At 38.3% G+C, this 49,896-nt stretch carries 47 protein-coding genes, 1 tRNA gene, 1 pseudogene and 1 riboswitch; of the genes and pseudogenes, 38 read left to right on the top strand and 11 right to left on the bottom strand.

The window, feature by feature from the left end:
* Positions 1–202 precede the first annotated feature (202 nt).
* The 5 genes from RRY75_RS05820 to RRY75_RS05800 all read left to right on the top strand — a co-directional run bounded on the left by RRY75_RS05820 (position 203) and on the right by RRY75_RS05800 (position 4,713).
* Positions 203–859: a dihydroxyacetone kinase subunit L gene (locus RRY75_RS05820; RefSeq protein ID WP_332527477.1), complete on the top strand. Its 657-nt coding sequence runs from the start codon at positions 203–205 to the stop codon at positions 857–859.
* 2 nt (positions 860–861) lie between these two features.
* On the top strand, positions 862–1,866 hold the full coding sequence (locus RRY75_RS05815) for a dihydroxyacetone kinase subunit DhaK (RefSeq protein ID WP_332494369.1): 1,005 nt from the start codon (positions 862–864) through the stop codon (positions 1,864–1,866).
* Between the two features lie 44 nt (positions 1,867–1,910).
* On the top strand, positions 1,911–2,225 hold the full coding sequence (locus RRY75_RS05810; protein WP_332494367.1) for a hypothetical protein: 315 nt from the start codon (positions 1,911–1,913) through the stop codon (positions 2,223–2,225).
* 188 nt (positions 2,226–2,413) lie between these two features.
* Entirely contained in the window at positions 2,414–3,658 is a 1,245-nt protein-coding gene (locus RRY75_RS05805; protein WP_332494365.1) for an alpha-L-fucosidase, read from the top strand.
* Between the two features lie 35 nt (positions 3,659–3,693).
* Complete coding sequence (locus tag RRY75_RS05800) at positions 3,694–4,713, top strand: glycoside hydrolase family 18 protein (RefSeq protein WP_332494363.1); 1,020 nt, start codon at positions 3,694–3,696, stop codon at positions 4,711–4,713.
* 266 nt (positions 4,714–4,979) lie between these two features.
* Here the strand turns inward: RRY75_RS05800 and RRY75_RS05795 are convergent, their stop codons facing one another.
* Entirely contained in the window at positions 4,980–5,531 is a 552-nt protein-coding gene (locus tag RRY75_RS05795) for a TetR/AcrR family transcriptional regulator (RefSeq protein ID WP_332715929.1), read from the bottom strand.
* A 95-nt stretch (positions 5,532–5,626) separates the two neighbouring features.
* On the opposite strand from RRY75_RS05795, the gene RRY75_RS05790 reads away from it, so the two are divergent.
* The 3 genes from RRY75_RS05790 (at position 5,627) to RRY75_RS05780 (ending at position 10,635) form a co-directional block, all read left to right on the top strand.
* Complete coding sequence (locus RRY75_RS05790) at positions 5,627–7,741, top strand: efflux RND transporter permease subunit (RefSeq protein WP_332527476.1); 2,115 nt, start codon at positions 5,627–5,629, stop codon at positions 7,739–7,741.
* Positions 7,725–9,770 (top strand): hypothetical protein, encoded by a 2,046-nt coding sequence (locus tag RRY75_RS05785; RefSeq protein ID WP_332492781.1) that lies wholly within the window; start codon positions 7,725–7,727, stop codon positions 9,768–9,770. Before RRY75_RS05790 ends, RRY75_RS05785 begins: the two co-directional genes overlap by 17 nt.
* Before the next feature lie 148 nt (positions 9,771–9,918).
* Positions 9,919–10,635 (top strand): hypothetical protein, encoded by a 717-nt coding sequence (locus RRY75_RS05780; RefSeq protein ID WP_332492783.1) that lies wholly within the window; start codon positions 9,919–9,921, stop codon positions 10,633–10,635.
* 103 nt (positions 10,636–10,738) lie between these two features.
* Here RRY75_RS05780 and RRY75_RS05775 read toward each other — a convergent pair whose 3' ends face one another.
* Together RRY75_RS05775 and RRY75_RS05770 are read right to left on the bottom strand one after the other, a co-directional pair.
* Positions 10,739–10,966 (bottom strand): cupin domain-containing protein, encoded by a 228-nt coding sequence (locus RRY75_RS05775; protein WP_332492785.1) that lies wholly within the window; start codon positions 10,964–10,966, stop codon positions 10,739–10,741.
* Positions 10,967–11,286: 320 nt separating this feature from the next.
* Positions 11,287–12,201, bottom strand: a complete 915-nt coding sequence (locus tag RRY75_RS05770; protein ID WP_332492787.1) for a sugar-binding transcriptional regulator — start codon at positions 12,199–12,201, stop codon at positions 11,287–11,289.
* A gap of 252 nt (positions 12,202–12,453) precedes the next feature.
* Here RRY75_RS05770 and RRY75_RS05765 point away from each other — a divergent pair, with 252 nt between their 5' ends.
* From RRY75_RS05765 to RRY75_RS05735, 7 genes are all read left to right on the top strand, one after another.
* Complete coding sequence (locus RRY75_RS05765) at positions 12,454–13,281, top strand: ATP-binding cassette domain-containing protein (protein WP_332492789.1); 828 nt, start codon at positions 12,454–12,456, stop codon at positions 13,279–13,281.
* Complete coding sequence (locus tag RRY75_RS05760) at positions 13,257–13,535, top strand: ATP-binding cassette domain-containing protein (RefSeq protein WP_332528473.1); 279 nt, start codon at positions 13,257–13,259, stop codon at positions 13,533–13,535. Before RRY75_RS05765 ends, RRY75_RS05760 begins: the two co-directional genes overlap by 25 nt.
* A gap of 181 nt (positions 13,536–13,716) precedes the next feature.
* The gene (locus RRY75_RS05755) at positions 13,717–14,667 is read left to right on the top strand and encodes an ABC transporter permease subunit (RefSeq protein ID WP_332527474.1); all 951 of its coding nucleotides are present in this window, start codon (positions 13,717–13,719) and stop codon (positions 14,665–14,667) included.
* Positions 14,668–14,740: 73 nt separating this feature from the next.
* Positions 14,741–15,622, top strand: a complete 882-nt coding sequence (gene lsrF, locus RRY75_RS05750; RefSeq protein WP_332492794.1) for a 3-hydroxy-5-phosphonooxypentane-2,4-dione thiolase — start codon at positions 14,741–14,743, stop codon at positions 15,620–15,622.
* A 258-nt stretch (positions 15,623–15,880) separates the two neighbouring features.
* A tRNA-Val gene (locus RRY75_RS05745) sits at positions 15,881–15,953 on the top strand.
* A 91-nt stretch (positions 15,954–16,044) separates the two neighbouring features.
* Positions 16,045–16,200 (top strand): hypothetical protein, encoded by a 156-nt coding sequence (locus RRY75_RS05740; protein ID WP_332527473.1) that lies wholly within the window; start codon positions 16,045–16,047, stop codon positions 16,198–16,200.
* Positions 16,187–16,534, top strand: a complete 348-nt coding sequence (locus RRY75_RS05735; RefSeq protein WP_332492796.1) for a hypothetical protein — start codon at positions 16,187–16,189, stop codon at positions 16,532–16,534. The genes RRY75_RS05740 and RRY75_RS05735 overlap by 14 nt, the downstream gene beginning before the upstream one ends.
* Before the next feature lie 146 nt (positions 16,535–16,680).
* Here the strand turns inward: RRY75_RS05735 and RRY75_RS05730 are convergent.
* The 8 genes and pseudogenes from RRY75_RS05730 to ssnA form a co-directional block, all read right to left on the bottom strand.
* Positions 16,681–16,812: pseudogene (locus RRY75_RS05730) on the bottom strand (SDR family oxidoreductase); the annotation flags it as partial.
* Between the two features lie 318 nt (positions 16,813–17,130).
* Complete coding sequence (gene xdhC / locus RRY75_RS05725) at positions 17,131–17,625, bottom strand: xanthine dehydrogenase subunit XdhC (RefSeq protein ID WP_332492797.1); 495 nt, start codon at positions 17,623–17,625, stop codon at positions 17,131–17,133.
* Positions 17,618–18,508 (bottom strand): xanthine dehydrogenase subunit XdhB, encoded by an 891-nt coding sequence (gene xdhB / locus RRY75_RS05720; protein WP_332492799.1) that lies wholly within the window; start codon positions 18,506–18,508, stop codon positions 17,618–17,620. Before xdhB ends, xdhC begins: the two co-directional genes overlap by 8 nt.
* 12 nt (positions 18,509–18,520) lie before the next feature.
* Entirely contained in the window at positions 18,521–20,803 is a 2,283-nt protein-coding gene (xdhA, locus tag RRY75_RS05715) for a xanthine dehydrogenase subunit XdhA (protein WP_332492801.1), read from the bottom strand.
* A 1-nt stretch (position 20,804) separates the two neighbouring features.
* A complete protein-coding gene (locus RRY75_RS05710; RefSeq protein WP_332492803.1) occupies positions 20,805–22,166 on the bottom strand; it encodes an 8-oxoguanine deaminase in 1,362 nt (453 codons plus the stop codon).
* Between the two features lie 15 nt (positions 22,167–22,181).
* The gene (gene xdh, locus RRY75_RS05705) at positions 22,182–24,749 is read right to left on the bottom strand and encodes a selenium-dependent xanthine dehydrogenase (protein WP_332527472.1); all 2,568 of its coding nucleotides are present in this window, start codon (positions 24,747–24,749) and stop codon (positions 22,182–22,184) included.
* Between the two features lie 9 nt (positions 24,750–24,758).
* Positions 24,759–27,776, bottom strand: coding sequence for a putative selenate reductase subunit YgfK (ygfK, locus tag RRY75_RS05700; RefSeq protein ID WP_332527471.1), 3,018 nt, complete (start codon positions 27,774–27,776; stop codon positions 24,759–24,761).
* A gap of 29 nt (positions 27,777–27,805) precedes the next feature.
* Positions 27,806–29,125 (bottom strand): putative aminohydrolase SsnA, encoded by a 1,320-nt coding sequence (gene ssnA, locus RRY75_RS05695; protein WP_332492809.1) that lies wholly within the window; start codon positions 29,123–29,125, stop codon positions 27,806–27,808.
* A 171-nt stretch (positions 29,126–29,296) separates the two neighbouring features.
* Here ssnA and RRY75_RS05690 point away from each other — a divergent pair, with 171 nt between their 5' ends.
* From RRY75_RS05690 to RRY75_RS05580, 23 genes are all read left to right on the top strand, one after another.
* Positions 29,297–29,932 (top strand): helix-turn-helix transcriptional regulator, encoded by a 636-nt coding sequence (locus RRY75_RS05690; RefSeq protein ID WP_332492811.1) that lies wholly within the window; start codon positions 29,297–29,299, stop codon positions 29,930–29,932.
* A gap of 48 nt (positions 29,933–29,980) precedes the next feature.
* Positions 29,981–31,180 (top strand): diaminopropionate ammonia-lyase, encoded by a 1,200-nt coding sequence (gene dpaL, locus RRY75_RS05685; protein WP_332492813.1) that lies wholly within the window; start codon positions 29,981–29,983, stop codon positions 31,178–31,180.
* A gap of 3 nt (positions 31,181–31,183) precedes the next feature.
* On the top strand, positions 31,184–32,386 hold the full coding sequence (locus RRY75_RS05680; protein ID WP_332492814.1) for a YgeY family selenium metabolism-linked hydrolase: 1,203 nt from the start codon (positions 31,184–31,186) through the stop codon (positions 32,384–32,386).
* Positions 32,387–32,388: 2 nt separating this feature from the next.
* On the top strand, positions 32,389–33,582 hold the full coding sequence (ygeW, locus tag RRY75_RS05675; RefSeq protein ID WP_332492816.1) for a knotted carbamoyltransferase YgeW: 1,194 nt from the start codon (positions 32,389–32,391) through the stop codon (positions 33,580–33,582).
* A 22-nt stretch (positions 33,583–33,604) separates the two neighbouring features.
* The gene (arcC, locus tag RRY75_RS05670) at positions 33,605–34,606 is read left to right on the top strand and encodes a carbamate kinase (RefSeq protein WP_332492818.1); all 1,002 of its coding nucleotides are present in this window, start codon (positions 33,605–33,607) and stop codon (positions 34,604–34,606) included.
* Complete coding sequence (gene hydA, locus RRY75_RS05665) at positions 34,590–35,963, top strand: dihydropyrimidinase (protein ID WP_332492820.1); 1,374 nt, start codon at positions 34,590–34,592, stop codon at positions 35,961–35,963. Before arcC ends, hydA begins: the two co-directional genes overlap by 17 nt.
* Positions 35,964–36,083: 120 nt before the next feature.
* Positions 36,084–36,926, top strand: coding sequence for an ethanolamine utilization protein EutJ (gene eutJ, locus RRY75_RS05660; protein WP_332492822.1), 843 nt, complete (start codon positions 36,084–36,086; stop codon positions 36,924–36,926).
* Positions 36,927–37,118: 192 nt separating this feature from the next.
* On the top strand, positions 37,119–37,481 hold the full coding sequence (locus tag RRY75_RS05655; RefSeq protein WP_332492824.1) for a single-stranded DNA-binding protein: 363 nt from the start codon (positions 37,119–37,121) through the stop codon (positions 37,479–37,481).
* A gap of 165 nt (positions 37,482–37,646) precedes the next feature.
* Entirely contained in the window at positions 37,647–38,189 is a 543-nt protein-coding gene (locus RRY75_RS05650) for an NADH peroxidase (protein ID WP_332492826.1), read from the top strand.
* Positions 38,190–38,199: 10 nt separating this feature from the next.
* Positions 38,200–38,520 carry a DUF1540 domain-containing protein gene (locus RRY75_RS05645; protein WP_332492827.1) on the top strand — a complete coding sequence of 107 codons (321 nt, stop codon included), beginning with the start codon at positions 38,200–38,202 and terminating at the stop codon, positions 38,518–38,520.
* 142 nt (positions 38,521–38,662) lie between these two features.
* On the top strand, positions 38,663–39,223 hold the full coding sequence (locus RRY75_RS05640) for a CDP-alcohol phosphatidyltransferase family protein (protein WP_332492829.1): 561 nt from the start codon (positions 38,663–38,665) through the stop codon (positions 39,221–39,223).
* Between the two features lie 49 nt (positions 39,224–39,272).
* Positions 39,273–39,447, top strand: a riboswitch (cobalamin riboswitch).
* A 114-nt stretch (positions 39,448–39,561) separates the two neighbouring features.
* A complete protein-coding gene (locus RRY75_RS05635) occupies positions 39,562–41,106 on the top strand; it encodes a cobyric acid synthase (RefSeq protein WP_332492831.1) in 1,545 nt (514 codons plus the stop codon).
* Positions 41,107–41,143: 37 nt separating this feature from the next.
* On the top strand, positions 41,144–42,109 hold the full coding sequence (locus RRY75_RS05630; RefSeq protein ID WP_332527746.1) for an ABC transporter substrate-binding protein: 966 nt from the start codon (positions 41,144–41,146) through the stop codon (positions 42,107–42,109).
* 3 nt (positions 42,110–42,112) lie between these two features.
* Complete coding sequence (locus RRY75_RS05625) at positions 42,113–43,144, top strand: FecCD family ABC transporter permease (protein WP_332527745.1); 1,032 nt, start codon at positions 42,113–42,115, stop codon at positions 43,142–43,144.
* Positions 43,141–43,908, top strand: a complete 768-nt coding sequence (locus RRY75_RS05620; protein ID WP_332494567.1) for an ABC transporter ATP-binding protein — start codon at positions 43,141–43,143, stop codon at positions 43,906–43,908. The genes RRY75_RS05625 and RRY75_RS05620 overlap by 4 nt, the downstream gene beginning before the upstream one ends.
* A gap of 14 nt (positions 43,909–43,922) precedes the next feature.
* Positions 43,923–44,486: a bifunctional adenosylcobinamide kinase/adenosylcobinamide-phosphate guanylyltransferase gene (cobU, locus tag RRY75_RS05615; RefSeq protein WP_332494566.1), complete on the top strand. Its 564-nt coding sequence runs from the start codon at positions 43,923–43,925 to the stop codon at positions 44,484–44,486.
* 87 nt (positions 44,487–44,573) lie between these two features.
* Positions 44,574–44,765, top strand: coding sequence for a hypothetical protein (locus RRY75_RS05610; protein ID WP_332715910.1), 192 nt, complete (start codon positions 44,574–44,576; stop codon positions 44,763–44,765).
* Positions 44,766–44,851: 86 nt separating this feature from the next.
* Positions 44,852–45,565, top strand: a complete 714-nt coding sequence (locus RRY75_RS05605; RefSeq protein WP_332494564.1) for a LytR/AlgR family response regulator transcription factor — start codon at positions 44,852–44,854, stop codon at positions 45,563–45,565.
* The gene (locus RRY75_RS05600; protein WP_332494563.1) at positions 45,562–46,887 is read left to right on the top strand and encodes a sensor histidine kinase; all 1,326 of its coding nucleotides are present in this window, start codon (positions 45,562–45,564) and stop codon (positions 46,885–46,887) included. The genes RRY75_RS05605 and RRY75_RS05600 overlap by 4 nt, the downstream gene beginning before the upstream one ends.
* A 272-nt stretch (positions 46,888–47,159) precedes the next feature.
* A complete protein-coding gene (locus tag RRY75_RS05595; protein WP_332494562.1) occupies positions 47,160–47,408 on the top strand; it encodes a TIGR03905 family TSCPD domain-containing protein in 249 nt (82 codons plus the stop codon).
* Between the two features lie 70 nt (positions 47,409–47,478).
* Positions 47,479–48,675 (top strand): aspartate kinase, encoded by a 1,197-nt coding sequence (gene dapG / locus RRY75_RS05590; protein ID WP_332494560.1) that lies wholly within the window; start codon positions 47,479–47,481, stop codon positions 48,673–48,675.
* Positions 48,676–48,742: 67 nt separating this feature from the next.
* A complete protein-coding gene (locus tag RRY75_RS05585) occupies positions 48,743–49,522 on the top strand; it encodes a ClpP family protease (protein WP_332494558.1) in 780 nt (259 codons plus the stop codon).
* Positions 49,519–49,737, top strand: coding sequence for a YlzJ-like family protein (locus RRY75_RS05580; protein WP_332494556.1), 219 nt, complete (start codon positions 49,519–49,521; stop codon positions 49,735–49,737). The genes RRY75_RS05585 and RRY75_RS05580 overlap by 4 nt, the downstream gene beginning before the upstream one ends.
* The last annotated feature ends 159 nt before the right edge of the window (positions 49,738–49,896 follow it).

Here is a 49,896-nt window from a genome sequence, read left to right as displayed (position 1 = left end):
GCAGACTGTAAATCTGTTGGCACCGCCTTCGAAGGTTCGAATCCTTCTCCCTCCATTTTCAAGACCTAGAAACTTTTAAGTTTCCAGGTCTTTTTTTGTGCTTTAAACTTATAAAATGCTAGGACAAATCATACATATAAACAGATACCAGTTGGACCTAATACTTTTTACAGTCACAAGAAAATAAGAAAGGAGTGAGTACATGAAAAAGGATCAATGGAAAGCAGCACTTTTATATAGCACAGAATACATGTGTCAGGCAAAAGAGGAGCTTACTGAAATTGATGCCAAATTTGGGGATGCAGACCACGGTGTAACGATGGAGAAAGTATCCTATTGTATACAAGAAACGCTAGATAGCCATGATTTTCAAAGTATAAAGACTATGATGGAGGCAGTGGGGAATGCAATCATGAAACTAAATGGTGGTGCATCTGTACCTCTTTGGGCAACTTATTTAGGCGGTTTTGCAATTGCTTTCCAAGATGAAACCAACATAACTGAAAAAGAAGTTCAAGAAATGTTTCAAAATGCTTTAGAAGAAATTCAAGACTTAACAACAGCAAGGGTAGGGGATAAAACAATGATGGATACCCTAATTCCTGCGACTGCATATATAGTAGAAGCACAAGGAACTATTGAAGAAATTTTAAAACATGGTGCTGAAGGGGCTCGACTAGGTATGGAGACTACAAAACAGTGTATTGCTAAATTCGGTCGAGCTAAAAATTACAAAATGCAAACAATTGGAACACCTGATGTAGGTGCTGTTTCGGCTATGTACTTCTTTGAAGGTCTTTATAAAGGCTTACATATAAAGGAACAAAATAGAACATACAAACAAGTAGAGGAGGTTTAATAATGAAAATGAAGAAATTTATCAATGACCCTGCTAACCTAACGACAGAACTTTTAGAAGGTATGGCCATGGCTTATTCCGATATTCTCCATCTCCATTTAGAACATGGCAATATGGTGGTGAGTAATGCACTTGACACAGCGGATCGTGTAACACTTGTAACATTGGGGGGAACCGGTCATGAACCTGCCCTTAGTGGATTTGTTGGGGATGGTATGCTAGATATTGCAGTAGCAGGTGATGTGTTTGCTGCACCTAATCCTGTAACGTGTTTAGAAGCTTTAAAGTTAGCAGATAAAGGGCACGGTGTTTTATTCCTTGTACTTAATCATGCAGGTGATATGTTAGTGGCTGATATGACTATGAAATTAGCGAAAAAAGCTGGTATTCAGGTGCGTAAAGTGGTCACACAAGAGGATATTTCCAATGCTCCTCGTGAAAATGGAGAAGAGCGCAGGGGACTAGCAGGAGCAATACCACTCTACCATATTTGTGCGGCTGCAGCACAAGCAGGTAAAAGCTTAGATGAAGTGGCAGATCTTGCACAACGTTATGCAGATAGTATGGCAACAATTGCTGTAGCCTCACGCTGTGCAACACATCCGGCTACGGGAGCTTCTTTTGGTGACTTAGGAGACGAGGATATGGAAATTGGTATGGGACAACATGGTGAAGGGGGTGGTGGACGTCAGCCCATGAAAACTGCTAAAGAAACAATTGCCATTATGGCCAATGCATTGGTTAAAGACATTCCACTTTCTAAGGAGGATAAAGCTTTTGTCATGATTAATGGTTCAGGTGCGACCACTCTTATGGAGATGTTTATTCTTTATAGGGATTGTGTTCAGTACTTAAATGGATTGGGGATTGAGGTTGTAGCACATATGGTCGGGGAAATATTAACAGTTCAAGAACAGGCAGGCTTTCAACTAAATATTGCTAAATGGGACGATGAATTTGGAACTTTTTGGGCAACACCTGCCCGTACCATTGCTTTTAGTCAATAAAATACAAAAAATGAGAAATAATTATTTTATAAGGAGGTTACACAGTGTTTAAACTCGTTCATATAGGTATTCCAACAACACAAGAAAAAGAAGGGAATCTTTATGTTGAAGGTGCCAATATCTATGTTACATCATCAGAAGATTCTCCCTTTGCTATAGAATATGTGCGCTTTTTACCGGGGACAGTTTTCCCTGAATCTATGCATTACAGTGTGCATATTGCGGCAGAAGTAGATAGCATTGACTCCTATCTGCAATTTGCGGATGAAGTTCTTGTACCTAAGATGGATAATGGGGCATGCTATTTATGCTTTATTAAAAAAGATAACGTGATTATTGAAATGATTGAACAAAAATAAATGCACATTTACTTGCTATTAACTTAAATTTAAAAAATGATAAGTATTTTGGAGATAAAATACTTATCATTTTTATATAAAAACAAAAGATAAATATAAAACAAAATCATGCTTAGTTTAAAATTGACATAATTATAAAAAAACATTAAACTAAATGTGTATTTTATTTTATTTTAGGAGGATTACATATGGCGACACCACTGCCACTAAAAAGAATTGCAGATTTTGAAGATTTAGGTTTTGGAATGTTTGTACACTGGGGATTGTACTCACAAGTTGGAAAAGGCGAATGGTATCAATCATTTTATCAAGTTCCTAACGAGAAGTATGAAGAGTTAGTAAAAACTTTTCAAGTTGCTCCAGACTATGCAGATAAGATGGTACAAGTTGCTAAGGCAGCTGGTATGAAGTATATTGTATTAACTACAAGACATCATGACGGATTTTCTTTGTTTGATACAAAAGGGCTTAATACTTATGATGCCCCTCATGCTATTGAAAGAGACTTAGTCAGAGAATATGTGGAGGCTTGTCATAAATATGATATTATCCCATTTTTCTATCACACTACACTAGATTGGCATGAAACAAGTTTTAATACAGATTTCAAAAGTTACTTAGAATATTTGAGAAAATCTGTAGAAATTTTATGTACAGAATATGGGAAAATAGGTGGTTTATGGTTTGATGGAAATTGGAGTAAACCAGAAGAGGATTGGGAAGAAGAAGCACTGTATGGTGTAATCCGTAAACATCAACCAGATGCAATCATTGTAAACAATACAGGTTTGTCTCACCGAGGTGAAAAGGGCAATATAGAAATTGATAGTGTAACTTTCGAACAAGGCCGACCAGCAAGAATCAATCAAGATGGTGCGCCAAAGTATTTAGCAAGTGAGATGTGCCAAACCCTTAATGATCACTGGGGGATTGGGAGTCAGGACTTTAACTATAAATCTGTTCCAGAAGTTATTGAAACCCTTTGCTATAGCAGAAGAATGGGTACAAACTATCTACTCAATGTAGGGCTAGAAGCAGATGGCACAGTGCCTATCATGCAAGCTGCTATTTTAAACGTAGTAGGACAATGGATTGCATTAGAAGGAGAAGCTATCTATAAAGGAAGACCTTGTGACGATATTTCAGGTGAAGGACATAACTTTATGCTACGCGTAGATGAAAATACACTGTATGCCTTTATCCATAAACTTAAATTAACTGGAGATAGCAATGTAGTTGTAGATGGTTCTGGTGGTGGTCGCAAAAATTTCTTTGGAATTGACCGCTCAGTTGAGTCTGTTACTTGGTTAGATAACCAACAAGCTTTACATTTTATTCAAGATGCAGCACATAAATCAATGGGATTTGATGCTACAGGCTTTAGCTATGGCATGAATACGGTTGTAAGAGTAGCGAAGATTAAGTTAAAATAAAAGGTACTCTATTGTCCACATAAAGGAGAAGGGATATGGATTATTATTTTGTAGGATATGTTAATAAAGATAAGATGCACACTATAACGGATGAACAAGCACGCATATTAACTCATTTAAATGTGGCTTTTGCACCCATGGTGGGAGATATTACAGTCATGGTATTAGAAGACGCGCAAATATCTGAACTGAAACGTATCCAATTAGCAAATCCTAATTTAGCAGTTCTTGTTTCCACTGGGGGTGGGAACAATCATGGACATGGGGAAGCGACAAAGACAGAAATTGGTATGACTAAACTGGTTGCTTCTACAATGGATATTGTAAAGCGGTATAATTTAGCTGGTATAGACTGTGACTGGGAGTTCCCAGGGGATACAGGTATTTTGAAAGAAAAGTATCAACATACAGCTTTATTTGCAGCTTACCGCAAAGCCTTAGATACCTTAGGATCAACCAATGGAAAGAAATATTGGCTAACGACAGCTGCTGGAAGTGGGCAATGGTATTTGGACCGAACAGAAATTCATATGAGTCATCAATATTTAGACTTTATCAATTTGATGACCTATGACTCTAATACAGGTGGCAAACAGACAGGGCATCATACGAACCTCTACGAACCTGTAGGAAAGGACATCCCGGCACATAGTGCAGACCATCATATTCGTCTTATGGTCAATGCGGGTGTACCTATTGAAAAAATACTAATGGGTGCTGCTTTCTACTCACAACAGTGGAATCAAGTACCTGATATCGATCATGGTTACCGTCAAGTTTCTCCTGACTTGAATAACTGGGGACCAGGTTACACAGATATTGTAGAGCAGTATGAAAACAAAGAGGGTTATGTCAAATATTTTGATGAAGCTGCCAAAGCACCATATCTTTTTAATGGAAGTACATTTTTCTCATATGATGACCAGACATCAGTAAAATGCAAATGTGACTATGTTAAGACACATCATATGGCAGGTATATTTTATTGGGTGCATGATGCAGATCGTAAAGGAGAACTATTTGAGGTGATTGCAAAAAATATTAGAAGTATTTAAAAAATGTACTTACAGAATAATGGTAAAAAAAGTGCAAAAATAGGAAAAAATAGTTTATTAAATTTTAGGTATCTTACCTTTATAATAAAATCAAGTTCACTCCCCCAAGATGAACTTGAATGAATTCTCCTCCGCCCCTTTTTGGAAGAGTATAGAAGAGAATATAGTAAAAAAGGTCTATGGATATTAGAGCGTCCATAGACTTTTTTGTTGATTAATAAAATAAAATGAAAACCTGTATCCAACGCAAACGGATATAGGTTTTTTTAGGCTTGTAGCAAAGTATGTAAAATGGAGAAGAGCACTTTGCAATAATAATCTAAATCAATAGGGTCTTTAGTAGAAACAATTTTTTTACCTGTAAAAAAGCATCCTGCGGCTAAAAAGGTAACTAAGTCGTTATCCCGAATGATGGAGTGATACTTACGGGCTTGCATCAAAGGAATGAGCCAGACTTGGGATAAAAAAGACTCGAGCTTACGTAAGATGAATAAATCTAAATTAGATTGAAAGAGCGTACGTAAAAAAGGCTCATGCTCCTGGAGATGCATAACTAGAGAAGAAGATAAAGATTCTAAATCTGTGGTGTTCTGTATTTGAAGGGACAGTTCATAGAAAAATAAGTCTATGCATTCGCCAAGAACCTCTTCTTTTTGTCCATAGTGAGCATAAAAGGTTTGTCTTGAAACCCCTGCTTTTTGCGTGATTTGTTTAATCGTAATGTCTTCAAAAGGTTGTTCAGATAAAAGTTGTAAGAAAGCTTCTCGAATCCAAGCCTTAGAATGAAGAATACGTGAATCTTGTTTGTTGTTCAACATTTAACCTCCTAATGTCCAATAAAACTATTTCTATCTTTAGGTTTACCCAAAGACATTATATAATGCACATATAAATATGATATAAGGAGGTTCGGATGAAGCATTTAACAAGTGACAAAATAATGACAGGGATTGTAAACCACCGAGCCCGTATAGAAAAACTTTTTTATGTACTCGTCGTTTTGGCTATTGTGTGCTTTCCTTTTGTGAAAGTTAATTATGATATGACCAAGTACTTACCGGAATCAGCACCCTCTAAACAAGGAATCAATGTATTGAGTGAGTCTTTTGGCTATCCAGGAATGGCACGTATTATGATTCGAGATGTGTCCCTCTACGAGGCAAAAGCAATGAAAGACCGTATTCAGTCTGTACCGGGAGTAGATATGGTTTTGTGGCTAGATACCATGCAACAAATTTATCAACCCATCACTTTCTATAATGAAAAACTGATGCATAATTATTATAAGGATAAACATGCGGTAATGGATATTATCTTTTCTGAAGAAGATGCTAGCCCTACAACACGTCAAGCTTTGAAGCAGATTGAAAACATTACAGGAGATAAGGGATTTTTTTCAGGGACAGCTGTAGACAATAAAACCATTCATGAGGCACTGATGAGTGAAGTGAGTACTGCGATGGTATTAGTGGTTACTATGATTTTAGTTATTTTATGTTTAACAACTACGTCTTGGTTTGAGCCCTTTTTATTTATGTTGGTTATTGGAATTGCAATTTTGCTGAATATGGGAAGCAATATTGTATTGGGAGAGATTTCCTTTTTTACATTTAGTGTTGCAGCGATTTTACAGTTAGCCATTGCCATGGACTATTCTATTTTCTTATTACATAGCTTCGCAAAAGAAAAGGCATGTGGATATGGAGCAGAAGAAGCCATGGTACGTACTTTAAAAAGTTCTAGTCGTGCCATTCTATCTAGTGGTATGACCACAATTGTAGGCTTTTTAGCATTGGCGTTGATGCAGTTTACCATAGGGAAAGATATGGGTATTGTGTTGGCTAAAGGCATTGTTTTAAGCTTGGGAACGGTGATGCTTTTAATGCCTACTTTCATTTTGAAATGGGAAAAGCGTATTGAGCGTACACGCCATAAAGTGTTTATGCCAAGTTTTAAGGGATTTGGAAGCGTACTTTATAAAATGAGAATGCCTATTCTTTTAATGACTTTAGTTTTAGTGTTACCTGCTTATACTGCACAAAATATGAATCATTTTTTATATGGGAATGATGCGCTAAGTGCTAGTGAGGGGACGAAAGTCTATGAAGACACAAAAGCGATTAATGAAAAGTTTGGTAGAAGTAACCTAGTTCTCATCATGGTGCCACACACGTCTTCAGTTAAGGAAAAAATGTTGGTTACAGAAATTGAAAAACTTAAGGAAGTGAGCTACGTGCAGTCCCTCTCAGCGCTTTTACCACCAGGTCTATCTGAAAGTTTTTTACCTGATGTAATTACACGTCAATTTCGATCAAAAGACTATTCGAGAATAGTCGTATCAATTCAAACAGCAGGTGAAAGTGACTTAGCCTTTCAAACAGTGGACAAGCTAACTCAGTTAACCCAACAGTTTTATTCTGAAGGAAGTTATATAACAGGACTTACACCGGCCACAAAAGATATGAAAGACATTATTAAAGCAGATTATGAGCGCGTCAATGTGATTTCGCTGATAGGCGTTGCACTGGTACTGTGGTTTACCTTTAAATCTTTAGGGATTGCACTTCTTTTACTAGTGCCTATTCAAATTGCTATTTATATGAATATGGCTATTCCATATTTCTCTTCGGAGACCATTATCTTTATTGGCTATATTATTGTAGGCTGCTTGCAACTAGGTGCTACCATTGACTATGCCATTTTACTTACGAACAACTATTTAAAGGCACGTGAAGAACAAGGTGCAAAACAAGCTTTTCTTGAATGTATTGAAGAAAGTAGCTTATCTATTTTGACATCAGGTATTATTTTAACCTCTGTAGGTTACGGTCTCTATTTCACATCAAGTATAACAGGTGTTGCTGAGATAGGTAGATTGATTGGACGTGGGGCACTCCTAAGTATGGTATTCGTGTTAGGTGTACTTCCTACGTTGCTTACCTTATGTGACCGCTGGCTGCCACAAGCCAAAAATCGCAAAAGAAGAAATAAGGAAAGAGGAGAAATGACGTATGAAGAGACAATTTAGAGGAAAGATATGTGCTTTTATGATGGGAGCCTTATGTATGGTGCCTCATTTGTATGCAGTACCTCCTAAACCCCTGATAGATGAAACACTTTATGTGAATTTGGATGCCTATGGAGAGCTAGAACTTGCTAATGTGGTAAAAACTTATACTTTAAATGGGCATACTCAAATACAAGATTATGGTGACTATACACAAGTTACAAATATGACTGACTTTACAAAACCTGAGGTAGAGGCAAATCATGTCATCTGGCAATTACCTAATGATTTAAAGCGCTTCTATTTTGAAGGCACTATAGAGAAAGTGGAACTACCTTGGCACTTTGATATTACCTATCTTTTAAATGGTGTACCTAAAACGGTAGAGGAAATTGCAGGTGCTTCTGGTTATGTGGAAATACTCATTCAAGCTACACCTAATGAAAAAGCACATGTCTATTATAAAAATAATTTACTCTTACAAGTTGCAGCCACATTCAATATGGATGAGACAGAAAGCTTACGTGCAGAGGGGGCACAAATTCAAGCTATTGGGAATACAAAAATGGTTATGTTTGTAGCTATGCCAGGCGAGTCTGTAACCTTTAAAATAGGCGTTGGGACTCAAAATTTTACAACAGGTGGTATTACGATGATGATGGTGCCTGCTACGTTGAGTCAGTTTGATAAGGTTAAAGGAATTGGTGAAAAAACACAAGAGATAGAATTGGCAGCACAGGCCATGAATACAGGATTAGATGCTTTTTTGGGAAGCTTAGATCAAATACAAGCCTCTTTAGTGGAGACAAGTGAAGGGTTAAAACAATTTGAATTAGGCCTAGAAGCAAGTCAATCAAGTGGGGATGCCATTGGTGAGAATCATGTAGTCATTATGGATGAATTAGGAAACCTACTTGGCACAATGGAAGGAAGTCTCCCAGAACTTCAAACAATACAGCCTTTTGTTGAACAACTTTACACCCATGGCAATGCCATGATGGATGTAATAAAAAGAAGTGGGAAAGACTTAAAGCAACTTCGAGAAGCCCTTTTTACTTTAGAAGACACACTAAGAGCTGTAGCATTACTAGGTGAAGACTTATCAGGGTTAGAGGATAAGCAAGAGGCGCTTATTCAACAGCTTCAAAAAGACTTAAACACTGCTCAGACTGCTATCCAAAATGTACATAATCAATTTTATGCACTAGGAGATAGTCTAGCAACAAGCCAAGCAACCTTAGACCAATTAAACAGCCTTATAGGGAGTAGTGCTTTAAATGAAATTTCTCATGTGCTAGGAGATGCTTCAGCCACTTTAAATGGGCTAGCCAAGCTCATGGGGAGCATGGATGCCTTGGTACAAAACATGGACAGCGTAGGTGCTTTAATAGGTGAGTATAGTAACATATTAGCTCATTATAAAGAGGCGGGGCAAGAAGGATTAGATAGCCTGCAATCTTTGGTAGGTGAGATGAGTGACTTAGTCGGACGTATTGTTAAATTGCAAGAAGAAATGCTTCTTGTTCAAGAAACAATGGAAAGCTATAAGGTAAATCTTCTCAACTTAATCACCCAGATTGAAAAACTTGCAACCCATTTTACGACTCTCCTTCAACAAAGCATTCAACAGGTGGAAACAGTGGAGAACGAAATGACAATGCTTGCACCTTATATGACAGAAGGGATGCGCCAAACTTTAAGTGGAATGCAGCATACCTTAGCACGTTTAACCGATGGCTTAGAACAGTTAGGAACTATAAAAGCCTCTAAAGATACGATTGCACATATTGTGAGCGGTGAGTGGAATACTTTAACAAAAGAAATGAACCTTCTTAAGATTGACCCAGATGCCCCAATTGTTTCTATTACATCAACAGACAATCCACCACCAGATACACTTCAGATTATGGTGCGTACAGCTGAAGTAATGCCAACAGAATCGCTATCAAGTCCGGTTGATTTAGAACCAGAGACGGAAAAAGTCAGCTTATGGGAAAGAATTGTTAACATATTTCAGTCGATTTGGAATGGCATTAAGCGTTTGTTTTAAAAGTAAAGGCTTGACTCTACATGGGTCAAGCCTTTTTTATCTAAAAAAACTGTTTTTTTTACTTGTATAAATAATTGTTTACATATAAAATAATAATTATTTACTTAATAAATTTAAAATAGAGATGAAACTTTATAAGGAGTACAGAATGAAAAAGTGGAAGAAGATAGGCGCTCTAAGCATAATTAGTTTAGGTATATGCCTAAGTGGGGTGGCTTTATGGCAATGGGAAAATATAAAAGTTATTTATGAGGGAGTTACTTACTCTACGGATACTTTACAAGCACAAAGGGTAGCGAGTAATCGTGCAGTAGTTAAAGCATTAGAAAAGTATGCATTAGACAAGATTCCCGAACTGACGCAAGAAGAACAAAATCTTTTAGAAACGGGGGAACTGACTGTAGAAGAAGCTACGCAAGAAACATTAACCAATAGAAGGCCCTCTTTTCAGGAGGCAAATCAAGAGAGGGGTATACAACAGGATCCGATCAAACCGGATATGTCTGTTTCAAAAAGAGAAAGTGAAATAGTAGCGCATTATACGGCAAAGATGTATGCTTTGCGTTCTAAATACAAAGGGGAATTAGGTAAGATAGAGTCCCAAGGTTGGAGTCTTTTAAACAGTTATTCCAATGGGCAAGCTTCTTTTCAAGCATTAGTACCTCAAGGATTTAGCCTAGTGCAAAGAGCAACAAGACTTGAAACATCTTGCGACCAAGAAGTAAAACAGGTACTAAGTAGTTTAAAGCAGGCATTGGAGGTGCTAAAAGTAGATACGCATATTGTCCAGACAATGGAAGAAGCTTATGATACAGAAAAACGTGTTCAAAAGGCCTATTATTTTTCTCTTATTCCAAAGGGCTAAATGACTAGGCAACATATGCAAAAAGACTCCACCCTGTTGAAGTAACAGGGTGGAGTCTTTTTATCTAGCGATTTCACAAATGCATTAAGCTTTTACATCAATTTTATCGTTTTCTTAGTAAGGCGCAAGTGTGGATACCATCTACTACAATATCTACCTCACCCTCCAGGATATAGAAATTTTCTTCCATTACATTATGATAGTGGGCTGGAAAGTCTTGGCCAGCTTGAAATTGTACAAGAGCAAAGTTCATGCGAGGACCTTTCATTAAATACTTGGGGCCACTATCACCAAAACGATAGCTTATATCTTTTTTATTAACAATATACATAAATATTCCTCCTGGTATATTAAAGTATGCCTTATTAACGATTTAGACCTGGTGCACACCACATAGAGTGGGTTGCTCCTTTTTGACTTAGTAAGTCATAGGCATCTTGCCCTGTCTGAGTGGCTGTATTTTTTTCTTCTTGGCAGAATTTTTTAGGTATATCAGAGTCCCAAGTTTGCTTGGCGAGGTCAAAGATTCCGGTGGGGCAGCCATTACTCGGTTCACTTGTAAATCAACCAATCATTGAACATAGAGAGCTTAGCAGTTTGTGCATAGTGTCGTTTAACACATTGCTCACATCACTTTAAAACTGTAATAGTTTAAGTCTCCGGTACAAGTTGCTTAGCTGTGGCTTCATCTGTAATGAATACATTAAAGTAGCCCCCTTTTAGGGCTGCCCGAATAGCTTCCACTTTTTGAGCACCTGCGGCAATACCAATAACATTTGGTAATGTTTTAAGGACTTCTAGAGGTGTACTAATTAAGCGATCCTCAATAGGTGAATGAATCAAATGCCCCTCGACATCTATAAAATGACATAGAATATCCCCGACAGCACCATTCATACCTAAATACAAAATATCATTTTTACTTAAAATACCTAGGTTATAAATGGTAGATGTTTCTTTGACCTCACCAATACTTAAAAGAGTAAAGTCCGAGTGCTTCACCATTCTAGAAATTTCTTTAATGGCATGCTCTTCACGCATAGCGTAGGCCATTTCTTTTGTACTGCACATTAAAGGTGCTGGTGTTAAGTAAAGTTGAGCCGAAAATAGGCTTTGCCTTGCATTTTGAAAGTAATGATTCACGCCACCTGTTAAAGATACACAAGAAAATTGGCATGTGGATAATGTAGCTAAGTGATTAAGGACTTTTCCTAAAGTATCACCGTACCCAATATTGATAAAACTATTGGTAAGTACTCTGTCATTAATATACATAGCGGCCGCTTTAGCAATAGTCTCGTTAATTTCTTTAGAATCTGGATGAGTCGGTACAATGAAAGCATCATTTAAGTTGAAATGAGCCATTAGCTTTCTTTCTAATTGGATACGGTGGGCATTGTCTTCACGAATCTTGAACTGAATAATACCGCTTTGCTGAGCTTTGTCTAAAAGCTTAATCACTCGCATACGGCTAATACCAAGCATATCGGAAATCTTTTGTTGGGTAAATTTTTCTATGTAATAGTACCAAGTAATTTTCACCATGAGTACTTCTTCATACTCCATGATACACCTCCTCTACAGGCAACAAATGTTAAGGTACCGATCTTTTGCTCCCTTTATGGAGATTATATTAGGGGCAGTGGTCAGTTTATACGCGCAATTGAAAAAAGTTGAAAGTTTAAATCTAAAGGTTATATAGCCACTAGAGTAAGAATACTATATAAACTAAAAGGATTGATTAAATACATAATCCAAGGTAGCAGAAATTAGGGGCATAAACATTTGTAAGTGTATTGAGGGAGGAGGCAACACTCGGTGATCAGTGTGAAAGGCATTTGCAAAGCATTTGGTACAAACCAAGTCTTAAAGGGTATAGATTTGGAAGTGCAAGATGGGGAAGTACTGGCCTTAATAGGTGGTAATGGTGCTGGAAAAAGTACGCTCATGAAAATTATTATGGGAATTTATCAGCAAGATAGTGGGGAGATTGCTATAGGCGGAAAAAAAGTACATTTAAGTAAGCCTTCTGTTGCTTTAGTCCATGGCGTTTATTTAGTCCCACAAGAACCCATGTTGTTTCCCAATATGACATTAGAAGAAAACGTGCTCATGGGTTTTAAGAAAAGAAAGACTGAACTCATCAATCGATTAAACTTATTACTTAAGCAACTGGGGTGGAAGCTAGATTTAACAAGAAAAGCTGAAAGCTTATCCATAGCAGAACAACAACTCGTAGAAATTTTAAGAGGACTGATGCGTCATGCAAAAATTCTTATTTTAGATGAACCTACTAGTTCTTTGACTTTTAAGGAAGTGCAATCACTTTTTAAGTTGATTGAAACACTAAAAGTTCAACAAATAAGTATAATTTACATTACCCATCGTCTCGTAGAAGTCTTTCAAATTGCGACTCGCGTTGCCATTATGCGTGATGGCAAGATTACTTTAAGTGGGCCTGTTGGTGCTTTTAATCAAGAACTTTTGGTAAAAGGCTTACTCCCACCCAATAGCAATGAAAAGCAGGAAGAAGTGATATATAAACCCTTTGACTATAGCATGCTTAAACCTATTTTATATGTACATAAGCTCAATGGTTTTGGGTTTTGTGATATAAGCTTTTGTGTCTATCTGGAGAAATCTTAGGACTAACGGGTATAGTAGGAGCGGGACGGACTGAACTTGCAACAACTCTCTTTGGTAAAGACTTAGTTAAGTCGGGAAAGGTCTATTTAGATGGTCAAGATATAACAGGGCTTACAACTAAAGCAGTGATGAAAAAGGGGCTCAACTATGTAACAGAAGATCGGTTTTTAAATGGCATCTTTACTATTAGTGATGTGGCAGCGAACACGACGGCAGCTTGTGTCATGGGAGGCATTAGCTTAAAGGTGGAGTAGGCTCTGTCATTGGTGCCACCATTATGGCTTTTATTAGTAGAATTTTAGTTTTTATAGGTATTTCTTCTGATTACAATAGTTATCATTGATGCACTCATGCAGCATAGGCAAGCTGAAAAAGCAAGAAGAGAGCGCCTAGCTAATCGTATGATCCATCAAGATGAAGGAGGTGAGAAGGTCTATGAACAAGTCGATTAAAGTGGATAAGTTAAGTAAGAAAAATAAAGTGGCTCACCAAACACCTTTGGTAAAAGTAGATCTGGAAGAACTTAGTCGAGTGGAGCCTTTGGAAGATCCACCACAACTTGAGATGAATGAAATAAAGAAATTGAAAAGTAAATATTGGAAAAAATGTCTTTTCAAATGGGAAACGTCTTTATTTCTTCTGCTTCTTTTAGAGGTCATCCTAGTTGGTGTCATAAATCCTCAATTTTTTAATCCTAGGGTAATCCTTGGAAGTATTAATGATTTTATGCCTATTTGCATTATTTCGCTAGGTGTAACTTTTGTGCTTATTACAGGAGGTATGATTCCTAATCAACTGATTGTGTTCACACTTTTAGCACTACTCGCGTATGGTTTACTGCATCGAACAGCTTATGGACGTAAAGTTTTCTTGTGTGGTGTAAATAAGCGTGCTGCAGACTATTGTGGAATTCGTACCAAATGGATTACTTTGAGCACTTATATTTTGTCTGGCATGAGTGCTTCTTTAGCAGGTTTATTACTTGTAACAAGTTTGGTAGGATGTATGCAATCAGGGTCTGCAGGAAGCACCAATCAGGGGGGGAGCTCAAGTGACATTACTGTTGTATTTATTCCAAAATTGACAGGCAATGCGTTCTTTGAATCTTCTGACGTATCTTGTGATGCCTGCACCATTATGGTATCTCAAGGAACACCAGAACAACTAGGTCAAATGCTTATCAATATGGGAGGAGACTCCTTGACAGAACGCGGTAAAGATCCTACAAAAGATGCCATCAATTATGTATGGCACTACTCACAAGCTACAGTAGCAGCTCAAAACATGAGGCTCACTAAAGAAGATGTGACCATTACAGTATTTGCTTTTACAAACTCTATCAAAGATTATTGCCAGAGCGTGCAGTCTTTACCATCGATAATGTAGATAATTACAATTTCTAATTTGAGCAAAAGAGGCTCATAACTAAATCATATAAGGAATAGAGGAGAACAAAGTTATGGCAGATAAAGAGGGATTGAAAGTTGCAAAGAATTACCACATTGATGTACCTTTTGTAAATCAAGGGAATTTCCATGTCAAAGGCGCAAATAGCTTAGACTGGGGCATGAAAAAACACCTTTCTAATATTTTTGACCCTAAAAGTGGCAACACGGTGATGTTTGCCTTTGACCATGGCTATTTTATGGGGTCTACCGCAGGCCTTGAACGTTTAGATATTGTCGTTCCTGAACTGATGGAACAAGTCGATGTACTTATGGGGACACGTGGGGCACTCCGCACATGTATTCCACCACAATGTAAGAAAGCCATTGCATTACGTACGAGTTCAGGATCTTCTATGCTAGATGAGGACTTAAGCCATGAAATCGTTGCAGTAGATATAGACGATGCCATTCGTATGAATGCAGACTGTATGGCAATCCAAACCTTTATTGGTGCCGATGGGCAACTTGCAAGCATTGAAAACTTATCTAGAACGATTAATGCAGGCTTAAAATATAGTATTCCTACTCTTGGCGTTGTAGCTGTGGGCAAAGATATGGAGCGTACAGACCGTTTCTTTAAATTAGCTACACGTATTGTAGCCGAAATGGGGGCTCAAATCATTAAAACGTATTACTGTGACAACTTTGAAGAAGTGGTTGCAGCTTGCCCTGTACCTATTGTGGTTGCAGGTGGAAAAAAACTCCCTGAGCCAGAGGCTCTTACCCTAGCTTATAGATCGATTCAAGGTGGCGCACATGGGGTAGACATGGGAAGAAACATCTTCCAAAGTGAATATCCTGTAGAAATGGCAAAAGCCATTAGAAAAATCGTCCATGAATGCTTCACAGACAAAGAAGCCTATGAATTCTATTTAAATCTCATTCATTCATAACAGAAAAGTCCTGACGATAATGTGCAGTCTCAAACATTACCGCTAGGGCTTTTAAAATAGGAAAGGTAAATATTTAAGTATGATGGGGTTGGATACTCACTATTTATTTTACAGTAATATTTACAGTTAAATGAAAATGAACAGAAGTAATTGTAGACATATATACATATAATGTGGTATATTATACTCAAGTCAACACAATCGCATGCATACCATAAATCTTTGTATACATGCGATTGTGGCTGCGAAAACAAACATGGAAGTGTAACTCAGCTGGGAGAGTACTACCTCGACAAGGTAGGAGTCGCAGGTTCGAGTCCTGTCACTTCCATTTTTTTATGCTTTTTAATAATGATTTTTCACTTTCTCTAATATGATGTATTATAGATGCAATCCATAATGCTGTATTAGGGGGAAGGTTGATGGATCAAGTATATACACATTATCGTCATTGGGTACAGATGATGCAAAAGGGAAAAGGTGTTGAATTATTAACAATGGAAAGTTTGAGGCCGGAAACCGTATTTTTTCATGGAGTCATTATTAATAGCTATGGTGGGCATTATGAACACAAATAACATTTTTTGTATGCCAAAAGACTATACTTTTGATGAATTAATTGAACTTCTAGAAGAAGATGTTTCGATTTATAAGTATGAGCTCATACCTTATATGAAAGTCATTGCTCACCAACTTGATCAGTTGAATGGCGCTCTATTAGAAGAGAAGGGTACAATATTTAAGACTATTCAACTTTTGGTTGAGCAAGCCTTTAAAGGGGAGTGCAGTAGGCTTATGGGATTTCAAATGTTTGACAGTCCCTTAGCCCTAGGGGAGCATTTAGTGCATTGCTATGAAGATGATGATTTGTTAGAAGTAGAAGATTTAGAATTAATGGAAGCTTATAAATAAAAGATCTATGAAACTTGAAGGTTAAAACAAGTTTCATAGATCTTTTTTACGAATGGGTATGACGGTATCTTAGCAAATACATATATTTTTCAGAATATGTTTATACCCTCTAGTATCATACATTTTGGACAAAAGATAACTTCATTTTAAGCATTCACAATTTCTCCACCGTTAATATGAATCGTTTGTCCTGTAATATAAGATGCAGCCTCTGATGCAAGGAATACATAGGCACCCGCACATTCAACAGGTTGTCCCGCGCGTCCAAGAGGTGTATTTGCACCAAACTGTGCTCAAAGCCTGGATGTTGTTCTTGATGTTGGGGTGGAAAATTCATAGTATCAACCTCCAAAGTATTATTTTCAGCTCTTTTTAGTATGTACCAAAAGTCAGGAAATATAGCTTGAGACTTTTTCAGGATAAATTTGAAGATGAAATAATCCTAGATATTAATAGAGAAGCAATTTTTTCATAGAATATCTTGGAAAACATGAATGAAGAAAAAATAGGCCAGGAATTTGTGGAATTCCTAGCTTATAAAAGAGACAAGTGAAGCCTTTTGCATTTTATTTTAAGAGGTGCGGGGCAACAATACTTTAATCTTCTTCTACACCCACAAACTTATGGGTTTCATTCACAATGCGTTCCATAGCATTTAAGATGTTGTGATAGCCTGTGCATCGGCATAGATGACCTGATATAAGTTTTCTTAGTTCATCTCGAGAGTAGCGCTTACCACTTCCTACGATTTCTACAGCAGTCATGATAAGTCCAGGTGTACAAAAACCACATTGTATAGCTGCTTCATCTACAAAGGCTTGTTGAATAGGATGGAGGAGGGAATCTTCTTGTTGAAGGCCTTCTACAGTAAGAATACTTTTACCCTCTACCCAAATGGCTAAATAGATGCAAGAATCAATGGCTTCACCATTTACAAGGACGGTACATGCACCACATTCGCCAACTTCACAGCCTTTCTTTACACTAGTGAGCCCTAGGCGGTTGCGTAGGGTATCAGCGAGAGACTCACGCATATCGACAGGTACTTCTTGCGCACGGCCGTTGACTGTACATTGGATTACTTTAATCATGTATAACACCTCCTCCTAAGTGTAGCGCCTCGAGTAGTGCACGATGGCTTAATTCTTTTACAAGTTGCAAGCGAAAGTCTTTTGAAGCCCGCCAAGAGGTACGTGGATTGACTTCCGTAAGGGCTGTTTGACTAAATGCTGTTAAGCCGGATATAGTGAGCTGCTGACCTTTGACCACCGCTTCAGCAAGTGGACATCGCATAGGTACAGGACCTGCTACTCCAAAGGCTAATCTGGCTTCTTCAATTATTTGTTTCGTTGCATCTAGCTTGACGTTCACCGCACATCCTAGTGTAGCAATATCCATGGCATTACGCATAGCATATTTGATATAGTGTCCAGCAAATCCTTCATAATTTTCTTTTGTTATGTAAATAGCTGTAAGCAGTTCAGTTGGGCCTAAATCTACGTTTCCAGGCCCTTTATAAAAGTCTTGGATCGCAATTATTCGCTTAGAAGCATCTCTATCTCTAATTTCTAATTGGGCATTATAGGTAAAGAGGGTAGAAGCGCTATCCGCACTAGTTACACCATTGCAAATATTACCACCAATGGTTCCCATATTTCGAATTTGTGGACCGCCCACTTGATCGACAGCAAGGCCTAACATAGGAAGATACTTTTTAATAAGTGGATGATAGGTAATGTGACTAAAAGTTGTCACAGGTTTAATGCATAGTGTACCTGCTTCATCTATTGAAATACCTTTAAGTTCTGGAATTTGATGTAAGCTAATGAGGGGTTTGCCTGACAGCTTACCTTCACGTACTTTAATGAGTACGTCGGTACCACCTGCAATGAAAAGTGCATCAGGATGGCTTGCTTTAGTAGCAATAGCTTCTAAAAGGTTATGAGGTTCAGCAATTATTTCTAAGTCATACATCGTAAGTTCCTCCTAAACAAGCCCTGCGGCTTGGAATTTTTCAAAAAGAATATGTGGATTAAGAGGCAATTGATTAATGGCAATGCTAGTCGCTTGGAGTAGCGCATTACGAAGAGCAGGTGCCACTGGAATAGCAGGTGGCTCTCCTAAAGATTTATTGCCATAAGGTCCACTAGGGTCTATAGTTTCTACAAAATCTGTGGCCAAATCAGGTGTATCCATACTTGTTGGCAATTTATAATCTAAAAGATTAGGATTAAGAGGTTTACCTTTGGCATCAAAGAGCATGTGTTCGCTAAGGCCATAGCCAAGTCCCATGCTCATTCCGCCATGTACTTGGGCAGTGGCAAGCTGGGGATTAATGAGTATACCGCTATCATGGACATTAATAATATCTAGTACTTTGATTTTAGCAAGTGGCAGATCCACTTCAATTTCTGCAAAACAAGCTCCAAAAGAGATGGTGTTGTTTTTACATTGTACTGTTTTTTCTGCGGTAATATGTTGACAGTAGTCTAGATTATAAAAGGCTTCTAATGCCAAGGCTTCTAATGTGATCAGAACTTCCTTTGTAGCTTGGTGTACAATAGTATTTTCAATGAGGTCTAAGTTAGCTGCTGGCAACTTTAAGAAATAGCTGGCATAGTCTAGAAGTTTTTCTTTAAAAAGTGTGGCTGTCTCTTTCACAGCCATACCACTTACATAAGTTTGTCGTGAAGCATAAGCACCCGTATCAAAAGGTGTAATATCAGTATCTTGTTGAGAAATAATATGAACATGGTCTAAGGTAAGGCCAATGGTTTCAGCTGCCATTTGTGAAAAGACAGTGTCTGCACCTTGGCCGATTTCAGTAGCGCCCATTTGGAGTTGAACAGAACCATCCTGGTTGAGAATTAACCTAGCACTAGCAGTTTCTAGGGAAATGGGATATACGCCGGTCTTGTAGCTAAAGATAGCCATGCCTACACCTCGGCGAATAGGACCAGTTTGGTTAGCATATGTTTTACACTTTTTATCCCAATCTATATAAGTGCGTCCTTTGGCAATACATTCTTGTAAGCCATAAGAGTGACAAGTAATCCCAAGGAAAGGATCTTTGTAACCTAATTGCAGCACATTTTTAAGTCTAAAAGCGATGGGGTCTAGACCTAGTTTTAAGGCAATGTCTTGCATATGAGATTCACAAGCAAAGGTCATTTGAGGAATACCGTAGCCCCGCATAGCTCCCCCACAAGGTAAATTGGTAAAGACTGTATAAGCATCTGCTTTAACAGCTTTTTCTTGTTGATAAATATGTCTAAATCCAGTGATTGCATTGGAGACAATAGCATGCCCATGAGAAGTATAAGCCCCTTGGTTGGAGCAGGCCTCCATATAGCGGGTCACAATTTGCCCATCAGGTCTGACACCCGTTTTTAGTTTAAAAGAAATAGCATGGCGAGTTCTTGTACAGTGGAATGTTTCTTCTCTTGAAAGTTCCAGCTTTACGCATTTTCCACCTGCTTGGGTACATAAAAAGGCATTTAAGGGTTCATATAGTACATCTTGCTTATTACCAAATCCACCACCTATATAAGGCTTAATGACACGTATTTCTCCAAATGGAAGACCTAAAGCTTGAGAGATGATACGTCGCATAATATGTGGAATTTGAGTAGAGGAGACCACGATGACACGATGATTTTCTTCATAAGCAAAAGAAGTGGCAGGTTCAATATGGCAATGTTGGACCATTTGAGTATCAAAATGATCTTCAAACCAAATAAGACCTTCCTCCGTACAAGATTCCTCATAATTTCCAATTTCAAAGTCTGAATGGGCTAAAATGTTATCAGGATAAGCCTCATGAAGAGGCACAGTATCTGTAGTCAGTGGGGCATCCGTATGGAGTATAGGCGGTAAGATTTCATAAGTTACTTGAATTTTTTCTAGTGCACGAGATGCAGCTACTTCGTCTACTGCAATAACAGCTGCAATATCATCTCCATAGTATCTCACACGTTGATTGAGAAGTAATCGGTCGGCTACATCTTGATGTTTGGGATCTGTAGACCAAGGGTGCCCTGCTGTAGGAAAAGGATAGTTAGGCACATCAAAACAAGTCACAATCTTAATCACACCAGGTACTTTCAATGCTTCACTACAATCCATTTGTTTAACCCAACCATTTGCTATCGTACTATGAAGGACTTTGGCAATTAGGGCATTTTTAGGGCATAAATCATCAGTATATTTGGCACGACCAGTTACTTTTTCATAGGCATCTACACGTTTAACACTTTCACCAATACTCATCTTATCCCTCCTTTTGAAGTAATGTTGTAACAGCATTGTGTGCATTATAGGTTACTTTTTCTTCATCTATCGACTGTAGTATGCCAGCTTTTGAGATGACTTGGCCTTGGATGATGGTATAATCTACAGGTTGTTTGAAACCTACTGTAGCCAAGAGATTCTTAGGATCATAAGTTGCACCTATAAGTTCTAATCGATTTTGATTAATCATAAACAAGTCACAAGCTTTTTGGGGTTTAAGTTGCCCAATGTCATTGCGACCAAGGAGACGTGCACTGCCACGTGTAGCTAATTTCAAGATATCATAGCCACTAGGTGCTTTGGCACTAGAGTTGAGACGATGAAGTAAGTAAGCAACGCGAAGCTCTTCGAGTAAATTAGAACCATCATTGCTTGCGCTACCATCTACAGCTAAACCGATTGGTACACCTTGTGTTAACATTTCTGGCACAGGACATATCCCACTTGAGAGTTTCATGTTAGAAATAGGGCAGTGAGCTACACCCGTTTGCGTATCTGCTAAAAGTTTAAGTTCTGTTTTATTAAAGTGAATACCATGAGCAAACCATACATCTTGACCTATCCAATCTACACTTGCCATATATTCTAGTGGGCGCATTCCTACCTTTTCTAAAGTAAATCGTTCTTCATCCAAAGTTTCAGCTAAATGGGTATGTAGTCTAACACCGTACTTTCTAGCGAGTAGGGCAGATTCTCTTAAAAGGTCTGTCGTAACACTAAAGGGCGAACAGGGTGCTAGTGCCACTTGAGCCATAGAAAAGGCTCGTGTATCATGATAGGTTTTAATAATGCGTTCACTGTCTTGTAAGATGGTATCTACATTTTGCACCACGCTATCGGGTGGTAGTCCACCATCCTTTTCACTTAAGGACATACTGCCACGGGAGGCATGGAAACGAATCCCCAGTTCTCTTGCCGCGGCAAATTGTGTACCAATTAAATCTTCACTAATCCCATTTGGGAATACATAGTGATGATCAAAACAAGTGGTACAGCCATATTTGACAAGTTCACCCATTCCCACCAAACTACTTAGATGAATGGTATCAGGTGTTAAGCCTTTCCATATTTGATAAAGGGTTTTAAGCCAAGCAAAAAGCTCTAAATTCTGTACTTGGGGTAAGTTTCTTGTAAATGTTTGGTACAGATGATGATGGGTATTAATGAGTCCCGGATAGACCAACATGTTGGTGCCATCTATGATTTCATCTGCATCCATTACACAATGGTCAATAGACTGAATCACGCCATCTTCTGCATACAGATTAACTCGATGTAAGACTTGGTCTTGGTCATCACAGGTGACAAGTGTATGAATATTTTTAATGAGTAAACGATGCACAAAATCCCTCCTAGATTAATAAATTTTTCGTGATTTAGGGGTATAAGGGGTATGGAGCAGTGGAAGACTGGTACGGAACTGTCCATCTAAATTAAAGTATGCCAGTGCAACAGCAGGCGCAGTTGGAATGGAACAAATCTCTCCCACGCCCTTAGCTCCATAGGCAAGATGAGATGGATTTTTTTCTATTAAGTGGACCTCTATTTCAGGTGTGTCAGGTGCTTTAAACAGACCGAGTGTACCAAACTTTGCTGTAGGCACGCAGTCTGTAAGGGGATAATCTTCGGTTAATGCATAGCCAAGGCTCATGGTGATCCCCCCTTCAATTTGCCCTTCGACATTTTTAGGATTAATTGCACGTCCGATATCATGTGCGGCAACAACTTTTTCTAATTTGCCCTCAGTGGTTAAGACGACTACATGAGTAGCATAGCCGTAGGCAATATGGCTCACTGGATTTTCTTTATCTGTCCCCATTTTGTCAGTGTTTCCTACATATTCTCCCTCAAAAACTTCCCCCTCTAAATCTTTTAAAGAGTGAGATTTCAAAGCAGTAGCAAGTTTAAGGGAAGCAACCCTTGTTGCTTCGCCTGTAAACAGTGTTTGGCGGGAAGCCGTGGTATTCCCTGAGTTAGGTGTATGCTTGGTATCTGGTGATTGATGAATGACTTGCTGAGGGTGTAGATTGGTCGTCTCACAAATTATTTGTGCGAGGATGGTTCCAAGACCTTGGCCGATGCAAGATGCACTGGTTAAAATATGAACCTGTTCCTCTTGAATGACCAATTTGCACCGGCCTATATCAGGAATGCCTACCCCGAGTCCTGCATTTTTCATAGCGCAAGCAATACCAGCATAAGGAGAAGCGTCAAAGGTAGGTTTAACTGCTTCAAGGGTTTCAACAAGTGCGGTGGATTCATCTGCAATTTGGCCATTAGGAAGGACTTGACCTGGACGAATTGCGTTACGATAGCGAATTTCATATGGACTTATACCCACCAATTGCGCTAGCTGGTTTAAGTTACATTCTGTAGCAAAGCAACTTTGTGACACACCAAAACCTCTAAAGGCGCCTGCAGGTGGGTTGTTGGTATACACGGCATGACCGACAATATCTGCATCTTGATAATTATAAGGACCTGCTGCATGGGTACACGCTCGTTGGAGGACAGGACCACCAAGAGAAGCATAGGCTCCTGTATCTGCAATGATAACCGCTCTCATGGCAGTTAGGTAGCCTTTTTCATCACAAGCAGTTGTAAAGTCCATTTCCATGGCATGACGCTTGGGATGCACTCGAATACTTTCAGCTCGGGTAAGACTTACTTTAACAGGGCACTTCGTATGATAAGCAAGTAGTGCTGCATGATGTTGGACACTCATATCCTCTTTACCACCAAATCCACCCCCTACAGTTTTTCCAATAACCCTAACTTTTTCAAGTGGAAGCCCTAACATAGATGCGCATTCATTACGGGTTTGATAAACACCTTGATCTCCTGAATAAATCAGTATGCCCTCATCTTCCGGGCGTGCAACAGCAGTTTCAGGTTCTAAAAAGGCATGTTCTGTAAAAGGCGTGCTGTAGTGGGTAGTCACTACATAGGCAGAATCTTGAATCTTCTGGTTTGCATCACCACGAATGAGCCGTTCAGTTTGTAAAATGTTTCCTTCAGGATGAATAAGTGGTGCGCCTGGTTTCAGAGCCTCTTCGGGGTTTATAATAGGAGGAAGTGGCGTATAGTCTACTTGAATGGCTTTTTTAGCTAATTCAAGACTTTCTTTTGTCTTAGCTGCAACTAGAGCTAGCGCATCGCCTACATACCTAGTGGTATCTCCTTCAGCAATCATTACATCCCAATCTTTTTTTAAGTGACCAATAATAGGGGTTCCTGGAATATCCTTGGCTGTCAAAATACAGACAACCCCTTCCACTTTAAGCGCTGCACTTAAATCAATGCGGTTGATGATTGCTCGAGGATAAGTGCTTCTAAGGGCTGATCCAAAGAGCATACCAGGAAATTTTAGGTCATTGACATATTCAGCTCGGCCAAGAACTTTAGCCCCAGCATCAATACGAGACATCGCTTCACCCACTTGTCCATTTTCCCTTGTAATAGGAATGGGTGCTTGGGATTGAAAAAGGTCAGCTGCTAAGAGAATCGCTTTTTCGATTTTTTTATATCCCGTGCAACGACAGATGTTGGATTTTATGGCTTGTTTAACTTGGATAGGTGTAGGTCTTGGAATTTGATCTAATAAGCCTTTTGCAGAGATCACCATCGCTGGTATACAGAAGCCACATTGCACGGCTCCTGCTTCTAGAAAAGCATATCGATAAACTTCTTGCTCATGAGGAGTAAGTCCCTCTACGGTTATAATGTTTTTTCCTTCTAATTTATGAGTTTTCAGAATACATGCTTTTGTTGGTTTGCCATCTATAAGCACCATACAACTGCCACATGCACCTTCTGAGCAGCCGTCTTTGACTGAAGTTAAGTTTAAGTCATCTCTTAAGAAGTTTAAAAGTGGTTGGATTTTATGAGTTGTTACAGATTGGCCATTAACCTTAAATGTAGACATAGGCACCTCCTAATGTTTCATTAACATGAGATAAGGGTATTGACTAAAGAAAACCCCAATTAAAGCGATGAGCTCAGGTATTTTAAACTTTTCTTTACTATTAGGAGTAAATGTTTGAACAGTGCCATCTGTAAGACGTATTTCAAGGATACGCAAAGCATAATCTAAAATGACAAAGCCTGGAGCATAACTAGATTCAAAATCTTCCAATGTGCTAAAAAAGGTGAACTTGCTTTGATAAGGTGAACTTTCATAAGGGCAAAAGGTTGCACAGTTACCACAGGCATTGCATAGAGCATCTAGATGTAAAATTTGTGCTTTACCCTTGACACAGAGCGCTAGATTTGCACGATTTGGGCAGACATCTACGCAACAGCTACAGCTGTGGTCACACCCTAAACAGCGATTGGCTTCTGTTTGGCCTTTTTGAGCATGCTGTAACAGACCTTTGGAAGCAGGTTCTACACCTGTATCTATAGTTACTGAAGGGGGTGCTTCTAAGTTTTCACGTTGGAGAAGAAGTGAAGCAACACTCTGAGCATCCTGAATGGCTTGAACAATGGTAGCAGGCCCTTGTTTGACATCTCCAGCAATAAACACATTGGGAACAATTTCTAAGGAATCTTTAGAGTGAATAGCAAAGCCTCTGTGATCTAGTTTAAGTTGATTTTGTATGAAGAATGATTGGTCAATCTGGTCGCCTACAGCAGTTATGACTGTATCAGCTAATAAGGTTAATGCCTCTTTTGAGGCTATTGGCATACAACGTCCCATTGCATCCGTTGCCCCGAGTATCATTTTTTGACAAAGGAGTGTCCCCTTTTCATGCGCAACAGGGGCTAGGAGCTCTGCAAAAATAATACCTTCATGGAGGGCAGCATCAAGCTCTTCTTGATCAGCTGACATATAGCGTTTTGTACGACGGTAGACTATGGTGACCGTTTCTACCCCCTGTATTCGTTTAGCGGCACGTGCAGCATCCATAGCAGTATTTCCACCGCCTATAATAACAACATGTTTGCCTAGGTTTAGCGTATGAGGAGAAGTTTTAAACTGTCTTAAAAATTTTAAGACAGGCAGCGGGTCTGTCCCTTTGATTTTTAGTTTGCCAGATATCCAAGCGCCTGTAGCTACAATGATATAGTGATAACCTTTATCTTTTAAAGCTTGAATAGATTCTACTTTTGTTTGGGTTTCAAATTGAATGCCATATTGATTGATTAAGCAAAGGTCTTGATGTATAGCTTTTAATGCAATTCTAAATTCAGGAATGACATAGCGTACAATGCCACCTAAACTTTTTTCTTTTTCAAATAAGGTAACATCCATGCCAGCCCGTGCTAAAAAGTAAGCTGTACTGAGCCCTGCGGGGCCACCTCCAATGATTGCAACTTTATGGTTACAAATGCGATCGGGTGGTGTAGGATGAGCTTCTTTTATAGCATCAAAACCTTTCTTTGCAGCTTCTAATTTAACCTCACGAATGCGTAGTGACTCTTCATAGAAATTACGCCTACATGCAGTCGTACATCGATGATTGCAGAGGGTTCCCGTCATAAAAGGCAGAGGGTTTTTATCCATAATCACTCGTAAAGCTTCTTCATACTGGCCTGCTGCTACAAGACGCATATAGCGAGGAATGTCTTGTTCAATGGGGCACCCTTTTTGACAAGGTGCCACGGTACAATCTAAAAGAGGACTTACACCTGATACTTTCTTAATAGGTATGGACTTAACGGGTTTGACATAGTAGGCATCACTGGTCATTTGATGTATTAAGTCTTGAAGGGGCTCAAGAGGCAATGGAAGAGAGGGGGCTTCTTTAATTATTCCCGTTGCCATTGCTTTTGCAAAAAGTTCTGTGATAGGGCGTAAGCGGTTATATCCACCAGGTTTTAGCAATGTAGTAGCACAAGTAATAGGATAGAGGCCTGCCTGAATAAGTGAAACTATATTATAAGCATCTGCCCCACCTGAAAAGGACATTCGTAAATGACCTTTAAAAATTTGATTAAAAGCATAGGCTAAGCTTATGCTGAGTGGAAAAAGTGCACGACCTGATAAATACATTTCCTCTCCTGGAAGTTCTTTTTGCGTCACCTTAACAGGAAAAGTGTTGGTCAGTTTAACGCCAAAGGTGAGGCTTTGTTCCGTCGCCAGTACTTGTAAGCGTTTGATCAGTGCAACAGCATCATTAAATTGCAAATCATGTTCAAAGTGATGGGTGTCAAAAGATAAGTAACCATAGCCCATTGCATCTAACTTTTCACGTGTAAAAGTATAGCCTAAAAGGGTTGGATTACATTTAATAAAAGTATGTAGTTGCTTTGTAGTAAGGAGATAGGTTGCTATACGTTCGATTTCATCTGCAGGGCATCCATGCAGTGTAGAAAGGGTAACTGAGGTAGATACATGTGGAGAAATTTGACTGATATAGAGCTCATCGACTTCAGGAAGTTGATCCATATGATTATAAATCCAGTGAATGCAAGTCTTCCAAATAGAGGTATGTCTAGCATCTTTCAAATTTTCAATAAAATTATCTATTTTAGGAGATTGAATACCTTTTAGGTTATAGCCGACACTCATATTGAAAATAAAGCCTTCTGGATCACCTAAATGATAGGATTTTGCAATAACCTTAAGCGCACACCAAGCCTTAATATATTCTTCGCAAGCTTCTTGAACAGTCAATTCACTAGACCATTCCACATTATAACCTTCATCGCAGGCTAGGATACAAGGCTTAGCAACGGATAAGTCCTCACCGTCTAAAGTTTGCACAGTTTTGAGTTCGAAAAATCTAGCCCCTGCTACGTAAGCTGCCACGATATTTTGAGCAAGTTGTGTATGAGGGCCTGCAGCAGGGCCAAAGGGCAGTTCAAGTTTTTCGCCATATAGACTAAAAGTAGGTGTATCCATTTGTGTCAACTTATAAAGAGGTGTTATACCTAATATTGTATCGGAGTCTTTTAAAATCCATTTCATTAAGTTATTAAAACTTAGAGGTGCCATGCGATCATTCATAGGACAATCCAACCTTTCCAATCTTATTTTTATACGCGTCTCCACAGAGCCATAGCATGGCTTCTTGCATGTGCCATTAAAGCCTCTTCATCAGCCACTAAAATTTCACGATCTTTCATCAGTATTTGACCACGAGCAATAGTGGTATTAACTTGTCGCCCTGTAAGTCCAAAGAGTATATGACTTGTGATGTTATCATTCGTAAGTGGTGTTTGTGGGATATAATCTACAATAATGACATCTGCACAAGCCCCTACTTGAAGAATCCCAATCGTATCATCGAAGAACCGCTCGGTGATCGCTTTGTTATAATCAAAGAGCATAGTAGGAATTTCCTTCCAAGCCACTGACGGATTACAGGTTTCATGTTTTTGCAAAAGGTTAGCTACCTTAAGTGATTCAAAGAGGTCATTGGTATATCCATCCGTTCCGAGCCCCATCAAAATGCCACGTTTAAAAAGTTCTAAGACAGGCGGTACACCTACTGCATTCCCCATATTACTTTCAGGATTGTGAACGACCATCGTATCTGTTTGCTTGAGTAAGTTCATCTCACCAGGTGTTATATGAATACAGTGTCCTGCAATAGTCATAGGACCTAAGATGTTATGGTCATAGAGTCGGAAGAGAACGCGCTTACCATATGTATTTAAGCTCTGATAAACATCATCTATACCTTCTGCAACATGGATATGATAACCGCATCCCTGAGGAAGTTGTGCATTACAATAATCTAAAGTTGCATCTGAAAGTGTAAAGGAGGCATGAAGTCCCATCATTCCTTTTTGATCTTTGCACGTTTTAGTGGCTTGCATGAACTGGACATTTTCTGCTACAGCTTCACGCATCTTACTTGCCCCATCACGATCAGAGACTTCGTAACAAAGGCAGGTGCGTAGCCCAAGTTCTTTAGCTACCTCTGAAATGGTAAACAAACTTCCTGGAATCTCACCATAACTTGCATGATGATCAAATACTGTGGTCACCCCATTTTTTATCCCATCTAGGTAAGTCCAGTAAGCACTATATTGAGTATCTTTCAAAGTTAAAAGTCGGTCAAGCTTCCACCACGTATGTTCCAAAATATCTAGAAAATTATGGGGAGTGGGGCCACCTAGTGAAGCGCCACGTGCAAAAGCGCTGTAAATATGATTATGCGTATTGATTAGGCCCGGCATAATGAGTCCCTGTTTAGCATCAATAAACGTCGCTTCTAAATAACGTTTTTTAAGTACTTCAGTAGGTCCAATATCTATAATTTTATCTTGTTCTATTGCTAGAGCACCTGCTTCAAGCAAAGGCTTTGCCTGATCATTTGTGATCAGCGTTCCGTTTCCAATGAGTAACATAATATCCTCCTGATGTTTTGCCTTATTACTCTAAAATATGAGGCAAAAGGGGGACTCATTCCTAAAACTTTTTAAGTCTAGCTAAATTTTTTTTAGGAAATTTTCTTGTTTTTTTTCTATTCTACGAATATAGGCATATATATGTAATAACCAAGAAAAAGGAGAAATATTATGTTAAGTACGATACCCGTAGAATTTTTAAAGCGTTTAACTAAAGCATTAGCTGAACAATTTGGAACTGAGTGTGAAGTGCTCGTGCATGACCTCACAGAAAATGATCAAGAGCATTCTATCTACTATATTGAAAATGGGCATGTTACCCATAGAAAAGTAGGAGATGGTCCTTCAGAAGTCGTTTTTAATGCCCTTGCTCGTCCTGATGTACAGGATGAAATAGGCTATTGCACAACCACTGAGGATGGCCGACTTTTAAGGTCAAGTACCATTTACATAAGAAATGATACTGGGCAAGTAGAGGGTATTTTGTCCATTAACTATGATTTGTCTAAGTTTTTGATGGTTCAACAGGTTTTAGGCGAATGGGTTCAAGGATCAAGTAAGTACACCTTGCGCCCACATAAGATTACAACGAAAGTAGAAGACCTTTTAGAAGAACTTATTGAACGTTCAATTCAAATTATAGGAAAGCCTCTTAAGATGATGAACAAAGAAGATAAAATGCGTGCGATACAATTTCTAGAAGAATCAGGAGCATTTCTCATTACAAAGTCAGGAGATAAAGTGGCAGAATGCTTTGGTATTTCCAAATATACTTTGTATCATTATATGGAAAAAACACGTACATAACGTAAGCAACCGCCATAGCTTTTAACAAGTAGTAAGGAGAGAAAACAAATGGAGCAAATTAAATGGGTTCGGAATCAAATGCCACCTACTCAAGAGGAAGCACTTCAAGTGATGGCGCTTAATGAAATGGATAAAGTACATACTTTTCATAAAAGTTTTCCAATGTATGAGGTGACACCACTTCAAGCATTATGCCGCTTAGCAGACTTCTATCACTTAGGCGGTATCTTTGTGAAGGATGAGTCCTATCGTTTTGGACTAAATGCTTTCAAAGTTCTAGGAGGGTCTTTGGCAATGGGTAAGCACATTGCTAAGACATTAGGAAAAGATTTAAGTGAACTAGACTATGATACCTTCATTTCAACAGAAACAAAAAAACAACTTGGCGATGCAACTTTCTTCACCGCAACAGATGGCAACCACGGACGAGGGGTAGCCTGGGCTGCCAATAAACTTGGACAAAAAGCCGTGGTCTTTATGCCTAAAGGTTCACAGACCATCCGCCTTCAAAATATTCAAAAAGAAGGAGCTACAGCGACTATTGAAACAGTTAACTATGACGAGTGTGTACGTCTAGCTACTGCAGCAGCATGCCAAACTCCTGGTGGCGTTGTAGTACAAGATACAGCTTGGGAGGGTTATACGGAAATCCCCTCATGGATTATGCAAGGTTATGGTACGATGGTCAAAGAAGCACTGGAACAACTTGGACAAAAACCTACACATGTTTTTGTTCAAGCAGGGGTTGGATCACTGGCAGGTGCTGTAATTGGGTATATTGCTAACCACTTTGTAGAAGGTGGCATTCAAATGGTAGTTGTAGAGGCTTCCGAAGCGGCTTGTTTATATAATTCAGCAGTAGCAGGAGATGGGAGAATTCGTATTGTAACAGGCGATATGCCAACTATTATGGCTGGTCTTGCCTGTGGTGAACCAAATACCATTTCCTGGGAAATTCTAAAAAATCATACACATTACTTTGTTTCCTGCCCTGACTGGGTTGCAGCAAAAGGTATGTGCATATTAGGCGCACCTCTTAAAGGAGATCCCCGAGTCATTTCTGGCGAATCTGGTGCTGTAACACTTGGATTTTTGGCAAGTGTTATGGAAGAGGAGACTTTAAAACCATTGAAAGAACACCTAGGTTTAAACGAGGAGTCTATCGTACTGTTGTTCTCAACAGAAGGAGACACAGACCCTGAACATTATAGACAAATTGTTTGGCAACATCATTTTAAGGAGGAATAAAAAATGGAGACAAATCGTATCAAAGTATTAGCAAAAAACTATGAAGACACCATGACTACATTTTTAAGAGACTTGATTGCTATTCCTGGAGAAAGTTGTACTGAAGAACAAGTCATTCGACGTATTGCTAGTGAAATGCATGCCGTAGGCTTTGATCGCGTAGAGATTGATCCTATGGGGAATGTTCTAGGGTATATGGGAACTGGAGAAAAAATCATTGGCTTCGATGCACACATTGATACGGTAGGGGTAGGAGAAATGAGCAACTGGCATTTTGATCCTTATAAGGGCTATGAAACAGAAGAAGAAATAGGTGGTCGTGGTGCTTCTGACCAATTAGGCGGCATTGTTTCAGCAGTCTATGGCGCAAAAATCATGAAAGATTTAAGCTTAATTCCTGATGGCTATACTGTACTTGTGACTGGAACGGTTCAAGAAGAAGATTGCGACGGCCTGTGCTGGCAATATATCATTCAAGAAAGTGGTATTCGCCCAGAGTTTGTCGTCATTACAGAGCCTACAGATGGTAATATCTATCGAGGGCAAAGAGGGAGAATGGAAATTCGCGTAGAGGTAAAAGGTATTTCTTGTCATGGTTCTGCTCCGGAACGTGGAGAGAATGCTATTTATAAAATGGCTGAAATTATAGGAGAAGTGAAAGAACTCAACAACCGTCTTCGCATAGATCCGTTCTTAGGCAAAGGAACCTTAACTGTTTCTCAATCCTTCTGTAACTCTCCTTCACGCTGTGCAGTAGCTGATATGAGTGCCATTTCTATTGACCGTAGGCTAACTGCAGGGGAGAGCTACGAGCAAGCATTAGAAGAAATTCGTCAGCTTCCTTCTGTACAAAAATACGGCGCACAGGTAACTATGTATACTTATGAAGCCCCTAGCTGGACGAAACTTGTTTATCCGACTGACTGCTACTTTCCAGCGTGGGTTGTCCCTTGTGAGCATTCAGCACTTCATGCTGTAGTTGATTCTTATACTGACTTATATGGGACTCCATTGGTAGATAAATGGACCTTCTCTACCAATGGGGTCTCTATTATGGGCCGTTTTGACATTCCTTGTATTGGTTTCGGACCAGGAAAAGAGTGTGAGGCCCATGCCCCTAATGAAAAAACATGGAAAGCGGATCTTGTAAAATGTGCCGCAGTATATGCACAAATTCCATTACTTTATGCTCAAGGAGGCAATTAATTATGTTTGAATTTGAATCAGCCATTAAAAAATTAGAACATCTTCATTTTCGCAATATGTATCAAAATGATTTTTTTTTAACTTGGGAAAAAACATTTGAAGAACTTGAAGCCGTCTTTACAGTGGCAGATACCTTAAGATATTTAAGAATCCAAAACATTTCTACAAAGATTTTTGAAAGTGGGTTAGGCATTTCCTTATTCAGAGATAATTCTACACGGACACGTTTTAGCTTTGCTTCTGCTTGTAATTTACTAGGTCTTGAGGTCCAAGACTTAGATGAAGGTAAATCTCAAATTGCACATGGCGAAACAGTCCGTGAAACAGCCAATATGATTTCTTTTATGGCAGATGTTATTGGTATTCGTGATGATATGTATATTGGTAAAGGTAATACTTACATGCATGAAGTAACAGAAGCAGTGGCGGAAGGTTATCGTAAAGGTATCTTAGAACAACGCCCAACCCTTGTAAATCTTCAATGTGACATTGATCATCCCACTCAAGCAATGGCAGATATGCTACATATCATCCATGAATTTGGTGGCATTGAAAACTTAAAGGGCAAAAAAATTGCTATGACATGGGCTTATTCACCTTCTTATGGCAAACCTCTTTCTGTACCTCAAGGTGTAATAGGATTAATGACCCGTATGGGCATGGATGTTGTATTGGCCCATCCAGAAGGTTATGAAATTATGGATAAAGTGGAAGCTTTAGCTCAAACTCAAGCTGAAGCTGCAGGTGGAAGCTTTACAAAAACCTATTCTATGGCAGAGGCCTTTAAAGATGCTGACATTGTTTATCCCAAAAGCTGGGCACCTTATGCTGCTATGGAAAAACGTACTGATCTCTACGTTAAAGGCGATCAAGAAGGTATTCATGCTTTAGAAAAAGAACTGCTTGCTCAAAATGCAACCCACCAAGATTGGGAGTGTACCGAAGCGCTCATGGCCACAACCAAAGAAGGGAAAGCTCTTTATCTACACTGCTTACCGGCAGACATTAGTGATGTAAGTTGTGAACATGGAGAAGTTGCAACCTCCGTCTTTGACCGTTACCGTGACTCACTTTATAAAGAAGCCTCCTATAAACCTTATATTATTGCAGCTATGATTTTCCTCGCCAAGGTAGGTGACCCAGCTGCATTACTTACTAAGCTCTATAAAGAAGGAAAAGAGCGTGTGCATCATTAAAGATGCCTAGGAGGTGTGTGAAATGGCAGAGCGTATTGTCATTGCTTTAGGTGGAAATGCCTTAGGGAACAATTTAGCTGAACAGATGCGTGCAGTAAAACATACTGCAAAAGCAATTGCCGATTTAATCGAAGCCGGTTTAGAAGTCGTTATTTCTCATGGTAATGGCCCTCAAGTAGGTATGATTAATATAGCTATGGGAGAAATGCATAAAGCCAATCCAGAAACGAGTGTCATTCCTATGTCAGTATGTGTAGCCATGAGTCAAGGCTATATTGGCTATGATTTACAAAATGCACTAAGAGAAGAACTTTTGGATCGTAATCTTCAAAAAGCAGTAGTCACTTTAATCACTCAAGTTCAAGTAAACCCTGAAGATGAAGCTTTTGATCATCCAACTAAACCCATTGGACGATTTATGACCAAAGAAGAAGCTGAAGAGCTGACAAAAAAAGGGTACACTACTGTGGAAGATGCCGGCCGAGGTTATCGAAGAGTGGTTGCCTCTCCCAAGCCTATACGTATTATAGAAATGGATACGATAGATACACTTTTAAACGCTGGGCAAGTAGTTATAGCAGCTGGAGGTGGCGGTATTCCGGTTGTGGCTAGGGGGCATCATCTTTCAGGTGCAGGTGCTGTTATTGATAAAGATTTTGCAAGTTGTGAGTTGGCTAAAGGAATTGGCGCGGACTACTTCATTATTCTGACGGCAGTAGAAAAAGTATTCATCAACTTTAAAACTCCGAATGAAAAAGCACTTGATATTTTATCTGTAGAAGAGGCTAAACAATACATTACTGAAGGACATTTTGCAAAGGGTTCTATGCTACCTAAAATGGAAGCTGCTGTAGACTTTGCAGATTCAGGTCCTCATCGTACCTCAATTATTACTTTGCTTGAAAAAGCTAAAGAAGGTATTGCAGGTAAAACGGGAACACGTATTGTGGGGACTATTGATCCCATCAGCTTGGACATACTGAGTTGTGAGAAAAAGGGGTGCGGCGATGCGTATACTCATTAAAGGGGGAAGATTAGCTACTGAGCTAGAAAAAGGACCTATAGATATACTTATTGAAGATGGAGTTATAGTAGGAATTGGGCAAATAAGTACAGGGGATCAAGTGATTGAAGCTTACGGGAACATTTTGTTTCCAGGCTTCATTGATGCCCATACACATTTAGATATGGATACTGGTACAGCCCATACTTCTGATGACTTTGCTAGTGGAACGAGAGCTGCATTAGTGGGTGGAACTACTACTATTTTAGACTTTGCCACTCAGGATAAAGGTGATACACTCATGAATGCACTTAAAATGTGGCAACAAAAAGCATGTGGGAAAAGCTATACCGATTATGGTTTTCATATAGCTATTACAGACTGGAACGAACATATAAGCAAAGAACTTTTATTTATGAAAGATGCAGGGATTACCTCTTTTAAAGTCTATATGGCCTATGATGCTTTAAAAGTAACAGATGACGCCTTGTATGAAATTTTGCAATCAGTAGATAGATTAGGTGGTATTGTCGGATGTCATTGTGAAAATGGTGACCTGGTCAAAGTCCTTTCAAAAGAACAAAAAGGGCTTGGACATTTGGGTCCAAGCGCACATCCAGACTCTAGACCAGATACCGTTGAAAGTGAAGCGATTGGGCGCTTTTTAGATATTGCTTATTTGGCGGGTGCTACTGTGCATGTTGTTCATTTAAGTACGGAAAAAGGATTGGAAGTAGTCAAACGCACTAAAGCACGCGGGCAAAAAGTTTATGTAGAGACATGTCCTCAATACTTAACTTTGGATGAAAGTGCTTATACCTTAAAAAACTTTGAAGGGGCTAAATACGTGCTGTCTCCACCGCTTCGGACAAAGCAAGATCAGCAAGCTCTTTGGCAAGGATTACAAAAGGAATGGATTCATACGATTAGTACAGACCATTGTGCTTTTAACTTTGAAACAGGTAAGAAACAGGGTTTAGCAGATTTTACAGCTATTCCAAATGGTGTACCTGGCATTGAGCATCGTGCTCAACTCATTTATACCTTTGGTGTTGATAAGGAACGACTAAGTCTCAAGCAGATGGTAAATCTTTTAAGCACTCATGCTGCTAAACTATTTGGACTCTACCCTACAAAGGGTACATTACAAATAGGTAGTGATGCAGATTTGGTCATTTGGAATCCACATTATGTGGGTACACTTTCAAAGGCCACTCAACTGCAACAAGTGGACTATACGCCTTATGAAGGGTTGCTGGTAAAAGGTCGAGCAGAGCATGTATTATTAAGAGGAGTACATGTTGTAAAAGAAGGAAAAGTAATCGAGCAATGTCAAGGTCAATATCTTTTCAGAGGGCCGACTGGAAACTTGGGATAAATTTATGTTTCCCCCTATGCAAGTGTATAATTCTTTTTATAAACTAGATGATAGAGTGTTTCACTTTATAAACCTCATCCAACTGCTGAGGTGTTTATTAGGAAAGCGAAGGATATCATCATGTATAATGAAGAAGCTGTGGAAGCTCAGATCGCAAAAGTTGAAAAGAGCTTAAAAGAAACGCACTATCATAAAGGGGATCGCTTAAAAGTAGGAGTAGACTTGGGTACAGCCTACATTGGCATCGTTGTTCTCAATGAAAAAAACGAGCCTGTAGCTACTGAACTTCAAGCTGCTCATGTCTTAAAAGATGGGATTATTGTAGATTATGTAGGCGCACTTAACCTAGTCAAAACTTTAAAAGAAAAATTAGAATTAAGGCTTGGTGTGAAACTACTCAAAGCATCGATTGCTATGCCTCCTGGAACAGAATCTAGTATTAAGACCCATCGTTATGTCATAGAGGGCGCTGAGATGGAAGTCAGTGAAGTGCTTGATGAACCTACGGCAGCCAATAATGTTCTTAAAATTACCGATGGTGCAGTAGTGGATATTGGAGGTGGTACGACAGGCCTTTCTATCTTTAAACAAGACCAAGTTGTATATGTAGCAGATGAAGCAACAGGAGGGACACACCTTACTTTAGTTTTAGCTGGAAGTCATCATCTTGCTATAGAGGAGGCGGAAGCTTTTAAGAAAGACCCCGCTCATCAAAAAGAAATATTAGGAAGTGTGAAAGCAGTTATTGAAAAAATGGCTACTATTGTCAAAAATCATATTGCGGGTTATCACATTGATACTATTTATTTGTGTGGGGGAACATGCTGCTTGCCAGGTATGGAAACTATTTTTGAAAAAACAGTAGGTATTAGAACTGTAAAGCCTTCAAACCCTCTTCTCATTACACCAACAGGTATTGCTATGAGTTGTGAAGCCTTTACACCGGAAAAAACTTATAATTAATATAAAAAGAGCAACTCAAAGTAAAAACTAAGAGTTGCTCTTTTTCATTATCATGTTTTAAAGTTATTTGCATTTTATAATAAAACTATAAAACAAAGTATAAAATCAATAAAATATATTATATATTTTAAAAGAAATCTTGTATAAATGCTTAGATGCTGTCTATACTCTTTAAAAAAATAGGAGGTTTTTATGAATCAAGTCAATTTACTAGGCAATTTAACGCAAGAGTTAGTACTCAAAGAAGGAAAAGATACAAAGACGCCCTATGTCCATTTCACATTGGCGGTGCATGACAAAAAGTGTAAAAAAGAAGAAAGAACGTATTTTATCGAGGTGGTTGCTTTTAGAAAAAATGCTAAGATACTTGCTGAATATGCAAATAAGGGAACAGCACTTATTGTTTGTGGAAAAATCATCACGGATTCTTATTTAAATAAAGAAGGTGAAAAAGTCTATAGTACACGGGTTTTATTAGAAGACTTTCAGTTTGTTGGAGGAGCTAAAAAACGCACAGTAGAAGAGGTGGCGGCTTCTTCAGATACGAATGTATAAGGGGCCCAACTATTAATAAACTAAGTCGCTTAATGCTCGCTTAGCGCGATACAAACGCAATCATTTTCTTTATAACTTATTGGGAATAACGAGTTATGTCTAGTATAAGACTAAAGGTATGGGGCATACTAAAAAATGTTAATACTACATTAAGGAGGCTTACAAATGAAAAAATACGTTTGTACAATTTGTGGCTATATCCACGAAGGAGATACACCACCAGAAAAATGTCCAATTTGTAATGCGCCTGCAAGCAAATTTGAAGCCCTAGGTGAACAACTTGCTTGGGCAGATGAACATCGCATTGGTGTAGCCGGAGGGGTTGACCCTGAGATTATTGAAGGATTACGTGCTAACTTTATGGGTGAATGTACAGAAGTCGGCATGTACTTAGCTATGAGTCGCCAAGCAGACCGTGAAGGTTATCCTGAAGTTGCAGAGGCTTATAAACGCATTGCTTACGAAGAAGCTACACATGCTTCTTTATTCGCTGAACTTTTAGGTGAAGTGGTTAAAGCAGATACAAAATCTAACTTACAAGTGCGTGTTGAAGCCGAGTTTGGTGCTTGTGATGGCAAAAAGAAATTGGCAACACTCGCCAAAGCGCAGAACTTGGATGCTATTCATGATGCTGTGCACGAAATGGCAAAAGATGAAGCACGACATGGTTGTGCCTTTAAAGGCTTATTAGACCGCTATTTTAGCTAGGAGGATTCATATGACAAAAGTACGCTGTAGTGTAAATACCTGTTCCTACAACAAAGATAAAACTTGCTATGCCGAATGCGTAGCGATTGGTGGACAAGGTGCAATAATTGACCAAGCCACATGTTGTGGCACCTTTTTAAGTGAAGATGCCTATAGCAACTTAGCTGAACACACCACATATAAATCTTGTTGTGAGGCTGTAAGTTGTACAGTTGCATCCTGTATGCATCACAAAAATCATCAATGTACATTAGATTGTATTGATGTTGAAGACTCTGGGCATGCAACCGTTTATATAGAAACATGCTGTTCTAGTTTTAAAACCCTTTAAAGAGATTTTAATAGAGGTATTCTAGGCGTTATCGTGTACTACTTGATAACTTTTAGAATACCTTTTATACTGTAATAATAAGCTTATTTAAATCAATGTATAAACTTTAAAGATAAGGAATATATTAAAAGGGGAGTTAGAGATGAAGAAACAAAAAGCTTTAGAAGAGGCCTTAAGTATTCCCAATATATTAAGTTATATAAGGCTTTGTATTATTCCAATTTTTATATGGCGATATGTAACAGCTACTACCACAACAGACTATTTAGTAGCAGCAGGACTTATGATTTTATCGGGTCTAACAGATTTTCTAGATGGTTTTGTAGCAAGAAGGTTTCATCAAATCACTGAACTGGGCAAGTTTATTGACCCTGTAGCTGACAAACTTACTCAGGCTGCCATTATAGTTTGTCTTGTTTTTCGTTTTAAAGGTATGTTACTCCTTACGCTTATCTTTATCATTAAGGAAGTTACACAAGGATTGAGTTGCCTTATTCTCTATCGTGAAGGAAAAAAATTAGATGGTGCGCTTTGGTACGGAAAAGTTTCAACAGCTGTTTTCTATTTGGCGATGATTACTTTAATTGCTATACCTTCTTTAAGCAGTAGAGTTGCTGAGGGGCTAATTTTGACCACTATGGTTGTTTTAATTTTTGCATTTATTCGCTATATGATTATCTTTATACGGATGCATCAACAATAATACATACTTGACAAGCTTGTCAAATTATGTCATGATAAGCCGACAATAAAAATAATAACACGCATAAGGTGCTTGAAAAAGCTTAATAGGGAAAGTTAAGAGCTGCAGCCCCCGCTACTGTTACTAGGGACGAAGGTGAACATGCCACTGTAAGGAACACTTATGGTAAGGCCACCGGAGGATGAACTACGAGCCAGGAGACCTGCCTTATGCGTTAAACGTATTCTTTCGGAGGGAAAGACGTATGCTTTTACACGTTGATTCTATACGACTATCTAAGTTAGCAGAGAGAATATTCTGCTAACTTTTTTTATTGTATTTTATAACAGGAGGTTCGTATGCATAAACCTAGAGCAATGTTTCAAGGAACTGCTTCATCAGTTGGAAAAAGTGTTTTAGTGGCAGGGCTTTGCCGTATTTTTTATGAAGATGGTTACCGTGTTGCACCTTTTAAATCTCAGAATATGAGTCTTAATTCTTATATTACAGAAGATGGAAAAGAAATGGGAAGAGCACAAGTCATGCAGGCAGAAGCCGCAGGGATTAAGCCTCATGTACTTATGAATCCTATTTTGATTAAGCCTACTGGAGATATGAAGGCCCAATATATTATTGAAGGTGAGGTCTTTAAAGACATGACAGCTATGGCCTACCAGCAGTTCAAGCCAGAACTAAAGTCAAGGCTTAAAGTCCTTTATGAAAAGTTAGAAGAAGACTATGACGTAGTTGTATTAGAAGGGGCTGGAAGTCCAGCTGAAATTAATTTACGTGCTGGCGACTTAGTCAATATGGGAATGGCAGAACTTATTGATGCCCCTGTTATCTTAATTGGTGATATTGACAAAGGTGGTGTATTTGCCTCTCTAGTTGGGACGATTATGCTTTTATCCGAAGAAGAGCGTAAACGAGTCAAAGGGGTTATTATCAATAAGTTTAGAGGTGATATCGAGATTTTAAAACCCGGCCTTAAAATGCTAGAAGATATTATTCATATTCCTGTTTTAGGGGTTGTTCCTTACTTCAAGTTAGACTTAGAAGATGAGGATAGTGTCAGTACAGTATTAGATACACGTCCTACTATGACGACGGAGCAATTGGTCATTAAAATTATTCGGTTACCTCACCTTTCTAACTTTACAGACTTTAACCGTCTATTTGCCTTAGAAGGTGTATCCGTAAGTTATGCGACGCATGCTTATGAGTTAGAGGATGCAGATTTAGTCATTTTACCAGGTTCTAAAAATACTATTGATGATTTAAACTTTTTAAAAGAATCAGGTTTTGCTCCGGTTTTAAACAAACTTAAAGCATTAGGTAAAACAATCTTTGGTATTTGTGGTGGTTATCAAATGCTTGGACGACATCTTTATAATCCAAGTCTTATAGAAAGCGCAGTGGAACAAGTTGAGGGCTTAGGTCTTTTACCTCTTGATACGCAGTTTGAGACAGAAAAGACGATGACTCAAGTAAAGGGGAAAATTATAAGTGCCCAAGGACCTCTTAAAGATTGCTTAAATCAACCGATAGAGGGATATGAAATCCATATGGGGCAAACCATCTGGAAAGATGCATGCCTTATACCTTTTGTAGTACTCCATGAATCATTAGGTATCCAAGACCATCGCATTGAAGGGTACCATGACCCAGATGCCTTAGTATATGGTACTTATATTCATGGGATTTTTGACAAATTGGGATTTACCCTACCATTTCTTAATGCATTAGCCCTAAGAAAAGGCTTAGGTGAGAATACCATTAGACTTTCAGGAAGTATGCATACCGACTATCACGCTTTTAAAGAAAGTCAATATAGCCAATTGGCTAACGTTTTAAGAGATAGCTTAGACTTAGAAGCTATCCGCCATATTTTGTTTGAATCCTAAATCATATTCTAAATTACATCCTGAGGAGGACATTAACATGAAAAGAAGAAAATTTTTACAAGCTTTAATTATTGCAAGTTGTATGAGTATAGTAGGGTGCTCAAGCCCACAACCTACACCAGAAAAAGTACTCATATCTGAAGAAGCAGCACCTGAGTCATCCGAAGTAGCAAAAGATGTGGCTTACCCAGTAAGCATTGTAGACTCTACGGGTACAACTATTACGTTAAATGAAGAACCACAAAAAATTGTTTCTTTAGCTCCAAGTACAACCGAGATTTTAGGCGCACTCGGAATAAGTGATAAAGTCGTTGGTCGCACAAAATATTGTAACTATCCAGAAACTATTCAAGATGCAACAGATGTAGGAGGGACTTCTAATCCAAATGTAGAAACAATCGTTGCCTTACAACCTGACTTAGTTGTGGCTTCTACACATGTTTCAGATGAAGTTATTGCTAAATTAAGAGAAATTAATATTCCTGTTGCTTTCTTAAATGAACAAGAAAACTTTGAAGGTACTTACTCTGCTATTGAAAATATTGGTCTTTTAGTAGGTTGTACAGAAGAGGCAAAAATAGTAGTTGAAGGCATGCGCACACAAATTGAAGAAACTATTAAAAAGGTGAATGCCCTAAACAAGGAAGAAAAGCCTCGTGTATATTATGCCGTATGGTATGGCGATAGTGACTCAACTGCAGGAGGTGATACTTTCATTGGTGAAATGATTCGTCTTGCGGGTGGGGAAAACATTGCACAAGATGTAGAGGGTTGGAGTATTTCTAAAGAGAAAATCGTAGAAGGTAATCCAGAAATGATTATTGTACCAGCAGGTAATGGTATCAAAGAGGGGATGGAGACAACAGACTTCTATAAAGATTTAACAGCTGTACAAGAAGGTCATATTTATGAAATTAATCAAGATATGATTTCAAGACAAGGTCCACGCCTTGCAGAAGCCTTTGTAGCCCTTGCAAAAATTATTAACCCAGAAATGGAATAGTCTATGATCAGCCTAAAAAAGCCTAGTCAGCCTAAGACCTTTTATAAGATTTATGGCTTGTTAGCCCTTATAACGCTAGTGCTTGCAATAAGTTCTATCGCCATTGGCGTTTCTAAAATTCCTCCTTTTGAAGTGTGCAAAATCCTATTTTATCGCTTACTTGGGGAGGGTTATATTGAAACTTTAGACGAGGGGCAGCTGAATATTATTTTTCAGCTGCGTATTCCTCGTATTTTAATGGCTCTTTTAACAGGCATTAACTTAGCTGTAACAGGTGCTATTTACCAAGCACTTTTTAAGAATGATATGGCAGATCCCTTTATGTTAGGTATTTCATCAGGTGCTTCATTAGGGGCAGGTATTGGCTTTATGCTAGGAGGATTCTCACCAATCTATGCTTTTGTTGGCGCACTTATAGCGAATATCTTAGTGACTTCTTTAGCAGGAACAAAGGGTAAAACGCCTACTGTACGTTTACTTCTTTCAGGACTCGCTATTAACTATTTCTTTTCTGCTGTCTTGTCTTTACTTAGAACTTACTCAGACAACAAGAACTTAACTTTGTTTGCTTGGGGAATGGGATCTTTAAGTGGTGCATCCTATAGTCGTGTTTTTCTACTTGGATTCATTACTTTTCCTATTTTAAGTTGTTTCTTTTTTTATCGAAAGGAGCTTAACTTACTGCTTATGGGTGAAGATGCTGCAAAGGCTATGGGAGTAGATGTAGGTAAACTGAGAAGACTCTTTCTTGTGTTAAGTAGCCTTTTGGTTGCTACAACTGTTTGCTTTACGGGGACTATAGGATTTGTGGGGCTTATTATTCCACATATGGTACGTCTTGTTTTTGGTGCAAACTATCAAAGAACCTTACCTATTACAGGATTATTGGGTATGATTTTTGTCTTATGCTGTGACAACCTTTCCCGTGCACTTCTAAGCAGTTCAGAAATACCCTTGGGTATTATTACATCATTATTTGGCGCCCCATACTTTATGTACTTAATTTATAAAGAGCGCAAAAGGAGTTCATTATGATTCATATTCGTAATCTTTCTTATAGTGTAGGAGAAAAACATATTTTAAAACAGATTTCTCTAGCATTTAAGCCACATACCATTTATGGCATTATTGGTCCTAATGGGGCTGGGAAAAGTACATTACTCAAACATATTATGCGTATTATTGAACCTCAGAAGGGTACCGTTTTTTTAAACAATGAAGATGTCACGACGCTTAAAGTAAAAGAGTATGCCAAGCACTGTAGCTTTGTCTTTCAAGAAAATCCAAGAGACATTGATTTTACTGTGGAAGAGATGCTTGGTATGGGGCGATATCCTTATCTTGATTATATGGGACATATGACAAAAGAAGACCAAGCTGTAATTGACAACATAATCACTGAGCTTTCTCTAGAAGGTTTTTTGGAGCGTTCGATGCTTCATTTAAGTGGAGGAGAGGCACAAAAAGTATTTATTGGTCGTGCACTTGCTCAAGAAACACCCATACTGCTTTTAGATGAGCCAATCTCTATGCTCGATGTGCATAACAGCATTGAAATTTTAAATCGGTTAAAAACTATTAAAGATAAGCATCAACTCACTGTCATTATGATTTTGCATGATCTTAATTTAGCATTTCAATATTGTGATGAAATTATCCTTTTAAAAGAAGGCGAAGTCCTTCTTACAGGTCCAAAACAAGTTGTATTAGAAAGCGATGTGTTACAAGAAGTGTATCATCACCGTTTAAAAATCATCCATGATGAAGTACAAACTTATGTAGTGCCAAAAGCATATTAATAAGGAGGAAACTTATGATTCTTGTATTAGGTGGTGCACGTAGTGGAAAAAGTTCTTATGCCGAAGAATCTGTGAAAAAACATATTGCACAAGAAGGTGGTGATGTCCTTTATGTCGCCACTTCAATTGCTTTTGATGAAGATATGCAAGATCGAGTGAAAAAGCATCAAGAAGCTCGACCATCTCATTGGCATACGCTAGAACAGTACAAAGGATTTAACACTTTAGAAGAACATCCAGATTTTCAAAAGTCTAAGGTGGTCATGCTGGACTGTGTGACCTTAATGGTAAGCAATCTACTCCTAGATTATCCTGTAGACTTTGATCATATCCCACGTCATGAAATTGATCAGATGGAGGGCCTAATCACCAAAGAAGTTAAGGATTTTGTAACAGCATGTCAAAAACATCATAAACATCTCATTTTAGTTTCTAATGAGGTAGGGCTTGGTATCGTACCAGCCTATCGTTTAGGAAGTATCTTTAGAGATATTGCTGGACGTATGAATCAACTTCTAGCTCGTGAAGCTGATGAAGTATACTTTTTAGTATCAGGTATACCTATGAAAATCAAATGATTTTATGCTTTTTTCAAAGAATGTTCTAAAATGGATGTCTCCTTTATAAATATATTAAGAGAATGATTATTGTAAGGAGGCACTTTAGTGAGCTATTATGTACAAGAAAAAAAGTGTGTAAATTGTAGAAATTATTCGGAAAGCAAGTATTATTACTATACTCATGATAATCGCATGGTAGAATGCCATCTTTATACTTGTAGGACGCATGGGCATGCAAGTCTTCAACAAGAAGAGGAACATTGTTTAACAGGGGAAAGCAAAAGAAAGAGATTTTAGGCTAGAGCCTAGAATCTCTTTCTTTTGCTTTCCCCTGCATTTTACGCTATAATAGAAGTGAAAATTTTTGACTAGATGGTGATGACATGATAAGAGTAGGAATTTGTGAAGACAATCAATACGATCGTGAAAAATTGCGGCAGTATATTTTAGAGTTTATGGCAGAACGAGGGAGTGAGATCACTTTAGATGACTATGAGAGTGGTGAATCTTTCTTAGAAAAGTGGGATGGACAACATTACCATATCTTATTTTTAGATGTATATATGCATGGTATGACAGGTATTGAACTTGCTAAATACATTCGAACAATTGATGAAAAGGTAATGATTATTTTTACTACCTCCAATGCATCTCATGCGCTAGAAGGGTATAAAATTCATGCTTATGATTATTTGATTAAACCCATTCAACAAATGGACTTTCTATATACATTAAGAGACATTACAAATCATTTAGTGGTAGATGACGAGCCCTCTTTCATATTCCCTACTTCCTGCGGGAATTTAAAAATTCATTTAAAAGATATCTATTATATAGAAAGTAATATTAGAAAAACTAATCTTTATCTTGAAGATGAACAGTATACGTGTCAATATAATATTAATACTTTAGAAGAAAAATTACATTTTGCTGGATTTATTAGAACCCATAGAAGCTTTATTGTTAACATGGCTAAAATTAAGCTAATTAAGGCTACTGAAGTCATTTTAGATAATGGTGATAGTGTTTTCCTAAGTAAATATAAACAAAAAGAGGTCAAGACCCGCTTCATGCATTACTTAGGAGGCAATCGATGAATGTATTAGTGTTTTTCAAAATAGGACATGTTATGGTAGGTTTAGTAGAACTTGCAGTATCTTGTCGACTTGCTAGCCTTTTTCTTAATGAGAAAGAATGCGTTCCTAAATGGAAAAAGATCCTATCCTTTATGCTAGTAGCTTTATGCTTAGGATTTATGGTTATTTTTGTAGGCCCATCTTCACTCACTGCTTTTAGTGTTTTAGGAAGCTTTTTCATTTATCATTTTGTATATTACGATGGTAGTCTAAGTAAACGGATTATCGTAATAGCACTTTGTGGTATCATTGTTGCAATGAGTGACATTTTTTCACTGATGACCTTTAATAAATATCGCTTGGGCTATCCACAAGCATCCTTGGCTTTTGAAACTTATTGGACATTGATGGGGGTGGGGAGTAAAGTCATTTGCTTTATGATTATTAATACAATTTATCGAGTAGTACAATATAAAAAGCAGGGATTTAAACCCGTAGAGTTAATTCTTCATGCATCCCCTATTATTACACTCTATATTATTGAACTATTGATGCAATCTATGATAGGGACACCTTATTTACAAGTTAGCAATGCTTTTACGGCTGTGCTTACAAGCATGGGATTACTTTTTACGAATGTCTTTACATGGTCTGTATTTGATGCATTAATTAGAAATGAACGTGAAAAACAGTTTTATTTAATGTGTCAAGAAAGTGTCAAGCAACAATATGAATTTTATCGTAACCAAGAAGCTAAAGAAGAGTCAACAAGACGTATTTGGCATGATATTCATAATCATTTACAATGTGTGCATGAGTTAATCCGTCAAGGACATAGTGCTGAGGCTCATGACTACTTAGTTTCTCTTGAAAAAGATATCTCTATGTTACGTGGAGAAATTCGTACAGGTCACCTGATTGTAGATACGATTTTAGCTGATAAGTATGGTGCAGCTTTAGCTTATCAAATCAAAATGGCAATTAAGGTTAATGGTAACTTACTAAACGCTATACAAGACATGGATTTATGTGTTATTTATAGTAATCTCATTGACAATGCGATAGAAGCTTGTCAAAAAAATAGTCTAGATGAACGGGAAATTTTAATCACTACGAAGAAAGCCAATCACTATACTTTAATTGAAATTATTAACAGCCGAAGTGGAGACTTGATTGAACAAAATGGCAAATTTATAACAACTAAGCAATCTCCAACGGGGCATGGGATTGGACTATCCAATGTTCGTCAAGTGGTTTCAAAGTATGATGGGGATATCATGGTGTCTTATACAGATACTACTTTTAAAGTACAGATTTTCATTCCACTTACTAAAAGTATCTAATTATGTCCCTTTTTAGTCCAGTTATGTCACAAGTGTTGAACGGCATAGGTCAGTATGGTATAGTCTTCTTACAGATATCTGAATAAGTTTTTCACAAAGTAGAATTATAAAACAGGGTAAGAAGCTATTTAGTCAATATAATGAGCGGACTGCAATAGAAGGATTAGGGATTCTTCTAGATAAAAAAAGTGGCGAGGGGCCACTTTTTTTATTTTTTTTTATATATACATATGGTATACTTTTAAAGAAAATAGGCACAAGGAGTGGGAAGAATGGAAAAATTTAAAACAAAAGGTGTTTGTTCAAGTGAAATTCAATTTGAGGTAGATCATAATACCATTAAAGAAGTGCACTTTGTAAGTGGGTGCCCTGGGAATACACTGGGTGTTGCTGTTCTTGTTAAAGGAATGGAAATTCATGAAGCAATTGACCGTTTAAAAGGTATTGATTGCCGTGGACGTGGTACATCATGCCCAGACCAACTTGCACAAGCATTAGAACAATATTTACAAGAAAAGTAGAGAGATTCTACTTTTTTTATTGTCATAATATATATGATAATGAGCCAATTTCTTGAAAGGATTTAAAACCATGAATATCATTATTCAAAAATTTGGGGGAACTTCTGTTGCCACACCTGAGGCTAGAGCCCAAGTTGTACAAAAAATCGTTAAAGCAAAGCAAGCGGGTAAGACACCTATTGTAGTTGTATCTGCTATGGGGCGCGCACCATCGCCTTATGCAACAGATACCCTTTTACAGTTTGTCAAAGATGAAGCAGGCGTGCCTAATGACCGCGAGTACGATTTGTTGCTTTCTTGTGGTGAAATTATTTCAGCTGTTACAATGGCTACTATGCTTGAAACAGCTGGTTTTAGTGCTGTTGCCTTAACAGGTGGTCAAAGCGGTATTATTACAGATACTATGTACAAAAGCGCAGACCTTTTATATGGAAAACCTGAAGCGCTTTTAGATTATCTTGAAAAAGATGTCATTCCAGTTGTTGCAGGATTTCAAGGCATGACGTCTGAAGGGGAAATCACTACGCTTGGAAGAGGTGGAAGTGATACAACAGCAGCTATGTTAGGTGGATTAGTGGGTGCAGAATCAATTGAAATTTATACTGATGTAGATGGTATTATGACGGCAGATCCTAGAGTGTGTGAACGTGCAACTATTATCCCTGCTATTACTTATAATGAAGTTTTCCAAATGGCAGATAGCGGAGCAAAAGTCATCCACCCACGAGCAGTGGAATATGCTATGCGCGCAAACATTCCGCTCATTATCAAAAATACTTTTTCGGATGCACTTGGTACAGCCATTGTACAAAGCGTGAAAAAGAATTCTCCAACACAACCTGTTAAACTGATTACAGGCGTAGCACATCGTCTAAACCGTATTCAAGTTAAACTTACTGAAATGCCGGATGCAAAGCAAGATTTACTTGAATGCATGGCTAAACAACATATTAGTATTGACCTTATTAATATTTTCCCAGATACAAAGGTGTTTACTATTGATGTAGAAGATAAAGGTAAGCTTGAAACGCTTTTAAAGACAGAAGGCTATACCTATTCTCTTTTAGAAGACTGCTGTAAGGTTACTGTTATTGGAGAACGTATGACAGGTGTCCCTGGGGTTATGTCACGTATCATGAAAGCCCTTCATAAAGAGAATATTCAAGTTTTACAAACAGCTGACTCTCTTACAACTATAGGTTGTCTTATCAAGGCAGAACAGGTGAGTCGTGCAATTACTGCACTTCATTTAGAATTTAATTTATAAAAACGTATAAGCCTCACTTTTTTTTGCATACTAAGTCTAAAAGCAAATTAAAGCGAGGTTTATTTTAATGCAAACAACACCATTTCAAAACACAGATGTGCCAAAAGAAACGCCTAAACAACCTCCTGTAGAAAAGAAGGTTGAAAATCAAGCAGAAGAGGATCATACACTAACTTCAACAAATGATACGAATAATGAAATCAAAGAATTTGGACAGCTTCCAACAAGTCAAGAAGAAGGTAGTGGCATTCACTGTATTACGATCATCGGACAAGTAGAGGGGCATGTAAGCATGCCACCACAAAATAAAACAACTAAGTACGAACACCTTATTCCTCAACTTGTAGGTCTCTCAGATGATCCTAAAATTAAAGGTGTTCTTGTAGTTCTTAATACAGTAGGTGGAGATGTAGAAGCAGGGCTAGCCATTGCTGAGCTCCTTGCATCATTTGAAAAACCTGTGGTTTCTCTAGTATTAGGTGGCGCACACTCTATAGGTGTCCCTATTGCTGTTTCAAGTGACTACGCTTTTATTACCCCAAGTGCCACAATGACCATTCATCCTGTTCGTATGAATGGTACAGTTCTAGGTGTTGCACAGACCTTTGAATATTTTGATCAAATGCAAGAACGTATTGTAGAGTTTGTATCTGGTAACTCAGGTATTTCTTCTGAACGTTTTAGACAACTTATGCTAGATACTGGGAAATTAGCCAAAGATATGGGGACTATTCTTGTAGGGAAAGAAGCAGTTGATGAAAAAATTATTAATGAAATTGGTGGTCTAAAAGAAGCCCTTCATAAACTTCATGAAATGATTAAATCTAAAGAGGGTGCTAATCAATGATTCATTATGCTGTCCAACCGGTGTATATGCCACCTGAAGCAAACTATGATTACCATATTGTGGATTACATGGGCTATGAAGTGGTTGCTTGTCACACCGAAGAAGGCTTTATATTAGATCGTATTTTTTCCTCAAATCCACAAGATTTTTTAATAGATTCACTTCAACCTGGAACTTTATTGCAAAATAGTCTTATAAATAAAATTATTCAATGATATAATAATAGATGTATACTTCGTATACATCTATTATTTTTTTTATAAGCCTTGTGCTTGTAGACAGTTTAAAGGGGTTTATACATATGAAAAAGAAAACAACCAAAAAGACGTCAACCTCTTCCAAGAAGCGAGGCAAAAGTAATGCCATAAGTAATG

It is taken from the genome of Niameybacter sp. (genome assembly GCF_036655075.1).
Classification (GTDB): Bacteria; Bacillota; Clostridia; order Lachnospirales; family Cellulosilyticaceae; genus Holtiella.
Note: the sequence above shows the minus strand (reverse complement) of the source record. Positions and strands in the feature narration are given on the sequence as shown.

Bases quoted from the DNA above. Each gene is read 5' to 3' on its own strand.
- RRY75_RS05820 (WP_332527477.1), top strand. From the start codon at position 203: ATGAAAAAGGATCAATGGAAAGCAGCACTTTTATATAGCACAGAATAC.
- RRY75_RS05815 (WP_332494369.1), top strand. From the start codon at position 862: ATGAAAATGAAGAAATTTATCAATGACCCTGCTAACCTAACGACAGAA.
- RRY75_RS05805 (WP_332494365.1), top strand. From the start codon at position 2,414: ATGGCGACACCACTGCCACTAAAAAGAATTGCAGATTTTGAAGATTTA.
- RRY75_RS05800 (WP_332494363.1), top strand. From the start codon at position 3,694: ATGGATTATTATTTTGTAGGATATGTTAATAAAGATAAGATGCACACT.
- RRY75_RS05795 (WP_332715929.1), bottom strand. From the start codon at position 5,531: ATGTTGAACAACAAACAAGATTCACGTATTCTTCATTCTAAGGCTTGG.
- RRY75_RS05790 (WP_332527476.1), top strand. From the start codon at position 5,627: ATGAAGCATTTAACAAGTGACAAAATAATGACAGGGATTGTAAACCAC.
- RRY75_RS05785 (WP_332492781.1), top strand. From the start codon at position 7,725: ATGAAGAGACAATTTAGAGGAAAGATATGTGCTTTTATGATGGGAGCC.
- RRY75_RS05780 (WP_332492783.1), top strand. From the start codon at position 9,919: ATGAAAAAGTGGAAGAAGATAGGCGCTCTAAGCATAATTAGTTTAGGT.
- RRY75_RS05775 (WP_332492785.1), bottom strand. From the start codon at position 10,966: ATGTATATTGTTAATAAAAAAGATATAAGCTATCGTTTTGGTGATAGT.
- RRY75_RS05770 (WP_332492787.1), bottom strand. From the start codon at position 12,201: ATGGAGTATGAAGAAGTACTCATGGTGAAAATTACTTGGTACTATTAC.
- RRY75_RS05755 (WP_332527474.1), top strand. From the start codon at position 13,717: ATGAACAAGTCGATTAAAGTGGATAAGTTAAGTAAGAAAAATAAAGTG.
- lsrF (WP_332492794.1), top strand. From the start codon at position 14,741: ATGGCAGATAAAGAGGGATTGAAAGTTGCAAAGAATTACCACATTGAT.
- RRY75_RS05740 (WP_332527473.1), top strand. From the start codon at position 16,045: ATGGATCAAGTATATACACATTATCGTCATTGGGTACAGATGATGCAA.
- RRY75_RS05735 (WP_332492796.1), top strand. From the start codon at position 16,187: ATGAACACAAATAACATTTTTTGTATGCCAAAAGACTATACTTTTGAT.
- xdhC (WP_332492797.1), bottom strand. From the start codon at position 17,625: ATGATTAAAGTAATCCAATGTACAGTCAACGGCCGTGCGCAAGAAGTA.
- xdhB (WP_332492799.1), bottom strand. From the start codon at position 18,508: ATGTATGACTTAGAAATAATTGCTGAACCTCATAACCTTTTAGAAGCT.
- xdhA (WP_332492801.1), bottom strand. From the start codon at position 20,803: ATGAGTATTGGTGAAAGTGTTAAACGTGTAGATGCCTATGAAAAAGTA.
- xdh (WP_332527472.1), bottom strand. From the start codon at position 24,749: ATGTCTACATTTAAGGTTAATGGCCAATCTGTAACAACTCATAAAATC.
- ygfK (WP_332527471.1), bottom strand. From the start codon at position 27,776: ATGAATGATCGCATGGCACCTCTAAGTTTTAATAACTTAATGAAATGG.
- ssnA (WP_332492809.1), bottom strand. From the start codon at position 29,125: ATGTTACTCATTGGAAACGGAACGCTGATCACAAATGATCAGGCAAAG.
- RRY75_RS05690 (WP_332492811.1), top strand. From the start codon at position 29,297: ATGTTAAGTACGATACCCGTAGAATTTTTAAAGCGTTTAACTAAAGCA.
- dpaL (WP_332492813.1), top strand. From the start codon at position 29,981: ATGGAGCAAATTAAATGGGTTCGGAATCAAATGCCACCTACTCAAGAG.
- RRY75_RS05680 (WP_332492814.1), top strand. From the start codon at position 31,184: ATGGAGACAAATCGTATCAAAGTATTAGCAAAAAACTATGAAGACACC.
- ygeW (WP_332492816.1), top strand. From the start codon at position 32,389: ATGTTTGAATTTGAATCAGCCATTAAAAAATTAGAACATCTTCATTTT.
- arcC (WP_332492818.1), top strand. From the start codon at position 33,605: ATGGCAGAGCGTATTGTCATTGCTTTAGGTGGAAATGCCTTAGGGAAC.
- hydA (WP_332492820.1), top strand. From the start codon at position 34,590: ATGCGTATACTCATTAAAGGGGGAAGATTAGCTACTGAGCTAGAAAAA.
- eutJ (WP_332492822.1), top strand. From the start codon at position 36,084: ATGTATAATGAAGAAGCTGTGGAAGCTCAGATCGCAAAAGTTGAAAAG.
- RRY75_RS05655 (WP_332492824.1), top strand. From the start codon at position 37,119: ATGAATCAAGTCAATTTACTAGGCAATTTAACGCAAGAGTTAGTACTC.
- RRY75_RS05650 (WP_332492826.1), top strand. From the start codon at position 37,647: ATGAAAAAATACGTTTGTACAATTTGTGGCTATATCCACGAAGGAGAT.
- RRY75_RS05645 (WP_332492827.1), top strand. From the start codon at position 38,200: ATGACAAAAGTACGCTGTAGTGTAAATACCTGTTCCTACAACAAAGAT.
- RRY75_RS05640 (WP_332492829.1), top strand. From the start codon at position 38,663: ATGAAGAAACAAAAAGCTTTAGAAGAGGCCTTAAGTATTCCCAATATA.
- RRY75_RS05635 (WP_332492831.1), top strand. From the start codon at position 39,562: ATGCATAAACCTAGAGCAATGTTTCAAGGAACTGCTTCATCAGTTGGA.
- RRY75_RS05630 (WP_332527746.1), top strand. From the start codon at position 41,144: ATGAAAAGAAGAAAATTTTTACAAGCTTTAATTATTGCAAGTTGTATG.
- RRY75_RS05625 (WP_332527745.1), top strand. From the start codon at position 42,113: ATGATCAGCCTAAAAAAGCCTAGTCAGCCTAAGACCTTTTATAAGATT.
- RRY75_RS05620 (WP_332494567.1), top strand. From the start codon at position 43,141: ATGATTCATATTCGTAATCTTTCTTATAGTGTAGGAGAAAAACATATT.
- cobU (WP_332494566.1), top strand. From the start codon at position 43,923: ATGATTCTTGTATTAGGTGGTGCACGTAGTGGAAAAAGTTCTTATGCC.
- RRY75_RS05605 (WP_332494564.1), top strand. From the start codon at position 44,852: ATGATAAGAGTAGGAATTTGTGAAGACAATCAATACGATCGTGAAAAA.
- RRY75_RS05600 (WP_332494563.1), top strand. From the start codon at position 45,562: ATGAATGTATTAGTGTTTTTCAAAATAGGACATGTTATGGTAGGTTTA.
- RRY75_RS05595 (WP_332494562.1), top strand. From the start codon at position 47,160: ATGGAAAAATTTAAAACAAAAGGTGTTTGTTCAAGTGAAATTCAATTT.
- dapG (WP_332494560.1), top strand. From the start codon at position 47,479: ATGAATATCATTATTCAAAAATTTGGGGGAACTTCTGTTGCCACACCT.
- RRY75_RS05585 (WP_332494558.1), top strand. From the start codon at position 48,743: ATGCAAACAACACCATTTCAAAACACAGATGTGCCAAAAGAAACGCCT.
- RRY75_RS05580 (WP_332494556.1), top strand. From the start codon at position 49,519: ATGATTCATTATGCTGTCCAACCGGTGTATATGCCACCTGAAGCAAAC.